The 54,959-nt window shown below is 66.3% G+C and carries 57 protein-coding genes and 2 pseudogenes (1 of these 59 running past the window's edge); 27 read left to right on the top strand and 32 right to left on the bottom strand.

The genetic code is table 11. The features are described from left to right. The 3 genes from EZM81_RS15660 to lysA form a co-directional block, all read right to left on the bottom strand. Positions 1-24, bottom strand: partial view of a heparan-alpha-glucosaminide N-acetyltransferase gene (locus EZM81_RS15660; protein ID WP_136646349.1) — the 5' end (the start) only. It extends 705 nt beyond the left edge of the window; only the first 24 of its 729 coding nucleotides appear in the window; its start codon is at positions 22-24; its stop codon lies off the left edge, out of view. A gap of 108 nt (positions 25-132) precedes the next feature. Then, positions 133-2,646 (bottom strand): TIGR02302 family protein, encoded by a 2,514-nt coding sequence (locus EZM81_RS15655; protein ID WP_136646348.1) that lies wholly within the window; start codon positions 2,644-2,646, stop codon positions 133-135. A 39-nt stretch (positions 2,647-2,685) separates the two neighbouring features. After that, positions 2,686-3,951, bottom strand: a complete 1,266-nt coding sequence (gene lysA, locus EZM81_RS15650) for a diaminopimelate decarboxylase (protein ID WP_135450882.1) — start codon at positions 3,949-3,951, stop codon at positions 2,686-2,688. A gap of 120 nt (positions 3,952-4,071) precedes the next feature. On the opposite strand from lysA, the gene EZM81_RS15645 reads away from it, so the two are divergent. After that, positions 4,072-5,046 carry a quinone oxidoreductase gene (locus EZM81_RS15645; protein ID WP_135450881.1) on the top strand — a complete coding sequence of 325 codons (975 nt, stop codon included), beginning with the start codon at positions 4,072-4,074 and terminating at the stop codon, positions 5,044-5,046. Positions 5,047-5,157: 111 nt separating this feature from the next. Here EZM81_RS15645 and EZM81_RS15640 read toward each other — a convergent pair whose 3' ends face one another. The 3 genes from EZM81_RS15640 to argH all read right to left on the bottom strand — a co-directional run bounded on the left by EZM81_RS15640 (position 5,158) and on the right by argH (position 7,087). Then, positions 5,158-5,478, bottom strand: a complete 321-nt coding sequence (locus tag EZM81_RS15640; protein ID WP_135450880.1) for a DUF2834 domain-containing protein — start codon at positions 5,476-5,478, stop codon at positions 5,158-5,160. After that, positions 5,475-5,603 (bottom strand): hypothetical protein, encoded by a 129-nt coding sequence (locus EZM81_RS18690; RefSeq protein ID WP_256371633.1) that lies wholly within the window; start codon positions 5,601-5,603, stop codon positions 5,475-5,477. The genes EZM81_RS15640 and EZM81_RS18690 overlap by 4 nt, the downstream gene beginning before the upstream one ends. An 80-nt stretch (positions 5,604-5,683) precedes the next feature. Next, positions 5,684-7,087: an argininosuccinate lyase gene (gene argH, locus EZM81_RS15635; protein WP_135450879.1), complete on the bottom strand. Its 1,404-nt coding sequence runs from the start codon at positions 7,085-7,087 to the stop codon at positions 5,684-5,686. 27 nt (positions 7,088-7,114) lie between these two features. On the opposite strand from argH, the gene EZM81_RS15630 reads away from it, so the two are divergent. Beyond that, positions 7,115-7,654 carry a TlpA disulfide reductase family protein gene (locus EZM81_RS15630; RefSeq protein ID WP_240784190.1) on the top strand — a complete coding sequence of 180 codons (540 nt, stop codon included), beginning with the start codon at positions 7,115-7,117 and terminating at the stop codon, positions 7,652-7,654. Positions 7,655-7,658: 4 nt separating this feature from the next. Here EZM81_RS15630 and recR read toward each other — a convergent pair whose 3' ends face one another. From recR to EZM81_RS15600, 6 genes and pseudogenes are all read right to left on the bottom strand, one after another. Beyond that, the gene (gene recR / locus EZM81_RS15625) at positions 7,659-8,255 is read right to left on the bottom strand and encodes a recombination mediator RecR (RefSeq protein WP_135450877.1); all 597 of its coding nucleotides are present in this window, start codon (positions 8,253-8,255) and stop codon (positions 7,659-7,661) included. Position 8,256: 1 nt separating this feature from the next. Then, on the bottom strand, positions 8,257-8,610 hold the full coding sequence (locus tag EZM81_RS15620; protein ID WP_135450876.1) for a YbaB/EbfC family nucleoid-associated protein: 354 nt from the start codon (positions 8,608-8,610) through the stop codon (positions 8,257-8,259). 60 nt (positions 8,611-8,670) lie between these two features. Next, positions 8,671-10,437, bottom strand: a complete 1,767-nt coding sequence (locus tag EZM81_RS15615) for a DNA polymerase III subunit gamma/tau (protein WP_248298244.1) — start codon at positions 10,435-10,437, stop codon at positions 8,671-8,673. Positions 10,438-10,652: 215 nt separating this feature from the next. After that, positions 10,653-11,270: pseudogene (locus EZM81_RS15610) on the bottom strand (IS5/IS1182 family transposase); the annotation flags it as partial. 26 nt (positions 11,271-11,296) lie between these two features. Continuing rightward, a complete protein-coding gene (locus tag EZM81_RS15605; RefSeq protein ID WP_136646346.1) occupies positions 11,297-12,754 on the bottom strand; it encodes an FAD-binding oxidoreductase in 1,458 nt (485 codons plus the stop codon). A 40-nt stretch (positions 12,755-12,794) separates the two neighbouring features. Next, positions 12,795-14,459: a DNA polymerase Y family protein gene (locus EZM81_RS15600; RefSeq protein ID WP_136646345.1), complete on the bottom strand. Its 1,665-nt coding sequence runs from the start codon at positions 14,457-14,459 to the stop codon at positions 12,795-12,797. Between the two features lie 167 nt (positions 14,460-14,626). Here EZM81_RS15600 and EZM81_RS15595 point away from each other — a divergent pair, with 167 nt between their 5' ends. After that, positions 14,627-15,073: a cytochrome c gene (locus tag EZM81_RS15595; protein ID WP_135450872.1), complete on the top strand. Its 447-nt coding sequence runs from the start codon at positions 14,627-14,629 to the stop codon at positions 15,071-15,073. 141 nt (positions 15,074-15,214) lie between these two features. Here the strand turns inward: EZM81_RS15595 and EZM81_RS15590 are convergent, their stop codons facing one another. Beyond that, positions 15,215-15,475 (bottom strand): I78 family peptidase inhibitor, encoded by a 261-nt coding sequence (locus EZM81_RS15590; RefSeq protein WP_136646344.1) that lies wholly within the window; start codon positions 15,473-15,475, stop codon positions 15,215-15,217. A 72-nt stretch (positions 15,476-15,547) separates the two neighbouring features. On the opposite strand from EZM81_RS15590, the gene EZM81_RS15585 reads away from it, so the two are divergent. The 7 genes from EZM81_RS15585 (at position 15,548) to EZM81_RS15555 (ending at position 21,646) form a co-directional block, all read left to right on the top strand. Beyond that, positions 15,548-16,678: an S-(hydroxymethyl)glutathione dehydrogenase/class III alcohol dehydrogenase gene (locus tag EZM81_RS15585; protein WP_136646343.1), complete on the top strand. Its 1,131-nt coding sequence runs from the start codon at positions 15,548-15,550 to the stop codon at positions 16,676-16,678. A 120-nt stretch (positions 16,679-16,798) separates the two neighbouring features. After that, a complete protein-coding gene (locus EZM81_RS15580) occupies positions 16,799-17,122 on the top strand; it encodes a hypothetical protein (RefSeq protein ID WP_136646342.1) in 324 nt (107 codons plus the stop codon). Between the two features lie 61 nt (positions 17,123-17,183). Then, positions 17,184-18,167, top strand: a complete 984-nt coding sequence (locus tag EZM81_RS15575) for a hypothetical protein (RefSeq protein ID WP_136646341.1) — start codon at positions 17,184-17,186, stop codon at positions 18,165-18,167. A 185-nt stretch (positions 18,168-18,352) separates the two neighbouring features. Continuing rightward, positions 18,353-19,111 (top strand): hypothetical protein, encoded by a 759-nt coding sequence (locus EZM81_RS15570; protein ID WP_136646340.1) that lies wholly within the window; start codon positions 18,353-18,355, stop codon positions 19,109-19,111. A gap of 80 nt (positions 19,112-19,191) precedes the next feature. Next, a complete protein-coding gene (locus EZM81_RS15565; RefSeq protein WP_135450866.1) occupies positions 19,192-19,584 on the top strand; it encodes a hypothetical protein in 393 nt (130 codons plus the stop codon). Between the two features lie 162 nt (positions 19,585-19,746). Continuing rightward, positions 19,747-20,847, top strand: coding sequence for an acyltransferase (locus tag EZM81_RS15560; protein WP_136646339.1), 1,101 nt, complete (start codon positions 19,747-19,749; stop codon positions 20,845-20,847). 52 nt (positions 20,848-20,899) lie between these two features. Further along, a complete protein-coding gene (locus EZM81_RS15555; protein ID WP_135450864.1) occupies positions 20,900-21,646 on the top strand; it encodes an NYN domain-containing protein in 747 nt (248 codons plus the stop codon). A gap of 2 nt (positions 21,647-21,648) precedes the next feature. Here the strand turns inward: EZM81_RS15555 and EZM81_RS15550 are convergent, their stop codons facing one another. The 3 genes from EZM81_RS15550 to EZM81_RS15540 all read right to left on the bottom strand — a co-directional run bounded on the left by EZM81_RS15550 (position 21,649) and on the right by EZM81_RS15540 (position 24,656). Continuing rightward, positions 21,649-22,512: a LysR substrate-binding domain-containing protein gene (locus tag EZM81_RS15550; RefSeq protein ID WP_136646338.1), complete on the bottom strand. Its 864-nt coding sequence runs from the start codon at positions 22,510-22,512 to the stop codon at positions 21,649-21,651. Between the two features lie 463 nt (positions 22,513-22,975). Further along, a complete protein-coding gene (locus EZM81_RS15545) occupies positions 22,976-23,968 on the bottom strand; it encodes an NAD(P)H-quinone oxidoreductase (RefSeq protein ID WP_136646337.1) in 993 nt (330 codons plus the stop codon). A gap of 16 nt (positions 23,969-23,984) precedes the next feature. Continuing rightward, complete coding sequence (locus tag EZM81_RS15540; RefSeq protein WP_136646336.1) at positions 23,985-24,656, bottom strand: COQ9 family protein; 672 nt, start codon at positions 24,654-24,656, stop codon at positions 23,985-23,987. Between the two features lie 108 nt (positions 24,657-24,764). On the opposite strand from EZM81_RS15540, the gene rpsU reads away from it, so the two are divergent. Then, positions 24,765-24,971 (top strand): 30S ribosomal protein S21, encoded by a 207-nt coding sequence (gene rpsU, locus EZM81_RS15535; RefSeq protein WP_081647654.1) that lies wholly within the window; start codon positions 24,765-24,767, stop codon positions 24,969-24,971. Between the two features lie 130 nt (positions 24,972-25,101). Further along, positions 25,102-26,115: an SDR family NAD(P)-dependent oxidoreductase gene (locus tag EZM81_RS15530; RefSeq protein ID WP_136646335.1), complete on the top strand. Its 1,014-nt coding sequence runs from the start codon at positions 25,102-25,104 to the stop codon at positions 26,113-26,115. Positions 26,116-26,248: 133 nt separating this feature from the next. Here EZM81_RS15530 and EZM81_RS15525 read toward each other — a convergent pair whose 3' ends face one another. After that, positions 26,249-26,707, bottom strand: a complete 459-nt coding sequence (locus EZM81_RS15525; protein ID WP_135450858.1) for an Lrp/AsnC family transcriptional regulator — start codon at positions 26,705-26,707, stop codon at positions 26,249-26,251. A 161-nt stretch (positions 26,708-26,868) separates the two neighbouring features. On the opposite strand from EZM81_RS15525, the gene ald reads away from it, so the two are divergent. Together ald and EZM81_RS15515 are read left to right on the top strand one after the other, a co-directional pair. Next, entirely contained in the window at positions 26,869-27,987 is a 1,119-nt protein-coding gene (gene ald / locus EZM81_RS15520) for an alanine dehydrogenase (protein WP_135450857.1), read from the top strand. Positions 27,988-28,049: 62 nt separating this feature from the next. Then, positions 28,050-28,655: a sulfite oxidase heme-binding subunit YedZ gene (locus EZM81_RS15515; protein ID WP_136646334.1), complete on the top strand. Its 606-nt coding sequence runs from the start codon at positions 28,050-28,052 to the stop codon at positions 28,653-28,655. Between the two features lie 39 nt (positions 28,656-28,694). Here the strand turns inward: EZM81_RS15515 and mscL are convergent, their stop codons facing one another. The 5 genes from mscL to EZM81_RS15490 form a co-directional block, all read right to left on the bottom strand. Then, complete coding sequence (mscL, locus tag EZM81_RS15510; protein ID WP_136646333.1) at positions 28,695-29,066, bottom strand: large conductance mechanosensitive channel protein MscL; 372 nt, start codon at positions 29,064-29,066, stop codon at positions 28,695-28,697. 240 nt (positions 29,067-29,306) lie between these two features. Then, on the bottom strand, positions 29,307-29,918 hold the full coding sequence (locus EZM81_RS15505; protein WP_371685763.1) for a hypothetical protein: 612 nt from the start codon (positions 29,916-29,918) through the stop codon (positions 29,307-29,309). A gap of 24 nt (positions 29,919-29,942) precedes the next feature. Continuing rightward, positions 29,943-30,113, bottom strand: coding sequence for an aa3-type cytochrome c oxidase subunit IV (locus EZM81_RS15500; RefSeq protein WP_346763311.1), 171 nt, complete (start codon positions 30,111-30,113; stop codon positions 29,943-29,945). Between the two features lie 99 nt (positions 30,114-30,212). Next, the gene (locus EZM81_RS15495) at positions 30,213-31,241 is read right to left on the bottom strand and encodes an MBL fold metallo-hydrolase (protein WP_248298243.1); all 1,029 of its coding nucleotides are present in this window, start codon (positions 31,239-31,241) and stop codon (positions 30,213-30,215) included. After that, a complete protein-coding gene (locus EZM81_RS15490) occupies positions 31,238-32,941 on the bottom strand; it encodes an acyl-CoA dehydrogenase (RefSeq protein ID WP_136646332.1) in 1,704 nt (567 codons plus the stop codon). The genes EZM81_RS15495 and EZM81_RS15490 overlap by 4 nt, the downstream gene beginning before the upstream one ends. A 112-nt stretch (positions 32,942-33,053) precedes the next feature. On the opposite strand from EZM81_RS15490, the gene EZM81_RS15485 reads away from it, so the two are divergent. The 9 genes from EZM81_RS15485 (at position 33,054) to EZM81_RS15445 (ending at position 42,241) form a co-directional block, all read left to right on the top strand. Further along, on the top strand, positions 33,054-33,995 hold the full coding sequence (locus tag EZM81_RS15485) for an L-threonylcarbamoyladenylate synthase (protein WP_136646331.1): 942 nt from the start codon (positions 33,054-33,056) through the stop codon (positions 33,993-33,995). A gap of 164 nt (positions 33,996-34,159) precedes the next feature. Next, a complete protein-coding gene (locus EZM81_RS15480; protein WP_205909996.1) occupies positions 34,160-35,230 on the top strand; it encodes a hypothetical protein in 1,071 nt (356 codons plus the stop codon). 160 nt (positions 35,231-35,390) lie between these two features. Next, positions 35,391-36,518, top strand: a complete 1,128-nt coding sequence (locus tag EZM81_RS15475; protein WP_136646330.1) for a hypothetical protein — start codon at positions 35,391-35,393, stop codon at positions 36,516-36,518. A gap of 136 nt (positions 36,519-36,654) precedes the next feature. Then, positions 36,655-38,583 carry an ATP-binding protein gene (locus EZM81_RS15470; protein WP_371685762.1) on the top strand — a complete coding sequence of 643 codons (1,929 nt, stop codon included), beginning with the start codon at positions 36,655-36,657 and terminating at the stop codon, positions 38,581-38,583. Between the two features lie 16 nt (positions 38,584-38,599). Further along, positions 38,600-39,121, top strand: coding sequence for a HEPN domain-containing protein (locus EZM81_RS15465; protein WP_169052391.1), 522 nt, complete (start codon positions 38,600-38,602; stop codon positions 39,119-39,121). 199 nt (positions 39,122-39,320) lie between these two features. Next, a complete protein-coding gene (locus EZM81_RS18790; protein ID WP_136646328.1) occupies positions 39,321-39,938 on the top strand; it encodes an endonuclease domain-containing protein in 618 nt (205 codons plus the stop codon). After that, positions 39,935-41,296, top strand: coding sequence for a DUF6638 family protein (locus EZM81_RS15455; RefSeq protein WP_136646327.1), 1,362 nt, complete (start codon positions 39,935-39,937; stop codon positions 41,294-41,296). Before EZM81_RS18790 ends, EZM81_RS15455 begins: the two co-directional genes overlap by 4 nt. Further along, positions 41,293-41,565 (top strand): hypothetical protein, encoded by a 273-nt coding sequence (locus EZM81_RS15450; protein ID WP_135450847.1) that lies wholly within the window; start codon positions 41,293-41,295, stop codon positions 41,563-41,565. The genes EZM81_RS15455 and EZM81_RS15450 overlap by 4 nt, the downstream gene beginning before the upstream one ends. A gap of 7 nt (positions 41,566-41,572) precedes the next feature. After that, positions 41,573-42,241: a DUF1523 family protein gene (locus EZM81_RS15445; RefSeq protein WP_135450846.1), complete on the top strand. Its 669-nt coding sequence runs from the start codon at positions 41,573-41,575 to the stop codon at positions 42,239-42,241. Positions 42,242-42,509: 268 nt separating this feature from the next. Here EZM81_RS15445 and EZM81_RS15440 read toward each other — a convergent pair whose 3' ends face one another. The 7 genes from EZM81_RS15440 to EZM81_RS15410 form a co-directional block, all read right to left on the bottom strand. Further along, positions 42,510-44,435 carry an alpha/beta fold hydrolase gene (locus EZM81_RS15440; RefSeq protein WP_136646326.1) on the bottom strand — a complete coding sequence of 642 codons (1,926 nt, stop codon included), beginning with the start codon at positions 44,433-44,435 and terminating at the stop codon, positions 42,510-42,512. 9 nt (positions 44,436-44,444) lie between these two features. Then, positions 44,445-45,161: an HAD family hydrolase gene (locus EZM81_RS15435; protein ID WP_136646325.1), complete on the bottom strand. Its 717-nt coding sequence runs from the start codon at positions 45,159-45,161 to the stop codon at positions 44,445-44,447. A gap of 10 nt (positions 45,162-45,171) precedes the next feature. Next, positions 45,172-46,365, bottom strand: a complete 1,194-nt coding sequence (locus EZM81_RS15430; protein WP_136646324.1) for a phytanoyl-CoA dioxygenase family protein — start codon at positions 46,363-46,365, stop codon at positions 45,172-45,174. 11 nt (positions 46,366-46,376) lie between these two features. Further along, complete coding sequence (locus EZM81_RS15425; RefSeq protein WP_136646323.1) at positions 46,377-47,276, bottom strand: D-amino acid aminotransferase; 900 nt, start codon at positions 47,274-47,276, stop codon at positions 46,377-46,379. Between the two features lie 94 nt (positions 47,277-47,370). Continuing rightward, a complete protein-coding gene (locus EZM81_RS15420; protein ID WP_135450841.1) occupies positions 47,371-47,811 on the bottom strand; it encodes a hypothetical protein in 441 nt (146 codons plus the stop codon). A 208-nt stretch (positions 47,812-48,019) separates the two neighbouring features. Further along, positions 48,020-48,250: a hypothetical protein gene (locus tag EZM81_RS15415; RefSeq protein WP_136646322.1), complete on the bottom strand. Its 231-nt coding sequence runs from the start codon at positions 48,248-48,250 to the stop codon at positions 48,020-48,022. A gap of 18 nt (positions 48,251-48,268) precedes the next feature. Then, positions 48,269-48,580, bottom strand: coding sequence for a hypothetical protein (locus tag EZM81_RS15410; protein WP_135450840.1), 312 nt, complete (start codon positions 48,578-48,580; stop codon positions 48,269-48,271). On the opposite strand from EZM81_RS15410, the gene EZM81_RS18345 reads away from it, so the two are divergent. The 4 genes from EZM81_RS18345 (at position 48,579) to EZM81_RS15395 (ending at position 52,202) form a co-directional block, all read left to right on the top strand. Next, positions 48,579-48,740 carry a hypothetical protein gene (locus tag EZM81_RS18345; RefSeq protein WP_167851035.1) on the top strand — a complete coding sequence of 54 codons (162 nt, stop codon included), beginning with the start codon at positions 48,579-48,581 and terminating at the stop codon, positions 48,738-48,740. The two genes, EZM81_RS15410 and EZM81_RS18345, sit on opposite strands and share 2 nt — an antisense overlap. Positions 48,741-48,916: 176 nt before the next feature. Next, a complete protein-coding gene (locus tag EZM81_RS15405; RefSeq protein WP_135450839.1) occupies positions 48,917-49,906 on the top strand; it encodes an MDR family oxidoreductase in 990 nt (329 codons plus the stop codon). A gap of 157 nt (positions 49,907-50,063) precedes the next feature. Further along, positions 50,064-50,684: a 30S ribosomal protein S4 gene (rpsD, locus tag EZM81_RS15400; RefSeq protein WP_136646321.1), complete on the top strand. Its 621-nt coding sequence runs from the start codon at positions 50,064-50,066 to the stop codon at positions 50,682-50,684. Between the two features lie 99 nt (positions 50,685-50,783). Beyond that, on the top strand, positions 50,784-52,202 hold the full coding sequence (locus EZM81_RS15395) for a homospermidine synthase (protein ID WP_136646320.1): 1,419 nt from the start codon (positions 50,784-50,786) through the stop codon (positions 52,200-52,202). Between the two features lie 51 nt (positions 52,203-52,253). Here EZM81_RS15395 and EZM81_RS15390 read toward each other — a convergent pair whose 3' ends face one another. The 3 genes and pseudogenes from EZM81_RS15390 to EZM81_RS15380 form a co-directional block, all read right to left on the bottom strand. Beyond that, positions 52,254-53,228, bottom strand: a complete 975-nt coding sequence (locus EZM81_RS15390; RefSeq protein WP_135450899.1) for a type I glyceraldehyde-3-phosphate dehydrogenase — start codon at positions 53,226-53,228, stop codon at positions 52,254-52,256. Positions 53,229-53,498: 270 nt separating this feature from the next. Next, positions 53,499-54,680, bottom strand: a pseudogene (locus EZM81_RS15385) (DSD1 family PLP-dependent enzyme); the annotation flags it as partial. Beyond that, on the bottom strand, positions 54,681-54,911 hold the full coding sequence (locus EZM81_RS15380; protein WP_136646319.1) for a transposase: 231 nt from the start codon (positions 54,909-54,911) through the stop codon (positions 54,681-54,683). Positions 54,912-54,959 lie beyond the last annotated feature (48 nt).

Here is a 54,959-nt window from a genome sequence, read left to right as displayed (position 1 = left end):
GGCGGGATGGTCGGGGTCGGTCATGAGGGCCAGAGTGGTGCGGATCGGCGTGGGGCGCAAGACGCAGGGCCGCGCGCAACCCCGGCCCGCATCCCGAAGGCCCTGCCCGCGGCTGCGATGCGGCGCCTTGCCCTAGAACAGTTGCAGCAGCCGCTTGAGATAGTCGAGTTCCTCGGTCGGCCGCATCAGCTCGCCCGAACGGCGGCGGATCTCGTCCAGCAGTTCCTGCGCGCGGCGGTTCGGGTCGTTCTGCACCATGTTCTCGTCCGATCCGATCCGCGCGGTTTCGCCCGGGCGACGGCCGAGCGGGTCGCGGCCTGCGGGGTCGGCGCTGCCGAAGCGCTGGTCGCCACCCTGCGCATCGCGGTTTTCACGCTGTTCCTGGGCCAGCGCCTCGCCAAAGTTCTGCAAGCCGTCGCGCATCGCTTCCATCGCTTCGGCCTGACGGTCCAGCGCACCGTCCAGATCGCCGCTGCGCAGTGCCTCTTCCGCCTGTTCCATCGCGCGGCCCGCGCGGTCCAGGTTGCGGCGGCCTTCCTCTCCGGCAGCAGTGCCGTCGCCCGGCAGCTGGCCGCGCTGCAACTGGTCCAGCCGGTTGCGCAGTTCCTGCTGGCGTTCGGCCAGCGAGCCCTGGCCCTGGCCGTCGCCCTGCTGTTCGCCGCCCTCCTGCCCCTCCGGCTGCTGGCCGTTCCGGCCTTCCTGCATGTCGCGGTAGGCATCGTCGGACAGCTGTTGCTGGTCGCGCAGGGTCTGGCCCAGTTCGCCCATCGGGCCGCCCTGGCCCTGGCCGCCCTGGCCCTGAACGACCTGCATGTTCTGCATCAGCTGGCGCAGCTGTTCCATCAGCTCGGCAGCCTCGGCGGTGCGGCCTTCCTCCATCAGGCGCTGCAGCTCGTCCAGCATCTGCTGCAGCTGGTCGCCCGACATCATCTGGCCCTGCATCATCCCCTGCTGCTGCTGATCGGGGTTGCGCTGCGCCTCCTCGGCCAGTTCGCGCATGTATTCGTTCAGCGCCTGCTGCATCTCGCGCATCAGCTGGTCGATCTCCTCGGGCGAGGCGCCATTGCGGATCGCCTCGTCCAGCCGGTCCTGCGCGCGCTGCAGCCGTTCGAAGGCGTCCTGAAGATTTCCCTCCTCGACCATCAGCGCGATGGTCCACAGATCCTCGGCCAGCCGGTCGCGGTCCTCGACCGAGAGGCTGGCCTCACGCGCCTCAAGCTCGCGGATCAGTACGCGCAGGTAAAGGAAGGCCCGCTCATGCCGGATGAAACCTTCGGGCCGGTGCGTCACCGCCTTCAGCAGCTCCACCGCGCGCGGGGCGTTGATCCGGTTCCACAGGATGTCCCGCCGCATCTCGATCAGCGCGGCGGCCAGGGGGTCGAAGAACCGTTTGCCGGGCAGCGTCACGCTGTAGGGTTGGGACTGGCCTTCCTGACCCGCCGCATCGACCGCCGCGAAGACCATGGTCACCGGAAGATTGGCGAAGACGTGCTTCGACAGGTCGTCGATCAGCGTCTCGGCAATGTCGGTCCGCTTGCCCGACAGGGGCATGGGCAGATCCAGCGTCACCGGCTCCACCGGCTCGGGGTCGGGGGCAAGCCCGTGGCGGCGGTCGATCCTGGCCAGGTCAAGGGTGATCGTGACCCGGCCCGCGACGACGCCGTAATCGTCGGTGGCCGTGAACCCCTGCCTGAAGCGGCCGTCCGCCTCGCGCCCCATGGCGCCGGAAACCGCGATCACCGGCAGGCCGTCGGGCAGCGCCTTGATCTGCCATTCGCGGCCGTTCGGTCCCTCTATCGCCAGGCGGCCGGAGCGGGTGACGGTCAGGTCACTGACGCCGGCCATGCCCTCGGGCGCGGCTGCCGCAGGTGTGGCCCCGCCTTCCGAGGGCGTGGCGGGTGGTGGTGGGTCGGCGACAGTCTGCGTGACCGTCAGGCCGCCTTCCGGGCCATAGACCCGGATCTGGATCCGGGTGCCGGTCGGCAGTTCGATGGTGTCGGCGGTGATTTCGTTCAGGTAAAGCGATGGCTTTCCGGTATAGGCCGGCGGCTGGGCCCAGCCTTCCCAGCTTGGCCCCCCCGGCATGGCGACAGCTGCGCCGGGTGCCAGGCCCGATACGCTGGCCACACGCCAGAAGGATCCGAAGATCAGCGCCATCACGAAGGCGGTCAGCGCGACATAGCGCAGGCTGAACGGATCGCGCGACGACAGTCGCAGGTCGGGCGGCACGGGGCGGGCAGTTGCGGCGCGGGCGGCCATGCGGTCAAGATGTGCCTGCCATACGGCCAGCGAAGCGGGGTCTGCCGTGCCGATGGCCTGCCGGTCCAGCAGGGCCGATATGGGGCGCCCCGGCATCGTTGCATCCAGCCGGACAAGCGCGTCGATCATCGTGGGTTTGCGGAAGCGCCGCAGGCCCAGCCCCAGAAGGACCAGCGCGGCAAGACCGACCAAGCCCCCGCCGATCTGCGCCCAGCGCAGGGGTCCGACATCCTGAACGCCGAAGGCAAGCGCCGCCAGTACCAGCAGAATCAGCGACCACAGCGGCCAGAAGGCGCGCGCCAGCCGCTCTGACCACAGCCCCAGAAGCGTCAGGCGCATCGGCCAGACAAGTGTTTTCAGCGGCGGTTCCGGGGTCTTTCCAGTCATCTCACCTGCCCTGGGACGGCCCCGACACGCTGCATCGCGTCACAGCCACGGCGGAATGGTATCGCGCCGCAGGATTTCGTCAAAGGTCGGTCTTTCCCTGATGACAGCGAAGTGATCCCCGTTGACCAGCACCTCCGGTACCAGCGGCCGGGTGTTGTATTCCGAGGCCATCACCGCGCCATAGGCACCGGCCGAGCGGAAGGCGATCAGGTCGCCTTCTGCCACCAGCGGCAGCTCGCGCCCCCTGGCAAAGGTGTCACCGGTCTCGCAGACCGGACCGACCACGTCGAACTCCTGCGTCGGCGCGGCAACGGGGGGCTCGGCCACGGTCACGATGTCATGGTGCGCACCATACATCGAGGGGCGCACCAGATCGTTCATCGCCGCGTCGAGGATCAGGAAATCGCGCCCCTCACCATTCTTGATGTAGATGACAGACGCCACCAGAAGACCCGCATTGCCGGAAATCAGCCTTCCGGGCTCGATCTCGATCTCGCAGCCCAGATCGCCGACCGTCCGCTTGATCAGCGCGCCATAGTCGGTGGGCAGGGGCGGCGCCTCGTTCGAGCGGGTGTAGGGGATGCCAAGCCCGCCGCCGAGGTCGAGGCGGGTGATGGTGTGGCCTTCGCTGCGCAGGCGGCGGGTCAGGTCGGCGACCTTGAGATAGGCCTGTTCGAAGGGTTCCAACTCGGTCAGCTGGCTGCCGATGTGGACGTCGATGCCGACCACCTGAAGCCCCGGCAGGGCGGCGGCTTCGGCATAGACCTCGGACGCACGGGCAATCGGTATGCCGAACTTGTTCTCCTTCTTGCCGGTGGCGATCTTCTCGTGCGTGCGCGCGTCCACATCCGGGTTGACGCGAATGGTGATCGGCGCGGTCAGGCCAAGCGAGGTCGCCACCTCGGACAGGGCGCGCAGTTCTGGTTCGCTTTCGACGTTGAACTGGCGGATCCCGCCGGTCAGCGCCAGCCGCATCTCCTCGCGCGTTTTCCCCACGCCCGAGAACACGATGCGCTCGCCCGGCACACCCGCGGCCTTTGCCCGCAGGTATTCCCCGCCCGAGACCACATCCATCCCCGCGCCCAGATTGCCCAGTGTCTTCAGCACCGCGACGTTCGACAGCGACTTGATCGCGAAGCACACCAGATGCGGCAAGGGGGCCAGAGCATCGGTGAACAGCCGGTAGTGCCGCGTCAGCGTCGCGGTGGAATAGACATAGAACGGGGTGCCCACTGTCGCGGCGATATCGGGGATCGCCACACCCTCGGCGTGCAGCGTGCCGTTCCGGTAAAGAAAATGGTCCATCGTCGCCCCCATTCGCCCGTGCCGTCATAGCCAAGCGCCGCGCGGGTGCAAAGCGCCGATTTCGGACCTCTGGCCATTCGCGCCCGGCTGGCTAGGATGTCCGCCAGCAAGGAGATCGCCATGGCACGCACCGTCATCATCGAGGCCCACGGTGGGCCCGAGGTTATGAAACTGATCGACCGCCCGGTCGGGGAACCGGGGCCCGGGGAAATCCGCATCCGGCACATGGCCTGCGGTCTGAACTTCATCGACATCTATCAGCGCACGGGGCTTTATCCTCTGCCGCTTCCGGCGGCGCTGGGCATGGAAGGGTCTGGCGTGGTCGAGGCGGTGGGGCCGGGCGTCACCCACCTGAAACCGGGCGACCGGGCGGCCTATGCGGCGAACCTGCCCGGTGCCTATGCCGAGGCGCGCGTCATGCCTGCCGCCCAGGTCTGCCCCCTGCCCGAAGGCATCGGCTTCGACGAAGGGGCGGCGATGATGCTGAAGGGCATGACGGTACACTACCTTTTCCGCCGCACCACGCCCCTGAAGGCCGGGGATACGGTGCTGTTTCATGCGGCCGCCGGCGGCGTCGGTCTCATCGCCTGCCAGTGGGCCAGGGCGGAAGGCATCACCCTCATCGCCACGGCCGGGTCGGACGAGAAATGCCGCCTTGCGCTCGACCATGGCGCGGCCCACGCAATCAACTACCGGAGCGAGGATTTCGTCGCCCGCGTGAAGGAGTTGACGGGCGGCAAGGGCGTCGATGTGGTGATGGACGCGGTCGGAAAGGACACGTTCGACGGCAGCCTTGACTGCCTGAAACCCCTGGGGATGCTGATTTCCTTCGGCAACGCCAGCGGCAAGGTACCGCCTTTCGACATCGGCATCCTGGCGGCGAAGGGCTCGCTCAAGCTGACCCGGCAGACGATCTTCACCCACATCGCAGACCATGCCACCTGCCAGCAGATGGCGCGCGAACTGTTCGACATGGTCCTGTCTGGCAAGGTGAAGATCCGCATCGACCAGCGCTTCCCTCTCGACCGGGTGGCAGATGCCCACCGCGCGCTCGAATCCCGCGCCACGACCGGGCAGACCATCCTGACGCCCTGATCTTCCTGTCTGCTCGTGCATCCTCACAGGGACCGGTCGTGAAGACCCCCGGCGCCAAGGCGCGCTGGCGCTTGCGCCGGAGGCGGGGCAAGAACCTTGCGCGCAATGCGCTCAATGCGGTCGCCGGGCCGAGCGCAGGAACAGATACAGCGGCAGCCCGCAACTGACGCCGATGCAGAAGGTCGCCGGGATCGCCACCAGATGCGCCCAGGCCCGGCGACCGATCGCCTCGGCCAGGATCCAGACGGTCAGGGCTATCGCCGCGATGGTCAGATCCCAGGTCAGCCCCGTCGTCGAGGCATTGACATACCAGGCGTCGATCAGCCCGGACAGGCCGGTGCCCGTCTCGCGCATGTAGGTGACGAACCAGTACATCGGATGCACCGCCCCCCAGATCGCCAGCGCAAGGTAGGCCAGACGCAGCGGGCTCACTTGACCGCCACGCCGATCTGCGCTTCGCCCGAAATGCTCAGTCCGGGTTTCGCGGGGGGCTGAGGTTCGCCATCGGCGCCGCAGGCGGCAAGGGCAAGGCAGGCGACAAGGAAAAGACGGGTCATCGCGGATCCTTTGCTTCGGTCAGGTCGGGACCGAGGGTTGCACCCCGGCCCGGATCTGGCAAGGCGGGGATCGCCCGGCCTTACCCGAGGATTGCCTTCCAGCGCGCGATCTGTTCCCGCACCCGCTCTGGCGCCGTTCCACCATAGGATGTGCGGCTGCGAACCGAATTTTCCACCCCGAGAACGCTGAAGACCTCGGCCGTGATTGCGGGGTGAACAGACTGCATCTGGGCAAGGCTCAGCTGCGGCAGGTCGATGCCCTGCGCCTCGGCCATGGCGACCAGGGCACCCGTCACATGATGCGCCTCGCGGAACGGCAGGCCAAGCGCGCGCACCAGCCAGTCGGCCAGGTCGGTCGCGGTGGAAAACCCGCTGGCCGCCGCTGCCGCCAGAACCTCGCGGTTGGCGGCCATGTCACCGACCATCCCGGTCATCGCGGCCAGCCCCAGCATCAGGTTGTCAGCGGCGTCGAAAACCTGTTCCTTGTCTTCCTGCATGTCCTTGGAATAGGTCAGCGCCAGCCCTTTCATCACTGTGAACAGGGCCACCGTCGCCCCGAGAATCCGCCCAAGCTTGGCGCGCAGAAGCTCGGCCGCGTCGGGGTTCTTCTTCTGGGGCATGATGCTCGACCCGGTGGTCCACCTGTCCGACAGGCGCACGAACCGGAACTGCGCGCTGGACCAGATCACCAGCTCTTCGGCAAAGCGCGACAGGTGCATGGCGCAGATCGAGGCCGCTGACAGGAACTCCAGCGCGAAATCCCGGTCACTGACCGAATCCAGGCTGTTCGCCGTCGGCCGGTCGAAGCCCAGGGCCTTCGCGGTCATGTGCCGGTCGATGGGAAAGCTGGTTCCAGCCAGCGCCGCCGCGCCCAGCGGGCATTCATTCATCCGCCGCCGCGCATCCTCGAACCGCGACCGGTCGCGGGCCAGCATTTCGACATAGGCCAGCATGTGGTGGCCCCAGGTCACCGGCTGCGCGGTCTGCAGGTGGGTGAAGCCAGGCATCACCCAATCCGCCCCGGCCTCGGCCTGCGCCAGGAACGCCCGCATCAGCCCGGTCAGCCCGGCAATGGCCTGATCGCACTGGTCGCGGACCCACAGCCGGAAATCCACCGCCACCTGATCGTTGCGCGACCGTCCGGTGTGCAGCCGCTTGCCCGCCTCGCCGATCCGCTCGGTCAGGCGGGCCTCGATGTTCAGGTGGATGTCCTCAAGCTCGGGCGTGAAGGGGAACTGGCCCGCCTCGATCTCTGACAAGATCGCGAGCAGCCCTTCCCCAATCGCCTCGGCATCCTTATTGCTGATGATGCCCTGCGCGGCCAACATGGCGGCATGGGCCCGGCTGCCCGCGATATCCTGCGCGTAAAGCCGCTGGTCGAACCCGATCGAGGCGTTGATCGCCTGCATGATCGCATCCGGCCCGGCTGAGAAACGCCCGCCCCACATCTGGTTGGCGGCTTTGGACGGGGGGCTGTCGGTCATGAGGGCGGCCTTCGGATGAGGTGGAACGTGCGGAAATTTCTGGTCGTCCTCTACACGGGCTTCCTGCTTGGTGCAAACCCGGTTGCGGCCGATGTCGCATCCCTGCGCGACGGCGACATGAAGAAGCTTGCCCTGCATGACGAGCCGGTCGCCATCCCCGAGGTCGTGCTGCTGGATGCCCGGGACGGCCAGCACAGCCTGTCCGGCTACAGGGGCAAATGGGTGGTGCTGAACTTCTGGGCCACCTGGTGCGCCCCATGCCGGCACGAGATGCCCTCGCTTGACCGGTTGCAGGCGGCGATGCCCGAGATTGCGGTGGTGCCGGTCGCTACCGGCCGGAATGCCGTGGCCGGGATCGAGCGCTTCTTCGCCGAGATCGAGATCCGGCATCTGCCCGTTCTGCGCGACCCCAAATCCGAACTGGCGCGCGGGATGGGGGTCATGGGCCTGCCGGTAACCGTGATCCTGAACCCCGAGGGGCAGGAGGTCGCCCGTCTGATCGGCGATGCCGAATGGGACAGCAACAGCGCCAAGGCGATTCTCGCGGCGCTTGCGTCCGGGTCGTAGGGGGTCAGAGTCGGCGCCGCGCCCGCAGGGCCGCGCCGATGGTGCCGTCGTCGAGATAGTCGAGTTCCCCGCCGATCGGCACGCCCTGCGCCAGGGTCGTGATCTGCGCATCGGTGCCGGCCAGCGCATCGGCAATGTAATGCGCGGTGGTCTGGCCATCGACCGTCGCGTTCAGCGCCAGGATCACCTCGCGGGTGCCTTCCGTGGCCACCCGCTCGACCAGACGCGGGATGCCCAGCTCATCGGGGCCGATCGCGTCCAGCGCAGACAGCGTGCCGCCCAGCACATGATATCGGCCTCGAAAGACCTGCCCCCGCTCCATCGCCCAGAGGTCGGCCACATCCTCGACCACGCAGATTTCACCCGTTGCGCGCGCGGGATCGGCGCAGATCGCGCAGGTCTCGGTGGTGGAGATGTTGCCGCAGACCTGACAGTCCTTCGCGGTCAATGCGACCTCGGCCATGGCCTGGGCAAGCGGTGCCATCAACTGCGCGCGCTTCTTCAACAGGACCAGCACCGCCCGCCGCGCTGACCGGGGACCAAGGCCGGGAAGCCGGGCCATCAGGTCGATCAAGGCCTCGATGCCGGTTTGGTCCACCATCTCAAAACGGCAGTTTCATGCCCGGCGGCACGCCCATGGCTTCGGCCAGCTTCGCCATTTCCGCCTCGGTCCGCTCACGCGCCTTCGCCTGCGCGTCACGGATCGCGGCAAGGATCAGATCCTCGACCACTTCCTTTTCCGACGCCACCAGGATCGAGGGGTCGATGTCCAGCCCCGTCACCTCGCCCTTGGCGGTGGCTCGGGCCTTTACCAGCCCCGCCCCGGCCTCGCCGATCACGACGGTGCGCGCCAGTTCCGCCTGAAGCTCGGCATATTTCGCCTGCATCTCGGTGGCGGCCTTCATCATCTTGGCCATGTCGCCAAGCCCGCCCAATCCGCCCAGACCTTTCAGCATGTCGTTCTCCGTCCGTTTCGTCCGAGATACGGTCCCGACCGCACCGGCGCAAGGTGGGCGTCATTCTTCAAAGGGATCCCAGTCCTCGTCCGTTTCGGGTTCGGCGGCTGGCATCGCCGACGAAGCAGCTTCGGCGGTCAGGGCTTCGGGGGTTCTGACCTCGGTGATCTTCGCGCCGGGAAAGGCTGTCAGGATCGCCTGGACCAGGGGGTTACCTGCTGCTTCCGCGCGCAGGCGTGCCAGTTCCAGATCCCGCGCCTCGGCGATCGTCGGGGCCCCGCCCGACGACACGACCGAAACGGCCCAGCGCGTGCCGGTCCAGCCCTGCAGACGCTGTCCAAGGCGTGCGGCCAGGTCGGATCTTGCACCGGGAGCGAGTTCGAATTCGATCCGTCCGGGCGAATAGCGCACCAGCCGCAGGCCGGTTTCCACCTCGTTCAGAAGCAGCATGTCGCGTCGGGACCGGATCAGTTCGACCACCGATTCAAAGGTCGCATAGACCTGCAGCTGCCCCGCAGCCAGCGCCGGGGCGGCGGCGGTCATGGTCGGGCCGAGGCTGGGGGCCGCATGGGCCGGCGCAAGGCGTGGGGCATGGACCGTGCCGCCGCCGTTGCCAATCCCCGTGCCGCCGCCCGCCGCGGCCCCACCCGGCATCGCGGGCGGGCGCGGGCTTTCGGACAGCTTCCTGACCAGCGTCTCGGGGTCGGGCAGGTCGGCGACATGGGTCAGACGGATCACCGCCATTTCGGCCGCCATCATCGCGTTCGGGGCCAGCGCCACCTCTTCGATGGCCTTCAAGAGCATCTGCCACATCCGCGTCAGCGCCCGCATCGGCAGGCGCGCCGCCATGTCCTGCCCGCGCGCCTGTTCGTCGGGCGGCGTGGTCGGATCCTCGGCCGAGGCCGGGTTGATCTTGATGACTGAAATCCAGTGCGTGATCTCGGCCAGGTCGCGCAGCACGGCCATCGGGTCGGCCCCGTCGGCATATTGCGCCGAAAGCTCCGCCAGCGCCGCAGCTGCGTCGCCCTTCATGATCAGATCGAAGAGGTCCAGCGTCCGGCCCCGGTCGGCCAGCCCCAGCATGGCGCGCACCTGGTCGCCGGTGGTTTCCCCCGCGCCATGGGCGATGGCCTGGTCCATCAGGCTCATCGCGTCGCGGACCGAGCCTTCGGCGGCGCGGGTGATCAGGGCCAGCGCCTCGGGGGCAAGCTTCGCGCCCTCGGCCTCGGCGACCTTCGCCAGATGGGCCATCATCACCTCGGGCTCGATCCGCTTCAGGTCGAAGCGCTGGCAGCGCGACAGGACCGTGACGGGAACCTTGCGGATCTCGGTGGTGGCGAAGATGAACTTCACATGCGCAGGCGGTTCCTCAAGCGTCTTGAGAAGCGCGTTGAAGGCCGCGGTGGACAGCATGTGCACTTCGTCGATGATGTAGACCTTGAAGCGCGCCGAGGCCGCCCGATAGTGGACCGAGTCGATGATCTCGCGGATGTCGCCGACCCCGGTTCGCGAGGCCGCGTCCATTTCCAGCACATCGACGTGGCGGCCCTCGGCGATGGCGCGGCAGGGCTCGCAGACCCCGCAGGGTTCGGTGGTGGGGCCGCCGGTGCCGTCGGGGCCGATGCAGTTCAGCCCCTTGGCGATGATGCGGGCGGTGGTGGTCTTGCCGACCCCGCGCACGCCGGTCATCACGAAGGCATGGGCGATCCGGTCTGCGGCGAAGGCGTTCTTCAGGGTGCGCACCATCGCCTCTTGCCCGATCAGGTCGGCAAAGGTCTGCGGGCGGTATTTGCGGGCAAGGACCTGATAGGCGGGCTGGTCTGACATGGACACTCCTGTTGCGGAAAGCTTAGACGCCTGGGGCAGAGGGGACAAGGTGAGAGGCCGGACCATGCCGAGCAGAAAGGAAATGATGTGAAAGCAGCTATTTGACTGATTGCCCTGCCGATCTTTCCGGCTGCGCCTGTAGCGCCGTGCGCAGCAGGTCTGGCGCCAGCACCGTCAAGGCGCGACGCCTTGAGTTTCAGATTTATTGATCTTCCAATCCAGAACAAGACGATTGCTGCAAGGTCTGCGCAGGCGAGGAAGGTCTTTGTGAAGCGGTCGTAGCGTAAAGCCTTTCCGACCGACTTCCGGCCCGGGATGCAGGGGCGCAACCCCGTGTCTTTCAACGCGTTGCGGAACCAGCCGGCGCTTTAGCCCCGATGGGCATTCAGCCATTCGGCGGCAGGCAGACTGCGCGGCAGGGGCGCAGCAGCGGTGCAGGCGCTGTCCTGGCCTGCGGCCATGAAGAACCGCAGCTGGCGCCCTCTCACGTCTGCAAAGGCCTACCGCCCGGTGTTCAGTGCACCCTTCAAGCACCCGATCAGGCGCCCGTGCCTGTCATAAGGTGCTCCTTTCGGCCCCAAGGCTTGATGCCTTGCGATACGTCGCGCCGATCATGGCGCCCCTCTCCCCGGTCCCTCCGCTTTCAGCGATTGCAGGGTGGTCTTCGGCAGTCATGCTCCCGACGCGCATCTCGCCATTGCAACCTGTCGCGATTGATGAAGACAATCCCGCTCGACCCGCGCCCATCATCGACGTGCGGCTTGCCCTGGCCCTTGGGAAAGAAGGGCGCCGCCCTCCATCTGCGTCCTGGACAGCGAGAATGGATTGCTCATCATCCCCGCCGGTTCGGGGGCCTGAATCACGCCGACCGTCCGCCATCAGGCGAAGCAACGGATCCTGACCCCTGGGGGGCCGGTATGACCTTGCCGGGGTTCATCCGGTTGTCCGGGTCCAGCGCCGCCTTGACTGCCCGCATCACCTCCAGCGCGACCGGGTTCTTCCGCCGCGCCATCGAGTTCAGCTTGGACAACCCTACCCCGTGTTCAGCCGAAAAACTGCCGCCAAGCTCGGCCACCACATCCTCGACCGTCTCCAGCGTGCGGTCCTTCAACACCGCATCCTCGCGTGTCGGGAACACGGTGAAGTGCAGGTTGCCATCGCCCAGATGCGCCACAGTCAGGCTGCGAAAACCTGGGTCGAGCGCCTCAAGCCGCTGCAGGGCTTCGGTCAGGAAGAATTCCACCCGATCCAGGGGCAGGCAGACATCGGTATCGACCACCGGTGTCAGGCCGACGCAGATTTCCGCCGCCGCCTCACGCCGCGCCCACATGGCCCGGCGCTGCTGTTCGTTGCGCGCCAGAACCGCGTCGGTCACCAGGCCCGCTTCCATCATCGCGGCCAGCACATGCTCCAGCAGGCCGACAAGCGGAATCTCTCCGGAACTGTCGGGCGTGGCCTCGGCGGGAACGGTGGTGGCCGCCTCGATCAGGATCGTTACCTCGGGGATATGGTCGAAGGGCAGGCCCAGGTCGGGCCGCGCCTCGCGCAGCCGTTCGGAATAGCTGCGCGGCATGAACTCGAAGGCCTCGACCCGGCCGCCCGTCGCCACCTGCATCCGGTTCAGAAGCACCAGCGCATCGGGCAGCGACCGCGCGGCCAGCGTCGCCGTGGCATAGGCCTTGGGCGCCGGGACCAGCTTCATCACCGCCGCGGTGATGATCCCCAGCGTGCCTTCCGCGCCGATGAACATCTGTTTCAGGTCATAGCCCGAATTGTCCTTGTGCAGCTCGCTCATCAGGTCCAGCACGCGCCCGTCTGCCAGCACCACCTCCAACCCCAGGCACAGCCCCCGGGTCGAGCCATAGCGCAGCACGTTCGACCCGCCCGCATTGGTGGACAGAACGCCTCCCAGCATTGCCGACCCCCGCGCGCCGAACCACAGGGGGAAATACAGCCCCTCCGCCTCGGCCGCGTCGTGCAGGCGCGACAAGATCACCCCGGCTTCGGCCACCACCAGGCGCGCGTCGCGCTTGACGGCGCGGATGCGGTTCATCCGCTCCAGGCTGACCATCAGCCCGCCCTTGGTCATCGTGCCGCCGACCAGCCCGGTATTGCCTCCGATCGGCACCACCGGCAGCCCATGGGCAGCGGCGATCTTCACGCAGGCCGCAACCTCGGCCGTGGAGGCAGGCCGCGCCACCGCGACCGGGGCGCCGTGATACTTGCCCATCCAGTCGCGCGCATGGCCAGCCGTATCAGCCCCGGTCAGCACGTTCGCCGCACCGATGGCCGCCTGAAGATCCTCGATCAAACCCATCACCGTCCCCCGTGTCGGGGCGAGCCTAATCCAGCGGCGCTCAGGGAAACAGCCCCTCGCAATACCAGCCGTCGGTCACCGCGCCGCCCCGGCCGTAGAAGAGCCACAGCTTCTCGCCGCCTTCCACCTCGACCCGCCAGTAGTCGCGTGCGCCGCCACGCCAGTCGGGATCCTCCAGCCACCATTCCGGCATCAGCCGCTCCGGTCCTGCCGCCATGCGCAGGGTGAAGTCGCGCCGCCGCCAGCGGAAGCGCGCGGGCGGTTCGGGGGTTTCGGGCGCGTCCACCGGCTCGGGCCGGAAGATGATCAGTGGGCGCGGCGTGGGGGATGCCGGCCAGGGTCCGTCATGCGCCTGGCTCCAGGCGGCCATCAGCACCTGCGCCGCCTTGGCCGGCACATGGCTGTCGGAAGGGGCAAGCCGCGTCACCGCCTCGTGCCCCAGCCGCGCGCCCAGCCGGCCGACCAGATCGTCCAGCGCATGGGCGCGGTCCGCTGCGCGGGCCATGGCCGCCGCCGTCACCTCCATCTGGCCGCGATGCTGGACCTGCACCATCGCCTCGGTCGCCAGCGCCTCGACCCGCAGGCAGTCGATCCCGAAGCCGGGGTCGATCTGGTCCAGCTTCAGATGCAGCAGCGGGCGGATGCGGTCGGGCGTGTCGGCGGCGCGGGCGAGACCGACCTCGATCACCGAGACCCCGCCATCGGCCCGGAAGGCCTGAACCGCCACCCGCCGCGCGCCCCGGCCGCGTTCGCGCAGCCGTTCGCAAAGGGGCGGCAGCAGCCGGTCGAGCGCCGCCTCGATATCCGACCGCAAGCCGATCGGGTCGGGCAGCGTCAGACGCACCGCGAAATGCAGCGGCGGGCGCGCGGGGGTGATGGGCTCCGGCTCCATCCCCATCGCCTGATCCAGCCGGCGCAGCGTGTCGGCGCCGAAGCGGCGGGCGAGTGCGGCGCGCGGCAGCTCCATCAGGTCGGCCACCCGCTTCAGCCCCAGCCGCATCAGCCGCTCGACCGTCGCGCCTTCCAGCCGCAGGGCGGCAAGCGGCAGGTCGGCCAGGGCCTCGCGCAAACCGCCCGGGGGGGCGATCACCGCAGCCTCCGCCCCCCGCGCCGTCACCGGGCGCGGCGGGCTGCCGCCCCGTTCCCAGCCCCGGCGCCTGGCGGCACGTGAGCGGGTGGCCCGCGCCTCCTGGTCGATCATGTCGCCCGACCGCAGCGGCGCCAACCCGGCCCGGGAATAGCGCGCCAGCCCCCAGGCCGCGCCCGGCGTGTCGGCGATGCCCGCCCGCACCGTCAGCCCCAGATCGGCGCAATCGCCCGCGACCTGCGCCAGCACCGCCTCTTCGCCCCCGAACAGATGCGCCGTTCCGGTCAGGTCGATCATCAGCCCGGCGGGCGGTTCCTCGGCCACCCAGGGCGAGAAGCGCCCCGCCCAGCGGCGAAGACCGGTCAGGAACCGTGCCTCGGCAAGCGGATCCTCGGCCACCGTCAAGAGGGCCGGGCAGATCGCCGTGGCATCGCGCAGGGCCTGGCCGGGCACCAGCCCTGCCGCCTCGGCCCCCGGCGACAGCGACACCAGCACCTGCGCGCCGCCCCTGTCGCCCACCACGGCCAGGGGCGGGGCGTCGATGTCCTGCCGGCGCCGCAGCACCCGTTCCGCCGCCAGCCGCGGAAACCACAGCGAAAGGATGCGACGCCCGGCCATCTCCGACTCTCTTGTTCGCTATATGTTCCTTATTGCCAGCTGATATGCGGCAGGTCGAGTCCCCCCTGCGACCCCGGATGACAACTGCGTGAGGGCCGGAAGCCCGCACTTCCGCGACGGACTGCCGCCCCTATACTTCCCCGGCAATCCAGCACGGGAGCCAAAGAATGAAACATGTCAAAGCCTTCGCCATCGGGGCCGTTCTGGCTGCCGGTGCCGCCTTTGCCCAGGATGTCGAACCCACCGATCCCAATGCCGTTGCCCGGTCCGAGCTGATGAAGCTGGTGGGCATGAACACGGGCATCCTTGGCAACATGGCCCAGGGCAAGGATCCCTATGATGCCGCCAAGGCCGAGGCGGCCAAGGCCGCCCTGATCGAGGCCGCAGGCAAGATCGAGGCCACCTTCGCCGAACAGGGCGGGGCCGACCCGGCCTCCGAGGCCAAGCCCGAGATCTGGGCGAACTGGGATGACTTCCTGGCCAAGGCCAAGGCCATGGGCGATGCCGCTGGCGCCATCGACGTCGCCTCGGTCGAAAGCATCGGCGCGGGCATGGGTGCCATCGGCGGCACCTGCCGCGACTGCCATTCCACATACCGCGTGATGAAGAACTGATCCGGCCCACTGGGCAGGATACAGGGCCCCGGTCCGATCCGGCCGGGGCCTTCTGCTGCCGCAGCCGATCACCCCAACCTTGCCGCAGCCGTTCCGCTGACGGTCATCTAAGGTGTTCAGAGTAACGCCAGAGGGCGCGGATCAGCCGCAGACCACCCGCTCGATCACGTCGCGCCGGTCCAGCCAGAAGTTCAGCCTGTCGGCGCGGTAGTCCATCGTCACTGCCATGCCATGCTGGATCACCCGCACGTCTTGGGAAAACCGCATCCCGTCCAGCATCACCCCGGGCTTGCCCACCAGATACTGATAGGCCGATGCACCGCAGGCGTCGGGGGGCTCGGTCACCACGCAGGCGGCCAGCAGCGGCGCGGCAAGCGCAAGGGCGACAATCGCATGTCTCATGGTCGTTTCCTGAATTGCCTTTCGCGGCAGTCTGTCACACCTTGGCCCGGACCATAAGGGAGGGAAAACCTGATGCGCACACGTGCCGCCGTCGCCGTCGCCGCCGGAAAACCGCTTGAAATCATGGAAGTGAACCTCGACGATCCGAAAGAGGGCGAGGTTCTGGTCGAGATCAAGGCCACCGGCATCTGCCATACCGACGAATTCACGCTGTCTGGCGCCGACCCCGAAGGCATCTTCCCCTCGATCCTGGGGCACGAAGGCGCGGGGGTGGTGGTGAAGTGCGGCCCCGGCGTCAAGACGCTGAAACCGGGGGATCACGTCATCCCGCTTTACACCCCCGAATGCCGGGAATGCCCCTCGTGCCTTTCACGCAAGACCAACCTCTGCACCGCGATCCGCGACACGCAGGGCAAGGGGCTGATGCCGGACGGAACGACGCGGTTCTCGATGCTCGACGGCACGCCGATCTATCACTACATGGGCTGCTCGACCTTCGCCAACCACACGGTCCTGCCGGAAATCGCGCTGGCGAAGGTGCGCGAGGACGCGCCCTTCGACAAGATCTGCTACATCGGCTGCGGCGTGACCACCGGGGTCGGCGCGGTGCTGAACACCGCCAATGTCGAGGCCGGGGCGACGGCGGCAGTGTTCGGCCTGGGTGGAATCGGGCTGAACGTGATCCAGGGGCTGAAGCTGGCGGGCGCCGACAAGATCATCGGCATCGACATCAACGACGACAAGGAGGAATGGGGCCGCCGCTTCGGCATGACCCATTTCGTCAACCCCACCAAGATCGAGGGCGACATCGTTCCCCACATCGTCAACATGACGAAGACCCCCTTCGACAAGATCGGCGGCGTCGACTACTCGTTCGACTGCACCGGCAACGTCAAGGTGATGCGGGCGGCGCTGGAATGCACCCATCGCGGCTGGGGCCAGTCGATCATCATCGGGGTGGCTCCGGCCGGGGCGACGATCGAGACGCGGCCCTTCCAGCTGGTCACCGGCCGGGTCTGGAAAGGCACTGCCTTCGGCGGCGCGCGCGGCCGGACCGACGTGCCGAAGATCGTGGACTGGTACATGGACGGCAAGATCGAGATCGACCCGATGATCACCCACATCCTCACGCTGGACGAGATCAACAAGGGCTTCGACCTTATGCATCAGGGCAAGTCGATCCGCTCGGTGGTGGTGTTCTGATTAGGCGCAACGCGGGCAAGGATATGAATACCTGACTTGGTGCGTGGCCTGACTGGCGCGATCCTCTGTTCCGGCCGGTGATTTTGCGGCCGGTCTTTCTTGAGGATATAGGAGCAAACCATGTCAGACATGTCCCGGGGCCAGGTTTCGGCCCTTCTGCCCGCGGTCCTAGTCGCCTCGGGCCTTTCGCTTGCCGCATCCGGTCCCGCACTGGCGGTGGGATCGGTCGTCCTGCCCGCCACCGGAGAGCTGCCTGCCGTCATGCAGGCGCTGCCGCAGGGCTTTGCGATCCCCGACCGGCTGGCCGCCTATGAACGCGAGCAGGCCCAAGAGACCCAGGTCGCCATGCGCTTTCTGGACTGGCTCTTCGGGGACGAGCCGGTGAACCGCTGCGGCACCACCTCGGGCTGCCGCTCGGGCTGGGACGACAGCGACTGCTTCTAGGCCGTCCTGCCGGGGCACGCAGGCCGCGTGCCCCGGTGTATTCGCCGAAAGGACTTTTCCGATGACCAGACCCCCCCGCCTTGCGGTCGTGACCGTGGCCGATGACCTGCATGCCCATGTCCTGCGCAAGGTTCTGCGCGACCGCCACGCCTGCGACCTTGCCATCATCCATTCCGACCGCCTGGCCGCCACCGGCCTGGTGAACTGGTCCGCCGATGCCGCGCGCCCCGCCACGCTGCCCGATTGCGACGGCCGCCCGGTGGATCTGACGGCGCTGGACCTGATCTGGTGGCGCCGTCCTTCGGGCAAGGGCTGGAACCCGAACTCGGGCTTCCTGGCCAGCGTCACCGACGAGGCCGCCCGCGACCTGATCTACAACGACTGCGTGGCCGCGCTGAACGGGCTGGTGCAGACCGACTTCCGTGGAGCCTGGGTCAACCATCCCGAAGCCACCCGCCGGGCCGAGATGAAATTCGTCCAGCTGCGCGCCGCGCATCAGGCCGGGCTGAAGGTGCCGCGCACGCTGATCAGCCAGAACCCGCAGGAAATCCGTGCCTTCTGCGCGGGGGGGCGGATGATCGTGAAGGCCATCGCCGGCACCGTGAAGACGCCCCTGATGGCCCAGCCGGTCACGCCTGCGCTTCTGGCCAACGACGCCGCGCTGAGCCTGTCGCCCGCGATCTGGCAGGAACATATCGACGGCACCCGGCACCTGCGCGTCCATGTCTTCGGCGACCGGATCGTCGCGGCTGAGCTCGACTGCCCGGAACTCGACTGGCGCGTTCACCTGGAAAAGACCGCCGTCAGCCCGGTCGGGCTTGACCCCGGCCTGACCGCGGCCTTGCGCCGGGTCATGGGTGCGCTGGACCTGCGGATGGGAATCTTCGACCTCAAGATCGACCCCGAGGGCCAGGTCTGGTGGCTGGAGGTCAACCCCCAGGGTCAGTTCCTGTTCATCGAGGGCATGTCCGGCCTTCCGCTGGCCGAACCCTTCTCCGCCTTCCTGCTGGACGAGGCCGACCGCCCCGCGGCCCGCGCCGCCTGACTTGCGTCCGGCTCTGGCTGGGCTAACCTGACCCAATGCGCAGCCTGACCCCTTCCGCCGCAACCACGCCTCCGGACCGGGCCGCGCAGGCGCGCACAAACCCTGTGCTGCCACACAGCCGATGCAGCGAAGGCCTTCGCCTTGGCGCGTGACCGACGGCTGATCCGCGGCAGGGTGGTCGGTTGATGCCTGGCAGACCGCAGGTGGTGGCAGCCCCCGGCCCGGGGCCGTGGAAACGCCGTCAGATCCGCATCCTGGGATGGCTGGCGGGATTCTGGCTGGTGTCGGATCTGTGCTATTATTTTGTCCTGCCCGCGCTGGACATAGGCACCGATTACAACGCCAATCCGCTGCCGGTTGCGACCTTCTACCTGTTCTGGTCGGGTCTGGCCGCCATCGTGTTCTGGCCGCTCTATTCGCGCTGGAACGCCGACGGCCCCTTTCCCACGCTGCGCAACCGAGTGCTGGCCGCGACGATCTGGATTGCCGCCTTTGCCGCCGCCATCGCCTTCCTGCACTGGGGCCTGCCTGCCCTGCCCAAGGCCACCTGGCCTGCCGAACTGGGCGAGGCACCCGACCTTCTGCTGGCCACGCCGGCCTATTTCTTCCCCAAGACGGTCGAGATCCTGTTTCAGCAGCTTCTGGTACTGGCGATGATCGTCAGCCTGTCGATGGACGGCCTGCCGATGCGCACGCTGGCCCGGTTCTCTGCGCTGCTGTTCGGGGGCATGCACCTGCTGCTGGCGCTGTCCGGCCTGCCGCCGCGCGCGGTTCTCATCTTCCTTGGCGCTTCCAGCCTGTTCGGGGCGCTTCTGCCCTGGCTGATCCTGCGGACGCGCTTCGGCATCGCCGCCGCCTTCAGCCTGCACTGGGCCTTCTATGCCCTGGTTCTGGCCCAGGCGCGGCTGTTCGGCCCCCATGTCAGCCAGTCTGTCGTCGGCTAGACAAGCTCCCGACCATCGCCGTTGCCTTGTCCGCCGGGCTTTCGCCGCTACCATCGTGGGCACCTGTTCCGGTCCTGCCCATGCGCATCTGTCTTGCCCTTCCTGCCGCCGCCGGCCTCGCTGCCTTTCCGGCCCTGGCCGAGCCGCCCCGCATCAGCCTTGTCTTCGGCACCGACACGCTGGAAGCCCAGGCCGAAGACATCCGGGCCGTGCGTCGCATCGACGAGGCGCGCGGCTCTGCGCTGTTCATCCGCCTTTCACCGGCCTTCGATGCCGCCATGCTGGCGCTGACCTCTGCCCATGTCGGCGACACCGGCCGGCTGATGATCTGTGCCGAAACGGTGGTCGAGCCGGTCCTGCACGCGCCTATCGGCGAGGCGGTCTTCGTCATCTCCGACACCGACACCGCGCGGATCGACCGGCTTGAGGCCCTGCTTGCCGGCCCGTCCTGTGCCGAGGTGCCCGACGGCTGACCACCATGCCCGGGGCACCACCCGGACACCCTCTGGACAGCATTCCCCGGCCCTGCATAAATCACCGCAGGAGGTGACATGCCCATGCCCCGTTGCCCTGTCATTGGATGCTTGCCTGATCGGCACTAGGTGAGGTCGCAGCACAGGTTCAGGTCCCTGATCATGTCGGTGGGAACACTCGCACAGCGGAGCGGCGTTCGAGAGGAGGGAGCAGGTCGCCGGGCACAGATCGACGGGCTGCGCGCCCTGGCCATGATCGGTGTCCTGTACGTTCACCTTTACGACAAGAACCCGTTGACCGAGGGGCTGAGGGTGGCGCTGTTCTTTGTCGTCAGCGGCTTTCTGATCACACACATCCTCTACACCGCAAAGGAACGTGGCGGGCAGATCCGCATTCTGAACTTCTATGTCCGGCGCGCCCTGCGCCTGTTTCCGGCGTTGTGCATTCTGGTCGGTCTTGCAGCGTTTTTCGACATTGACGGTTTCCGCAGCGAGGCGCTGTGGCACCTTGCCCAACTGTCGAATGTGCGCTTCGTGATGATCGAGGCCTACCAGCCCTGGGTGCTCAGCCATCTGTGGAGCCTGAACGTGCTGGAACAGTTCTACCTGGTCTGGCCGGTCGTCATCCTGCTTCTGCCGTTGCCGCGCATTTATGTGGTGACGCTGGTCCTGATCACCGCCTTGACCTTCGTGTTTGCGAATGCCGAAGCCATGGGGATCAGCGGATGGGTCAAGCAACTTGTCCTTAGCGGGGCGCCTATTGCCTTCGGGGCCTTCGCCTATCTTCTGCAGCGCAACGACGCAGTTCGTCAGGTCGTTGTCACCCCGCTGGCGCTGGTGACAAGCATCGCGGTTCTGTTTTCGCCGCTTCTGCTGTGGGAAGGGTTCGGCAACAGCGACAGCTACCGCATCCTCAGCATGCCGGCCCTGGCAGTGATTGTTGTTGGGGCATTTCAAGGGTTTCGGGGGCCGGTCGGCTGGTTGCTTGGTTCCAGGCCGGCACGGTTCCTCAGTCAGATCAGCTATGGTGTCTACATGTATCACATGCTGGTCTGGTGGGCTGTGGGCGAGGCGTTTCCGGACCTCTATCAACGCGACCTGCGGACCTTTCTGGTGATCACCCTACTGACGATGGTCGCGGCCACATTGTCGTGGTATCTGATTGAAGAGCCGATTTCCCGGCTCAAGCGTCATTTCCCCACCTCGACCCCGAACAGGGCCGTGCGGGGGGATGGCGGATTTGATTTCCCGGCACCAACCTAGGGCTGCACCTTAGGCAGCGCCCAAAGGCCAGCCAGCAAAGCAACAGGACCACATGCCCGCAGACCCGAACCGCGCCCCGCGCCTGGCCGTTCTGATCGACGCCGACAACATCCCCGCCCGCCATATCGAGGCGGTGCTGGACGAACTCGCCGCCTATGGCGAGCCCTCGGTCCGCCGGGTCTATGGCGACTGGTCCTCGCAGGCGCTGTCGCAATGGAAGGAAAAGGCCCGCAATCTGGGCCTCGTCATGCACCAGCAATCGGCCAACACGAAGGGCAAGAACGCCAGCGACATCGGCCTTGTCATCGATGCGATGGACATCCTGCATGCCGGCAAGGTCGATGGCTTCGTGCTGGTGTCGTCGGACAGCGACTTCACCCGGCTGGCCAGCCGCATCCGCGAGGACGGGCTGCAGGTCATCGGGGTGGGCGAGAAGAAGACGCCCGAATCCCTGCGTAACGTCTGCAACCGTTTCCTGTTCCTCGAAAACATCGCCAACCCGCCCGAACCTGCCCCCGACACGCCGACCCCGGCCAAGCCTGCGAAGGAACCGGCAAAGGCCGAAAAGGATCCGCCGTCCAAGGCGATCCCGCTTGTCCTTGCCGCGATGAAGAAGATCGGGATCGAGGAAGACACCTATTCGCTCGGGCAGCTTGGCCAGGTGCTGACCCAGCTCTACCCCGATTTCGACAGCCGCAGCTACGGCTGCCAGAAACTCTCCGACCTCCTCAAGCGCACCGGCCGCTTCGAGGTGCTGAAGGGCGAGGGCAACCACCTGATCGTGCGCGATAAGGCCTGAGCCTAGAAGATCGTCGCCAGCCAGTCAGCAAACGCCGTCACCGCCGGCCGTCGCGGACCCTTGGGCAGCACCAGCGCATAGGTCACGACCGGCAGGCCGGACAGCGGCAGCCGCACCAGCCGCCCGGCCTCCAGATCGGCGCGGCAGATGATCTCGGTCGCGGTGGCCGCGCCCAGACCCTGCCGGCAGGCCGACATCTCGAGATGCGGACTGCCGACCTCCACCCGCCGCAGCCGGTCCGGGTCAAGGCCCGTGCCCGCCACCTCGGCCAGTTCCAGATGCCGGTCCGCGCCCATCACCCAGGGCATGTCCTGCGGATGCAGGCCACGGGCCAGCAGCGACGGCGCACAGACCGCGATCACGGGCGACCGGCAGAGCGGCCGGATCTCTTCGTCCGGGGCCTCTTCCCAGCCGTCGGAGAGAGCGCGGATTGCCATGTCGAAACCGTCACGCGCCAGGTCGATCCTTGCCGGGCTGGGCGATAGCGCCACCTCGACGCCGGGGTGCCGTGCCCAGAACTCGGGCAGGCGCGGCATGACATGGGTTTCGGCGATGAATGTCGTGGTGGTGACCCGGACGATCCTTCGCGCCTCGCGCTGGCGCAGGGCCTCGACCCCCGCCGCAATTGCTCCGAACCCTTCGGCCAGCGACCGCGCCAGCGCCTCGCCCGCCCCTGTCAGTGCCACGGTCCGCCCCGCACGGCGCACCAGCTGCACCCCCAGGTCGGCCTCCAGGGCGCGCACCGCCTGCGTTACCGCGGCGTGGGTGACGTTCAGCACACGGCCTGCCTCGGCAAAACTGCCGGCCCGGGCGGTGGCATCGAAGGCCCGCAACAACGACAGGGAAGGCAGGTCGCGCCATCGCATGACGTAATTTCATCTTACGTTCTGGGGATATTCCTGAGTCACGTTAGCCCGATATTTCTGGCATTCCAATCGGGAACATCTGGCCTGGAACGTAAGCCATGCATGGCGTGAACCTCGACCTTCTGCAAACTACCCCCTACCATGCCGACGGCACGCCGCGCGATCGGCACGCCTTTCATCGCGCCGAACACCGCAAAGCCCTGCGCGAGACGCGGCAGGCCCGCAGGGGGGCGGTGATGGCACGACTGCTGACCTGGTTTCATGCACGGACATGCCGTCCCTCAGCGGTGCGGGTGCCAGACAGGTGCTAGGCTGGCAACGACCGTCCATGGCTTCGCCAAGCCTCGCGCCCTGCGACGAGAAGACGAAGCCGCACAAGGCGCGGCCCGCAGGCAGACCCGCCCGTTCCAATCCCGGATAAGGCCGGGGCAACAGAGATGATGCCTGCAGAGGCAGAAGGAACCTAGTCCTGCACCTTCAGGACAATCTTGCCGACATGTGCGCCTGATTCCATCCGCCGATGTGCGGCGGCGGCATTGCGCAGGTCGAATTCGCTGTCCACCACGACCGTGAGCGCGCCCCGGGCGATCATGGGCCAGATGTTTTCTTCGACTTCGCGCGCGATGCGGGCCTTGGCCAGATCAGACTGCGGCCGCAGGGTCGAGCCGGTCAGCGTCAGCCGCCGCATCATCAGCTCGGCAAAGTTCAGCGTCACCTTCGGCCCCTGCAGAAAGGCGATCTGCACCAGCCGCCCGTCATCGGCCAGGGCCTTGATGTTGCGCTCGATATAGGGTCCGCCCACCATGTCCAGGATCAGATCCGCCCCGCCCTGTTCCTTAAGGACGGCCACGAAATCCTGCGACCGGTGATTGATCGCCACCTCGGCGCCAAGCTCGTGGCAGACCTGGCATTTCTCGTCCGTTCCGGCCGTGGCGAAAACCCTGGCCCCCAGCGCGCGTGCCATCTGAATCGCCGTCGTGCCGATGCCGGAGGTGCCACCGTGCACCAGAAACCGCTCTCCCGCCTTCAGTCGCCCGCGCATCACCACGTTCGACCAGACGGTAAAGCAGGTTTCCGGCAGGCAGGCGGCCTCGCGCAGGGACAGGCCCAGCGGGATCGGCAGGGCGTGCGCCTCATGGGTGACGGCATATTCGGCATAGCCGCCGCCCGGCAAAAGCGCGCAGACCTGATCGCCGATCTGCCAGCGCGTCACCCCCGGGCCCACCTCGACCACCGTGCCCGAACATTCCAGCCCCGGCAGCGGCGAGGCCGAGGGCGGTGGCGCATAGGCCCCGGCGCGTTGCAGCGCGTCGGGCCGGTTTACCCCGGCCCAGGCGACGCGGATGATGATCTGGCCATGGCCGGGCACGGGGACGGGCACCGAACAGGGCTGCAAGACTTCGGGCCCACCGGGGGCAGGGATTTCGACAGCCAGCATCGAATGCGAAAGGGTCATCACAAGATCTTTCAGGTCAGCGCGGGAAGCGTCCGGGCAGGTTGTCGGGAAGCCTGGGGGCGCGAATGCGGTCGAAGACCTTCATCGGGCCTGAGGCCAGCGCCTTGCCCAGCGGATTTTCCCGGACCTTCGTCTTCAGCTTCTCGAACTGCATCACGCCTTCTATTCGGCGGTCCAGGAAATCCCAGGTCGCCTGATGCCCTGGCGAATCGTCGCCCAGCCAATACAGGACCGTCGCCCCGTAGACCGCCGACAGCGTCGCGCGTTTGGTGTACCAGTTCACGTCGCGCGAGGTATCGCCCAGGGCAGTCCAGATCCGGTCTGCTGTGGACCAGATCGCCCGCGCCCCGTCGGGCGCATGTTGTGGCAAGGAGAACAGGGTTGCCCCGCGCCGCACCAGTTCGCGATCCGCAAGCTCCAGCCTTGTGCGGACCGCGGTGGCGATGCGGTCGCGGAAACGCATGGCCGACAGGTCCATGCTTGCAAGGCGCGCCGCCATCTCGGCGTCGCCCCGCGCGTGATAGGCCAGCGCCAGATCGACGCCGCCCCTTGGGTAAAGGGCCCGGGCCAGCGCAAGGTCAACCCCGGCATCCGATGCCGCGGCGCGCAGGGTGCGTTCGGACCAGCCATCGAAGGGCACATGCGACAGGGCCGCATCCAGCAGCCGGTCCTTCATGTCATCGGTCATCCGCTTCTCCGTTCCCTCTGGCGGTGGACAAGCCCCGCCCCCTTTGTTATAGGGCGCAGGCCTGCACATCATAGTGCAACTCTAGCTTAGGAAGGTGGTGACAACCACATGCAGGTCAGCGTCCGCGACAACAACGTCGAACAGGCTCTTCGTGCCCTGAAGAAGAAACTTCAGAGGGAAGGGGTGTTTCGCGAAATGAAGCTCAAGCAGCATTTCGAGAAGCCCTCGGTCAAGAAGGCACGGGAACAGGCCGAAGCGATCCGTCGCGCAAGGAAACTTGCCCGGAAAAAGCTTCAGCGTGAAGGCGGTCTGTAAGACACCGCGACACTGGGGCAGCGATGCCCGATCGATCAACCCCCGTCCCGATGGTCGGGGGTTTTTCGTTGCCCGCTTGACTTTCCCGCACCGGAAGGGGAACGGCTGAAGCCGCAAGAAGGGGCGGAAGATGCGCACAGTCCTGATCACCGGAACCGCCGGGTTCATCGGCTTTCATCTGGCAAAGGCCCTGCTGGCCGAAGGCTTCCGGGTCGTCGGCTATGACGGGATGACCGCCTATTACGACCCTGCCCTGAAACGCGCACGGCATCAGATCCTGCTGCAATCCCCCGGCTTCAGCTGCGAGGAAGGGATGCTGGAGGACATGCCCCGCCTGCAGGCGCTGGTCCGGCGCGAACGCCCTGACATCATCGTCAACCTCGCGGCCCAGGCCGGCGTGCGCTATTCGCTGGAAAATCCACGGTCCTATGTCGAAGCGAACCTGGTGGGCGCCTTCAACGTGCTGGAATGTGCCCGCGACCTTGGGGTGAGCCACCTGCTGATGGCCTCCACCTCGTCGGCTTATGGCGCCAATACCGAGATGCCCTTCGTCGAAACGCAGAAGACCGCCCATCCCCTGACGCTTTACGCCGCGACCAAGCAGGCGAACGAGGCGATGACGCATGCCTATGCGCATCTGTGGAAGCTGCCGACCACGTTGTTCCGCTTCTTCACCGTGTACGGGCCCTGGGGGCGGCCGGACATGGCGCTGTTCAAGTTCGTCAGGGCCGCGCTGGCAGGCGAGCCGATCGAGGTCTACAACCATGGCCGGATGGCGCGCGACTTCACCTATGTCACCGACCTGGTGCGCGGCATCCGCTTGCTGATCGATACCCCGCCGGTAGAGCCGGCCAGTCCCGAGGACATCCAGCCCGGCGACAGCCTCAGCCCCGTCGCGCCTTGGCGGATCGTGAACATCGGAAACTCGACCCGCGTGCCGCTGATGACGTTCATCGACGAGATAGAGCGCGCCTTGGGCTTTCCGGTTGCGAAGGAATTCAAGGAGATGCAGAAGGGCGATGTGCCGGAGACCTGGGCCGATTGCAGCCTGTTGCAACGCCTGACCGGCTATCGCCCGGAAACCGGCGTGCGCGAGGGCGTGGCAGCCTTTGTCGCCTGGTATCGCGACTATTACCAGGTCTGACCCCGACCCAGGATGCGCCCCGCGCCGCCCCCTTGTGGAAGGGGATAGGGGGTGATGAGCCTTTGCGGAGCCCCTCTCCCTCCCCCACAAGGGGGGAGGGAAGCGCCTTGCGACTTGGCCGGAGTGATCGGGTCTAGACGGACAGCGCCGTGGTGCGCACCACCGTCCGCAAGGCGAAGGAGGACTGCATCTGCCGCACCCCCGGCAGGCGCGACAGGAACTGACGGTGGATGCGGGCGAAATCCTCGGTATCCTCGGCCATGATCTTCAGCAGGTAATCCGCCGTCCCCGCCATCAGGTGGCATTCCAGCAGGTCCGGCACCCGCGCCACTTCACGCTCGAAGGCATCCAGAAGCTCCTCTGCCTGGCTTTGCAGCGTGATCTCCACGAAGACGGTGGTCATCCGGCCCATCTTCCGCGGGTCCAGCAACGCGACATAGCCGGCGATGAACCCTTCTTCCTCCAGCCGCTGCACGCGGCGATGACAGGCCGAGGGCGACAGGTTCACCGCCTCTGACAGTTCGGCGTTGGTGATGCGGCCGTCCTTTTGCAGGACGGTCAGGATGCGGCGGTCTGTGGCGTCAAGATCCATGTCGCTGGTGATTTCTTCGGTCAAAAAGGCGTCTTGCGCAGAAATCTACTGCAACCTGCCCCTTCGGTCACCCGGAAATCAAAGCATTTTCACGGCAAGAGGCGCAAAATTTCCTCACAAGCATGACAGCGGGCCGCCGTGCCACGCAGGGAGACACACAGATGAAGATCGGATGCCCGAAAGAGATCAAGCCGCAGGAATTCCGCGTGGGCATGACCCCGGATGCCGCGCGCGAGGCCATCGCCCACGGCCATGAGGTGGTGATCGAGACTGGCGCCGGGGTTGGTGCCGGTTTTTCCGATGCCGACTATCTGGCCACCGGCGCCAGGATCCTGGACACAGCGGAAGAGGTCTTTGCCACCGCCGACATGATCGTGAAGGTCAAGGAACCACAGGCAGTCGAACGCAAGCGCCTGCGCCAGGGGCAGGTGCTGTTCACCTATCTGCATCTTGCGCCCGACCCGGAACAGACCAGGGATCTGCTGGCCAGCGGCGCCACCTGCATCGCCTATGAAACCGTCACCGACGCACGCGGCGGCCTGCCGCTGCTGGCCCCGATGTCCGAGGTTGCCGGCCGTCTGGCGCCGCAGGTTGGTGCCTGGACGCTGCAAAAGGCCAATGGCGGGCGCGGGGTGCTGCTGGGCGGCGTGCCGGGCGTGGCCCCGGCGAATGTGGTGATCATCGGCGGTGGCGTCGTGGGCACGGCGGCGGCGCGGGTTGCCGTGGGCATGGGCGCACGGGTGACGGTGCTGGACCGTTCGGTTCCGCGGCTGTCCTATCTGGACGACATCTTCCACGGCAAGCTGGTGACCCAGTATTCCAGCGCCGGCGCGTTGGCCGACTTGGTGCGGACCGCCGACATGGTGATCGGCGCGGTGCTGATCCCCGGCGCGGCGGCACCGAAGCTGATCAGCCGGGCGCAGCTGTCCGAGATGAAGCCAGGCGCGGTGCTGGTGGATGTGGCCATCGACCAGGGCGGCTGCTTCGAGACCTCGCGCCCGACCACGCATCAGGATCCGATCTACGAGGTGGATGGGATCATGCACTACTGTGTGGCCAACATGCCGGGCGCGGTGGCGCGCACCTCGACCCAGGCGCTGGGCAATGCGACGCTTCCCTTCATGCTTGCACTGGCCGACAAGGGCTGGCGGCGGGCCTGTGCCGAGGACCGGCATCTGCTGAACGGGCTGAACGTGCACGCCGGCAAGCTGACCTATGAAGCCGTAGGCAAGGCACTGGGCCTGCCCACGATTTCCGGCGAAGAGGCCCTGAAACTCTGATCCAGATCACGACGGACGCCCCCGTTTCGTGCATGAATGGGGCACCGGATGAAAGGTGCCCCATGACCCTGACAGGCCAGAAACCCTCTACCCTGATTCTCTGGGCCGTTCTTGCGCTGCCCGTCCTGCCGATGATCGGCCCGCTGTTGGGCAACGATCCAGAAGCCTTCCACCACCTTTTGCGCCCGACCGGCGAATGGGCCGCACGGTTCATGATCATCGGGATGATGGCGTCGGGGCTGATGCTGTTGTTCAAGGGGAAAAGCTGGCCGCGCTGGCTGCTTCACCACCGCCGCGACATCGAGGTGGCGGCCTTCGCCTATGCCGCGCTGCACACGTTGGTCTATGTGATCGACCGTGGCAGCCTTGACCGCATCATCGACGCGCTGAAGCACACCGAGATCTGGACCGGCTGGCTTGCCTTCCTGATCTTCGTGCCGCTGGCGCTGACGTCGAACGACGCCGCGCAACGCCGGATGCATGGGGGCTGGAAGCTGCTGCAACGCGCCGCCTATCCGGCGGCGGTTCTGGTGCTGATCCACTGGGCCGCGCTGCACAACTGGGGCAGCTGGCAGCCCGCCGCCGTGCATTTCGCGCCGCTTGTCGCGCTGTGGGCCTATCGCGCATGGTACTGGTATCTGCGCGAAAGGCCCGGAAGGCCAGCTTGACCAGGCCCGCGGGGTTTGCCGCAGGCCGGTGTCCGGTGTTCAGCGCTTCTTCAGCTCGGCCAGGATTTCCTTCAGCAGGTCGTTGTCCGACGGTCCCGGGGGGGCGGCCGGGGCTGCTTCCTTCTTTGGCATCAGCCGGTTTACCGCCTTGACGATCAGGAACACCACCCAGGCCACGATAAGAAACTTGATGACCGCGTTGATGAAGCTGCCGATGGCAAACTTGGCGTCACCGATCGCAAAGCCCCAGCTCGAGAAGTCGATTCCGCCGACGATAAGCCCGATCAGCGGGTTGATCAGGTCATCGACGAGGGAGGTCACGATCGCGGTGAAGGCCGCCCCGATGACCACGCCGACGGCCAGATCCAGAACATTGCCGCGCGCAATGAAGGTCTTGAATTCGTTAAGCATTCCACGGTTCCCTTTGTTCGCCTGCCTTGACCGGCAGTCGTTCTGACTTGACGGGTGCCGAAACCCGGACCGACTATTGCACAGGACAGGCGGTTCCCAACGGGAAATTTCACCAGACCCGGTCCGATCCGGCAGGGCTGGGCTCCGCTCGTCTCATCCGGGGGCACCTGCCGCTGCCGCCCCACAGCCCAGACGCTCAGCAAGGAGTGCCGCCTTCATCGACGAGCGATCGGGCCGGCGTCATCCTTCCAGGGGGTCGCCGTTGCGCTGGACGATCAGCACCCCGTGGTTGTTGTCGTCGTCGTCATCCGTGATGACGCGCGTCGATACGCCCGGCAGCTCGCCAAAGGCGCTGGACAGCTTCTTCGGATACAGGGTGGACGGCATCGACTGGAAACCCGGGGTCGAACGCAGCACACTGGACGTGGCCTGCGTGCACATCGCCTTCGGCACGGCGCCATAGGCCTTCACCTCGCGCAGCACATGTTCGGCCACCTCGGGCGAGACATATACCTTCTGCTCGATCACGTCGTAGGTCTTGCGCGCGTGGTAGTCGATATAGAAGGCAAGGGCCTTGTCGGTCATGCCGAAATGCACGTCATTGCGTTCCGGCAGGCGGGGGTGATGCCAGGTTCCCGCCGGGTCGAAGATCACCCGCTCCGAAGCATTCACCAGGATCGCAGAATGCGCGCCCGAACCCGAGGACTTGTTGACCACCGTGTAAAGCGTGATCGACGGGGGGTCGTCCGAAACGAAGCGCGCGGCCTGCACCTGTTCCTCTGGCGCCCAGACCGGCTCGGCCCCGCAGGCCGCAAGACCGAAAAGCGCAGTCAGCGCAAGGACCAGGCGCAGCATCGGCATTCCGATGATCGCGGATCAGGAGTTCGCCAGCGCAAGGAAGACGAGGATCGCCAGCGCGATGCCAGCCACCCAGACCGACATGCGGATGAAGCCCGCGAAGGTCTTTTCCTGCTCGCGGATGTCCATCGAGCCGTGCTTGTGTTCGGCGTGGTGCTGGTCGGCCATGGTTCCCGTTCCCCTTTTCATTGGTCGTTTCCATGCCCATAGCCGATTCACCCCCGGCTGTCACGGGGGCGCAGTCGCCCCAGCCCAGGCCTGGGCATTGCAGCCTTGCCGCCGCTTGCATCAGGCCACGCGTTCCCAGGCCCAGGCGCCGGTTTCGGTCAGGCCCCGGGTGACCAGACCGCGCCGCATCAGGCAGTTCAGGTGCGCGACCGATTCCACCAAAGCCAGCGAGAACTCTGCCGCTCCGATCTCGCGCCGGAAAAGCGGCAGGAAGCAGTCGGTCGCGGTGCGCGGGGTGGCAAGGTGGTCTAGCAGACGCGCGAGCGCGCTTTCATGGTTCCCGATCATCTGCGTCAGGCGAAAGGGCAGGCCCGTGAAGGGCAGCTTGTGGCCCGGCAGGACCAGCTGGTCGTCGGACGCATGGGCCTGAAAGGCGCGGCAGCTTGCCAGCCATTCGGTCAACGGGTCTGCCTCGGGTTCGGTCGGATAGACCCCGATGTTGGCCGAGATTCCGGGCAGAAGCTGATCGCCGCCCAGCACGATGCCGTCGTCGGACCACAGCGTCGCATGGTCTGGTGCATGGCCCTGGCCAATGCGCACCGTCCAGTCGCGCCCGCCCGCGCGCAACCGCTGCCCCTCGGTCAGCCGCATGAAGCCCAATGGCATCGGATCGACGACATCGGCAAAGTTGAAGGGTCTTTCCCCGGCCCGTTTCGCAAGCTCTGTCTCTGACAGCCCGGCACGGCGGTAGAAGGTCAGCGCCTCGGGCGAAGGCCGGTCCTGCACGTCAAGGGTCAGCATCCGTGCGTAGAGCCAAGCCGTGCGGCTGGCCCAGAGCTCGGCCCCCCGGGACTGGAACCAGCCGGCAAGGCCCACATGATCCGGGTGGTGATGGGTAAGGATCAGCCTGGTCACGGGCTTGCCGGCCAGGGGGCCTGCCAGGATCCGCTGCCAGATCGCCTTCGACCGTTTGGAGGACAGGCCGGCGTCGATGATCGTCCAACCCTCGCCGTCATCCAGCGCATGGATGTTCACATGGTCCAGCGCCATCGGCAGCGGCAGGCGCAGCCACATGATTCCCGGCGCTACCTCGATGGCCTCGCCTTCGCGGGGCGGGGCGTCGAAGGGATGCAGGATAGAGTCGGTCACGCGGCCAGATCCTTGGCGCTGAGGGCATAAAGCCCCGCCGCACCTTCGCGTGTCTGCGCCAGAAGCGCCAGATGCTCGGGCAGGAGACGACGGATGAAGAAACGCGCCAGCGGTTCGCGGGCAGGGTCGGCCAGCGTCGCTGCAAGATGCGCATCCGCCCCCAGTACCAGGGCAAAGCCGTGCAGATAGGGTACCGCTCCGGCGAAACGGTCGTTCGAAGCCTGCTGGACCAGCGCCCCGGTTGCCCAGCGGAGCGCATCCGCCGCTTGCCGGACCTCGCCCGCCAGATCGGGCAGCGTGTTCCGCGCGACCTCGGCTCTTTGCTGCACCTCGTCGATCAGCCGGAAGGCGGCATCGCCGCCATCGGCCAGCTTGCGCCCCACAAGGTCCATCGCCTGGATGCCGTTCGTCCCCTCGTAGATCGGGGTGATCCGCGCATCGCGCAGGAACTGCGCCGCGCCGGTTGCCTCGACATAGCCCATGCCGCCGTGAACCTGAATACCCAGCGAGGCGACCTCGCAGCCGATATCGGTGCCGAACGCCTTGGCGACGGGCGTAAGCAGCGCCGCGCGCGCCTGCCAGTGCGCCTCGCCCGTGGCGGTGGCCATGTCAATGGCGACGGCGCAGGCCAGCGCGATCGCGCGTGCGGCAAAGACCTTTGCCCGCATCGTGGCCAGCATCCGGCGCACGTCGGCGTGGTCCAGGATCGGCCCGTCCTTTGCCAGGGGCGTTGCCCCCTGATGCCGGTCGGTCGCATGGGCAAGCGCCTGCTGCAAGGCCGCCTCGGCCAGCCCGACGCCCTGCACTGCGACCGACAGGCGGGCGTTGTTCATCATGGTAAACATTGCCGCCATGCCCCTGTGCGGACCACCCACCAGCCAGCCCCTGGCACGGTCATACTGCATCACGCAGGTCGGACTGCCATGGATTCCCAGCTTGTGTTCCAGGCTGACCACGCGCAGAGCATTGCGCGGGCCGGGATTGCCGGCGGCGTCGGGAAGGAATTTCGGCACCATGAACAGGCTGATGCCCTTCGTTCCTTCTGTCGCATCCGGCAGGCGGGCCAGCACCAGATGGCAGACGTTCGACACCAGATCGCTGTCGCCCCACGTGATGTAGATCTTCTGCCCGCTGATCGCATAGGTTCCGTCGCCCAGAGGTTCCGCCCTTGTCCGCAAGGCGCCCACATCGGTGCCTGCCTGCGGTTCCGTCAGGTTCATCGTGCCCGACCATTCGCCCGAGATCAGCTTCGGCAGATAAAGCGCCTTCAGTTCGTCGCTTGCATGATGTTCCAGCGCCTCGATCTGGCCCTTGGACAGCACGGGCTTCAGATGCAGCGCAAGGCAGGCGCCCGACATCATGTCGTCCACCGCCGTCGCCAGCGCGATCGGCAGCCCCATCCCGCCAAAGTCGGGGCTGGCCGCCATACCGACCCAGCCGCCTTCCGCCAGGGCCCGATACCCCTCGGCGAAGCCGGGCGTTGAGACAACCGCCCCGTTTTCCAGCCGTGCGGGATGCAGGTCTCCGGCCCGGTTCAGCGGGGCGAGAACATCCGTGGCAATCCGCCCGGCCTCGGTCAAGATTGCCTGCACCATGTCCGGCGTTGCCTCGGCAAAGCGCGCGGTCGCGGCGACCCGGGAAAAGCCCACGACGTGGTCCAGGATGAAGCGGATGTCCCTGACCGGGGCGCGATAGGGCATGTGATCCTCCGTCGGACGGCTTGGCAAGGCAGAGGGGCTGGCTTATGGACGGCCCAGGGCCGCACGCTAAGCCATTCCCTTCGCCCTTCAAGCCGGACGCTGCGTCAGAACCATGACCGAGATCCTCGCCCCCGACGATGCCGGAATCGCCCGGGCGGCAAGCCTGCTGGCAGCCGGAGAGCTTGTCGCCTTCCCGACCGAGACGGTCTATGGTCTGGGCGGCGATGCGCGTTCCGACCTGGCCGTGGCTCGGATCTTCGAGGCAAAGGGGCGCCCCAGCTTCAACCCGCTGATCGTGCATCTGCCCGATCTTGCCGCGGTGGAACGCGTGGCCGAGATCAGCGCACGGGCGCGCGATCTGGCCAGGGCCTTCTGGCCGGGGCCCCTGACGCTGGTCCTGCCTCTGCGCCACGGTGCGGTTTCGCCTCTGGTCTCCGCGGGCCTTCCGACCGTGGCGGTGCGGGTGCCGGCCCATCCGCTGGCGCAGCGCCTGTTGCGCGCCTTTGGCGGGCCGGTCGCGGCACCTTCGGCCAACCCTTCGGGCCGCGTTTCGCCCACAAGGGCCGATCATGTGCTTGACGGGCTGTCTGGCCGCATTGCTGCCGTGCTGGACGGCGGCCCCTGCGCCGTTGGGTTGGAATCGACGATCCTTCTGCCCGACCCCGACCCTGTCCTTCTTCGCCCTGGCGGCCTGCCGGTCGAGGCCCTGGAGGCAGCATTGGGCGTCCCCGTTGCCATCGGCGGCGATGCGGGCAAGCCGATGTCGCCGGGCCAGCTTGCATCGCACTATGCCCCCGATGCGGCGCTGCGGCTGAACGCGACCGAAGCACAGCCGGGTGAGGTTCTGGTCGGCTTCGGCCCGGTCAGGGGCCAGCTCACCCTGTCCGAGACCGGCGATCTGGTGCAGGCGGCAGCGCGGCTGTTTCATGCCCTGCGCGAGGCCGACCGGCTTGCCGGCCCCGGCGGGCGTATCGCCTTTGCCCCGATACCTGAAACCGGCCTTGGCCGCGCAATCAATGATCGCCTGCGCCGGGCCGCGGCACCAAGGGGCTGAGCGCACGCGCCGACACTGCAACTGCGCCGGGCTTTCCCCTCTTGGCGTGCGTTCGCAGTTGCTGCAAGACTTGTGGCGTTATGATGCGCAGGAAATGCGCAGAGGCATGATGTAATTTGCCGTAACATTACTATGTGATGCCGACACCATTGGCGGAGGATTCCATGGCCGATTTCGAGACGCAGATCAGGGAAAGCCAGGCGCAGGTTGCCGAAGCGCAGGCGAAGATCTCTGCCATAACCAGCCGGATTGAGGCGGCCCGGTCGAAGCTGGACCAGGGAATCAGCCTGGACGTGGAGAATGCAACGCTGGAAGACGTGCACAAGCACACCGAACTGATGAACGCCAACATCGCCGAGCTGATTATGGGGCTGGACGACGTGACTGCCGGATTTTCCAGGGAATTCAGCGAGATGCGGTCGAAAACCGGGCTTGAGAGCTTTATCGGCATCTTCGCTCCGGCCAAGGCGGAATCGATGCGGCAGGAGCGGATGCGGGCGGCAACGATCGATGACAAGTTGCAGGATCTGATCTCCAAGTCGGACGTGATCGTGAAGCTGTTGCAGGGCCAGTTGGACCTGCTGAACACCCAGAAGGCGCGGGTAGAGGCGAATCTGGCCTCGACGCTGAGTGATCGCGAGGAAACCGTGGCGGCCCTGGAGGCGGTGCGGGCCGAGATCGCGGCGATGGATCCGAAGATCATCGAGCTGGAGAACCGGATTGCCGTCGAACAGGACGCGGCGGCACGGACGAAGCTGGAGACGGAGCTGGCGACGCTGAACGCGAAATACAACGCTCTGGTGCAGGACGAGCAGGTGAAGCTGGCGAAGTCGCAGACGCTGGAGCGGTATATCGAGAAGGGCAAGACCTGGGTTGACAGCTTGCAGAACCAGGCGGCGACGCAGCTGGTGCTGATCAACAAGCTGCAGACGGATACGAAGCAGCGGGTGGTGCTGTATGATGCGCTGACCTCCAGCTTGAAGACGGCGCAGCAGCAGGACGTGGCGCACCGGATCAACGAGATCGGGGTGAAGACCGACCAGGAGGCCCAGACCGCGATGGCGGCGATCGGGGCGGCGACGAACGACAAGATGGCCGACATGCTGGAAGCGCATGAGGGGCACATGGTGTTCGCGCGGCAGATCCTGGAGCAGAAGGCGAAGGCGGATGAACGCTTTGCGCGCAGGTTCGCGGCGATTGTCGAGAAACACGACAAGAACGCGTATGGAGAGTAGGGGCGCGGCATCATGGTCCTGCCCGTTCCTGTCCGTCCTGCCATGACCGCCTGGTCGCCGGTCGAGCATCAGAACTCCGGCCTGCACGCTGCGCCTCCCTCCCCCACGGGGGGGAGGGGTTGCACTGGCTGCACCTTGGCGCCAGGCGACGGGTCCGCTCATGCCTGACCCCACCGTCAAGGACGTCCTTACCTCGGACCATCACGAGCTGTACGACACGCTTACAGCGCGGCGCTATTTCGCCAAGTTCGGCACGATCACGGGGCATCTGGGCCGGGTGGCGGCGGAGTTGGAGAATGAGGGGAAGCTGACGCGGACCGAGGCGCGGGTGCTGGGGCGGTATCTCATGGCGGTGGCGGGGACTTTCCGGGCGCTGTCGAACAAGTACCTGATGACAGGGCGGGGCGAGGGCGCCCCCAGGCTCACCATCGACCGGCATGAGAGCGGCTTTCCGGTGGCGCAGGAACTGATGATCATGGCGGTCGATGCCCAACAGGCCGCTAAGCATCTGGCGGGCATGCCTTCGGAGGCCGAGCTGAAGGACCGGATGATCCGGCAGATCGTGGGGGATTTGACCATCCCCACGGCGCTGCAATTCGCGCTGTCGCAGCGGTATTACTACGAGGCGCTGCTGGCGGGCGGCATCTTCTGGGCGCGGAACGACCCGGATGCGCAGTGGATCCGGGATCTTGGCGAGCGGCGGCACTTTCTGGTGCACTGGGCGGTCTGGGATACTCAGGCCAACCTGCCGGTGGTCTATCTGATGGATCTCGAGGATTCCGGCCGCAAGCCCCTGCCGACCGATGCCTACCGTTGGCCGCAGGCGCAGGCGGCGCTGATGGCGCAGTCGGTGGGCGGGCTGAAGCTTTTGACGATTGCCACGGGCTTCGACAAGGATTTCGACGACCTGCACCCGAAACGGCTGCGGCGGATCATCCTGGGGCCGATGTATTCGGCCAGTTTCACTCTGCAATCCGGCCCGATCTCGATGGTCCTGCAAGGGGCGAAGGCGCCGGAGGGCGAGGACTGGGCGCTGGTCTGGACGGTGGAGGATCTGGTCAGCGACCGCGAGGAGGCGGTGAAGGACGGGTGGTTTTCCTCGTCGCTGCGGCAGGTCTACAGGCTTGACCCGATCGCCGGGGCGGAGATCGGGGCCACGCGGCAGGACCGGATGATCATCCTGCCGGAACGGCCCTATCAGGTGCTGGTCGAGCAGAACCCGGCGGGGCTGCGCGGCTACAGAAAGTTCGTCGTGGGTGCCGGGGGGCGGCTCATTCCGACGTTGTGACCTGGGGCGGCTCCAGGGGCGCTGCCCCGGACCCCGGAGTATTTCTGAAGAGGGCAAATCCGGCCGGTCTTGCTCTTTTTCCAAATACTCCCGCCGGAGGCGAACGGTGGGGCGAGGGTTCTCGGTGGAGGAATTGATGAGCACGCGCGACACGATGGAGCTGAAGGAAGCGACGATCCGGGCGCAGTATGAGGCGGCCTTGGGGATGGTCTTCGGCTTCGATCATGCGCCGCGGCTGGCGAAGCCCTTGGTTCAGGCGGTTCAGGTGGAGCGGTCTCCGGGGGTTGGCACGCGGCCCACGTTCCGCTCGACCGTGCCGGGAATGGCGGCGCGGACGACGGCCAGGCCCGGGGGGGTGCGCCTGGCGGAGCGGATCGAGGGGCTGGGGGATGGGCTGGTCTCGCCCGTGCAGGCGGCGGTGCTGAACGCGCTGCGGCGGGCGCTGGCGATTGCGCTGGCGATGGGGGAGACGTTCTCGGCGCAGTCTGGTCTGGCGGAACTGAAGAAGGCGAACCTGGAGGGGCGGGTGCCGGATGCCCGGCGGGCGGAGTTCGGGGAATTGTTGCAGGGCGAGGCGCTGGTGGTGCTGTTCACCTTCGCCAATGCGCTGGCCTATCTGATCGCGCCGAATGTCGGGCCGGGGACGGTGGAGCTGGGCGAGGTGGAGGAGGTGTTGACCGATAACGCTCCCCTCGCCTTGCAAGGCGCGCTGTGGGAGCTGGATCAGGACATCGGGGCGCTGGCGACGGATGACGCGAAGCTGGTGGCGGTGGTGTCGGCCTTTGCCGAGGCGCTGATGAAGAAGGTGCAGATCCGGGCGGAGAATGGGGCTCGGGTGTCGGTGTTTACTGGGGCCTCGTGGAAGGTCGAGGCGGACGGGCTGACCATCGCGGGGTTCAAGCCGGCGAAGGCGGCGAAGGGCGGCATGATCGCCATGGCCTTCAAGCAGCCGCATGAGGTGGTTGGGAACCACATCGCGAAGTATCAGTCCATGCGGCTGGCCAAGATGCTGATGGCCTATGACTTCGAGCGTCGGCTGAACCCGTTTGCGGAACTGGGCGGGTTCATCTTCACCTTCATGGGGGATGGCAGGCCGGGGACGGGGAAGACGACCCTCATTCAAATGATGGCGGGACTTCTGAACGATTACTGCAAGGTGGCGGGCTATCCGTTCCGCTACCAGAACTTCTCCATCGACCAGATCGACAGCTATCAGGGCAAGTCGGGGCAGAACGCCAAGGCCTTCATCGATGCGATCCTCGACCCTTCGGTCATCGGCTTCGGCACCATCGACGACATCGACCAGGTGGCCGGCAAACGGGGCGACCGGCAGTCCAGCGCGGGGCAACAGGAGGTGACGGCGGTCTTCATGCAGGCCTTTGCGGGCGCAGGGACGGTGGTGCGGGGGAACTGCACCTTCGGGATGTTCAGTAATTACCCGGAGAACGTGGACGACGCCCTGCGGCAAAGGGCCGGGGCACGGTTCCTGGTGGACGGGCCGCAGACGAAGGAGGATTACATCGACATCCTCTCGCTTCTCTTGGGGAAGAACCATTCCATCCCCGTTGGGGACCATCAGTTGTTCGCTGCGCAGGAGATCAGGAAGGCCGTCGCCGCCAGCTTCGAGGGGCATTCGAAGCCGCAGGAAGAGGGCTTGATGAGGGTGTGGGAGAAGGTGTCGGCCGAGATCGGGAAGCTGGATACGCTGGCGAAGATCGGGGCCTATCTGAAGGCGATCCAGCAGGCGGATGAGCGGTTCACGGGCCGGGCGATCAAGAACATCACCGATGCGGTGAAGGTCCGGGCGATGGACTTCGAGCTGCCGGACGAGTGGATGGAGGAGCCGGACCTGTTCCTCTTCAAGCCCTATGACGAGAAGCTGGCGATGATCCGGGGCCTGATGACGCCGATCACGGTGGAGATGGTGATCCAGGAGATCAACCGCTACGCCGACAGCGAGTTCCGCTATGCCGACAAGTCGGACGAGGTGGCCATCGAGGCGATGGTGCGCGAGTTCGGTCGGACGGAAGAGGCGAAGCGGCGGTATCTGGAGGGCAAGGGGTGAAGGTATGCCATTGAGTTTGACGGCGCTTGACGAGGTCATCAATGCTCGGGTTTCGCTGCATGGAGGAGGCAGGGGGGCACCAGCAAAGCTTGGCGATGGCACCAGAGAGGGGCTAGCACTAAACAAGGCGTGCATAGTTCTGCTATCGGCTGCATTGCAGTCGTACGTTGAGGATGTCTTTCTGGAATGCTCCTTCAAAGCATTTGGCAGAACGCTTGTTAATGACGAACTGAAGAATTATCGCGCGACTTGGAGCAGATGGGGCAATCCCAACCCAAACAACATTACCACCCTATTTCGGCGGCTTGGTGTCGATGACGTATTGGAAGGTCTTAAGTGGCAGAAGCAGTCTACGCTGCAACTCAAGAACACTCTCGATGCAATCAATCAGGTCCGAAACTGCATCGCACACGGCTCCGACATAAAGGTCGACAAGAAGGATTTTCCCTTGCATTTGGCAAGAATCCGAAGGTGGAGGAATACTTGTGACCAGTTTGGTGCACGTTTTGGCGACCACGCTAAAGCAAAGATAAAATGAAACGCCTAATCCAGCGCGGCTTCAAGTTCGGAAACCCGATCGAGGTCTCCTCCCCGGCCCCCCACCCCCAGCCCTTCCCCACGAGGGGGAGGGGAGGCGCTTCTTTTGTTGGGGTGGACGCTGGCGGTTGGTGGTTTGGTGCTCCCTCCCCCTTGTGGGGAGGGTTGGGGTGGGGGGCCTTGGGCATGGGGCGCAAAGCATGACCGGCATTCACCCGATCACCCGCCAAAGGGCGCGGAAGCTGCGGGCGGAGATGACGCCGCAGGAGCGGAAGGTCTGGGCCAAGCTGCGGGAGTTGAACCGGATGCTGGGGCTGCATTTCCGGCGGCAGGCTCCGATCGGGCCGTTCATTGCGGATTTCGCCGATCTGGGACGGCGGGTGGTGATCGAGATTGATGGGGGCGGGCATGGTGGGGAGCGCGACCAGCGGCGGGATGAGTGGTTGGCTTCGCAGGGGTTTCAGGTGGTGCGGTTCTGGAATTCGGAGGTGTCGGGGAATATCGAGGGGGTGATGCAAGTGATCTTCGATGCGGTGAGCGGTGAGGATTTGGCTGAAGGCGTGCCCCCCACCCCCATCCCCTCCCCACGAGGGGGAGGAGAGGCACTTGGGGTTGGCGGTGTGCGTTATAGGCTGGCGGAGTCGCATTTGGCTGACGCCCCCCCACCCCAGCCCCCCCCCACGCGGGGGGAGGGAGGCGCTTCCGAAGATGCGTTGAGCGGGGCGGTTGAGGCGGGATCCTCCCCTCCCCCCTGTGGGGAGGGGAGGGGGGTGGGGGGCTCGCCGGCAGCCGAGAGCGCAAGCGGAGGAAGGACATGAAACGCCTCATCCAACGTGGCCTGATGTTCGGGAACCTGATCGAGGTTTCCTCCCCGGCCCTTGTCGAACGCTACAACCGGGCGCTCAGGCATCTGACCGGCAAGACCACGAAGCTGAACGATTTCCACATCGACCTCTCCGGCTATTCGCCCGAGATCGGGGATGAGCTGGGGGACCACCTCTACCTCAACCCCAACGGGGCGAACCGGCAGTTCATCCTGCTGACCACGGCGCAGAAGGATGCGCCTTTGCTCAACATCAAGTTCTCCACCAGCCGGGGGATCCTGACGCAGTTCATCGAGAAGAACGAGGCGCAGCTTTTTGCGCTGACCGCGCGGGACGCGGTGGCGGGGGAGTTGCAGAACTCGGTCTACGCCTTCGACACGCCGGCGAAGCTGTTCGACATCCGGCAGGTGACGGTCGAGGCGGATACGATCGGCGGGCATGTGGCGGATGCGGGGAAGCTCGCGAAGCTGATCGAACGCTTCCGGCAGGAACCCGACGGCTGGCGCGACGATGTGCTGGTGGCCGAGATGATCGGGCTGGCGAAGAAGACGGGCGACGTGACGCGGGTGCCGATCTCGCTTCCGGCGATGACGTTCCAGCAGTCGAACTTCTGGACCAGCCATTTCGGCGGGATCTACGTCTTTCAGGGGGTGCGCTATCCGGCGGCGATATCCTCGCTGGACTGGCGCAGCCTGGGCGAGGTGCCGATCGCGCAGGTGATGGACCTGACGCACCGCAACCAGATCGCCGACTGGCTGGAGCGCAATGGGCTGGTGGAACCCATCGTGCAGGCGCGGGGGGCGGATGCGGCGGCGATCCTGCGGCAGAAGATGGATTTCATCCTGGTCGATGCCGCCGACCGGCTGGGAATCGAGGTGGGCGATGCCCGGCGGACGGAACTGCGCAAGGTGGCCTACAAGCTGGGCACCGCGCTGCCGGAGGAGTTCCTGGGGCTCGCGGCCCTGTTGCGCTGGGTCGAGGCCGGGGGGCCCTGGCCGAAGATCACCTCGGAGCATCCGGCCTATTTCTACACACTGCGCGGCAAGGGGCCGGACCGAGACCTGGTGAACATGCTTCTGTCGGAACTCTCGCCCATGGACGTGCGGCAGATGTTCATTGTCCACAAGGAGCTGTTCTACGCTCAGTATGCCACCTGGTCCGAGGCCAAGAAGACCTATGTGGCGGATTTCCTGGCGCGGGAGTATCAGGTGGACCGCGAGGGCGCGCGCACCGCGCTGTTCGGGCCGGAGCCGAGCATGGACGAATTGCACCGCCCGCAGATGGCCGAGGGGCCGAGGCCGGTGCGGCCGCCCGTGGTGGGGCCCTGGGGCAGAACCGGAGGGCAGCGATGATCGGTTTCCTGCGTGCTATCCTGATCTGGGCCGTGGTCGGGGCGGTGGCCTATTTCATCCTGCGGACCTATGCGCGTTCATTGCGGCGCGAGGCGCTGGAAAAGGAATGGGATGCCTCTCCGCAGGGCGACGATGCGGCGCGCAAGGCGTTCATCGAAAAGGGCATGGCCGATTACGAAGGCAGCCTGCGCAACCGCCTTCTGGTCATCATCTTCGTCCTGCCTTTCATCGTGATCGCCCTTCTTCTATATCTGATGAACTACGCATGAGGCCGCGATGCGCTACGTGAAATGGGCCTTCTGGTCCACGCTTGCCCTGGTCGTGGGGTTGTTCCTGCACTACACGCTGCCACAGCATGATGTGGTGCGCGTCGTCGGAACCTATCAGGAACGCCAGGATCTGAACGACTGGACGCGCATCTTCTGGGCGTCGCCCGACGACCAGTCGGGCACGCTGACGAACCGCGATGTGCAGTTCATCCAGACCATCCAGCCCAACGGCAAGCCGATGGTCTACCGCAACGAGGATACTGGCTGGAACTGGCCGCCCTATTTCAAGTTCGACACCGCCAGCCTGCAGACCGAGGCCGATGACCTGAAATCGACCGCCGAGGCCCCGAAATGGGTGGTGATCACCCATTACGGCTGGCGAAACGAACTGATCTCGATCTTTCCCAATGCAGTGGGCATCCGCCCGGTCGATGGGCCGGATGTGACCATCATCCCGTGGTTCAACATCTTTTTCTTCGCGTTCCTGCTGTTCCTGGCCGTGCTGTTCCGCAGGATGTGGCTGCAATTCCGCGAACGGATGGTGGACCCCGCCCTGGCCGAGGTCGGCGAGACGCTGGATGCGGCAAGCGCGCGGGTCGATGCCGCCCGGAAGGAAGCGCGCGGTTTCTTCGGGCGGATCCGGGCCTGGCTGAACACCTGGCGCGCCAGGAAATAGGGCGGCCGGCACTTTGACGCCTGCTGCCTGCGACCGCCTGCTTCCGGCCCAGGATCGTGCCCGCGCTGCCAGAGACGGCATCAGGAATCGGGCGCTTGCCGGACTGCCCCAAGATTTGGCACAGCCGTAGCTGCCGGACCGCCGAAGCAGCCGTAACGAGTGAAACGGGCGACACGGCCTGCACCCGCAGCATCGGCTGCCGGTCGGCAGCCACGACATCGGAGGCATGCCTTGCGGGCCAACGGCCCGGGGCCCCAGGGGTGACAAGCTATGGCAGGGTGCGCGGCAGGGTTGCGGGCTTTCCGTCCCAGGTGCCGCTGATGCTCCACGCCTCGTCGCGCGTTCGATAAAGATAGACGATCTCGCCCGAGTGATGCCCGCTGACCGAAAGGGTCAGGGTCAGACCGTCCCGGTCCTCGCCGGTGGCGATTTCGACACCCTTCCCGCTGACGGTCAGTTCGGGCCAGAAGCGGCACTCGCGAAACGCATAGTTGGTGCCGGAATAGGTTGCGGTCGCGCTGAGGGTGCCGCCAAGGTCGCATCCCACGGTCAGCGGCTGCATGCCGTCCCAGTTGTTCAGGGCGCTGTTTAGGTAAAGCTCTGTCTCCACGGCCTGGGCGACGGCTACGGGGTCGGCCATCGCGGCCGGGTCGGTCAGTGTCAGGGGCAAATAGTCGCCGATCAGATCCTGTTCGCACTGCTGCTCGTGTGCCACGGGAAGGATACCGTCGATGATCAGATCCTGGACGATGGCATCGGGGCAGGCGATCCCCCGCCCCCAGATCACATGCGGGCCGCCCGACATGAACACCCCATAGGCATTGCGGGCATTGTCCAGAACGGCCCGCGCCATGGAAATCGGCGTGATCGGGTCGGAATCGCTGTTCAGCACCAGGGTCGGATAGTCGCCGCCGGCAAAGGGTGGCGGACGCACCGACGGGCCCTGATGTGGCCAGTAGGCACAGGCAAGGCGCTCCATGAAGAATGACCGGATCAGCCGCGGCGCGCTGGGCGCGAAATCTGCCGCCTCGGCCATGATGGCGTCGGCACGTTCGTCCGGGGTCTTGCCGGGACCGCTGTCGTAATCGGTGCAGGTGATGGCGTAGAACGCAGCCGAATACCATCCCGCATCCGCGATCCCGGTCTCGGTTTCGGGATCGACGTACATGCTGGCATAGCCCAGGTGCAGCAGCGGCACCGGATTGCCGCGCCCCATGGCCGCAAGGGCGCGCAGAAAGTCGGCCCGGCCCCTGGGCGAATAGAGGGCATAGAAGGCGCTGGCTTCGAAGATGCCCGAGGTGATCCGCCGATCCTCGACCCGCCCGTCGGCCCGGACGAACCGCACGGGGATCGGGCCCTTGGCCAGCCGCGCGGCGATGCTGTCATAGACCTCTGCCGCAGTGTTGCCCATCTCGCCGCGCATGTCCTCGGCGCATTCGGCGATGCGGTCACAAGCAGCCAGGGTTCGCGCCAGGATCGTCTCGGCCGCCAGCGTGTAGTTGCGGTAGAAGCCGCGGGCATCAAGGTTCAGGTCCACGACCCCGTCCAGAACGACACCGCGCACGGCATCGGGAAACTGCGCGGCATAGGCCTGGACGAATTGCGTTCCATAGCTTTCGCCGTAAAGCCAGACCTTCGGTGCCCCGATCTTCTGGCGAAAGGCCTCGCTGTCGCGGATGGCCTGGTCGGAACTGACGAAGGGCAGCAGGTCGTCGCGTCCGATTTCCCGGGTGCAATCGGCAACATAGGTGCGTGCAGCCGCCATGGCGCCCTCAGGATCTCTGACCGAGACGGGGGCTGCATCGTAGATCGCCTGGGCGACCGGACAGGAAAGTCCGTGATCGGGGCCCGTGCCGCGCTGGTCGACAAAGACGACGTCCATGTATTGCGTCAGGTCGGCGTCGAAGGACGCAAGGTAGCTTTCTGCCGAGGCCAACCCCGACGCGCCCGGCCCGCCGACGAAATAGAACAGGATTCCGCGGCTTTCGATACTGGCGAAGGACAGGGCAAAGGTGATGTCGATGGTGCGCGCACCGTCGTTCGCCATGTGGTCCAGCGGCAGCGTCAGCGTCGTGCAGGACAGGGTGGACATCTCGCAGGGGAAAAGCTCCAGCCCCGCGGTCGCTTCGAACAGCGAGACCTCGGCCGCAGCCGGGTTGGCGAAAAGGGCTGCGGCAAGGGCGAGGCGGCGCATGGGAACCTGTCAGAGGGCAAGTGCGGCAAGGCGGTCGTAATGCGGCATCGCCTGATCGGCGAGGCGTCGGAAGGCGGCGGGCAGGTCGGGCAGGGCGCCCTCGGGCGGCTCGAACCCGGTCGAGCGGTGGACCGCGCCATACCAGTGCGGGGCCCAGACACCGTCCTGCGGCTTGGGTCCGGCGGGCCACGACAGCATGGCCGGGTCGAAGGGCAGGTCCAGTGCAGCGCACAGCCGTGTCAGCGCCGCGCGCGGGTCGGCGCGGATTGCCTCGGCGCTGATCACGGGCGGGGCGGTTCCGGTCAGGTCGGCCACAAGGTCGAACAGTTCGGCCTGCTGGACAACGCCCAGATCAGCCAGCGTCGGCGCCTCGCGCTTGCGGGCATAGCTGGCGATGACCTGGGCAGGATGGCGGATCAGGAAGGCATTGGTCAGCTTCTTCAGGAAGCCGCGATCGAAGGTCGGGATCAGGTGCAGCGTCATGTGCTTCTGATACCAGTGCGGCTTGCCGTCCGGGTTGGGGCCGGTCAGGAACGCGGCCACCCTGGCCGGGTCGGTCGGCTGGCTGGCGATCACTGCATCGCGCATGGGATGGTCGATGCCGGTGGCCGCCAGATAGGCGGCGTAGAAGGGTTCATCCGTCGCCGCGCAGTCGGCCCTTGAAGCGAAGCTATACATCAGCGCGGTCGAAAGGTTCCGCGGGCCTGACCACATGGCAATCTTCATCGGGTGGTCTTCATGGCAGACGTTTGGCGGCTTGCGCATCCAGCGCGGCGTTCAGGGCATCCGGCGCCCAGCGCGCGGCCAGCGCCTCGGCCAGAAGCGCCGCCTGCGATTTGGGCGCCAGCCCGCCGAGGGGCGGGTCGCGGTCGAGGTTGGTGGGAAAGCTGTAGCCTTCGGCGCAGGCGGCGATGGCATTGGCGATCTGCGCCGCAGTCATGCTGCCTTCGGCCTGTGCGGCCAGCAACACGGGATAGAGGGCCTTGCACATTGCCGTCCGGTCGATCGCTTCCATCGCCCTGCCATAGGCAGAGGAAACCTGGAAGAGGTTCACCATCCGCTTGACATCCGCCGTCCGGTTGCTGCCTGCGGCGTGGAACAAAGCCGGAGAGAAGAACAGCATGTCGCCCTTCCTCAGCGGCAGCTGCACGGCATGGGCGTCGAAATAGGCGCGGAACCCTGGCTGAGAGGTCGCAAGGTAGCCCGGCGCATATTTTTGGCTGTGCGGCAGCAGCAGCGTCGGCCCGGCCTCGATCGGCGCGTCCACATGGGCGATGGCGCCTTGCAGGGTCAGCATGGGGCTGAAACGGTGGACATGGGCGGGATAGGCCGCCACCGCCTCGGCAGTCTGGAAGCCCAGATGATAGTCACGGTGTGGCGACTGCGCCGCGCCGCCGGGGTTCACCACATTGAGTTGGGCAGTCATCTGGTAGAACGGGCCCAGCCAGGCCCGGCTGACCAGGGCCAGGAAGGGGTTGGCGTAGTAACGCGCGAAATTCGCCGGGTCGGCCAGACAGTGCTTTTCCAGGCTGTTCCAGATCCGGTCGTTGGCGCCGGGCTTGGCAAAATGGTCACCGCCGCCTGTGCCATCGCGGTTCTGCCGGTCGATGAGGCCGCGGAACAGGTCGGATGCCGCATCCAGCATCGCATGATCAGGCTCTGCCCCTGAAAGCACGATCACTCCGGGACCGTTCGCCAGGGCCTCGGCCCATTCGGCAGCCAGTTGCCGGGCAAGGGCGGGGTCCACGATCCGGGGCAGAAGGGCGGGGCAGTCGTAGATCAGCACATCCTTTTCCACTGCCGCAGCCAGCGGCCAGTCGGCCTTGTCCGTGCCGACCGCGCAAAGGGCGGCAAGGTCGGCCACATCGCAATCCTCGGCCCGGAAATAGACCTTCCGTTCCAGAAGCCGTGCCCGATCTGTCACTTGCATGTCATCCCCCCTCATGCGCCGACCAGCGCCTTGTAAAGCCCGCGGATACGTTCGGTCACCGGGCCCATCTGCCCCGTGCCGATGACCCGGCCGTCGATCATGCCCACCGGTGTCTGCGCGCCGAAGGTGCCGGTCAGGAAGGCCTCGTCCGCGCTGTAGGTTTCGACCAGACTGAAGTTCCGTTCCCGCGCCACGATCCCGTTGGCGCGGGCCAGGTCCAGCACCTTCTGTCGCGTGATGCCGTTCATGCAGTAGTCGCCGGTCGAGGTCCAAAGCTCGCCCTTGCGCACGATGAAGAAGTTGCAGGCGTTGGTAGTGTTCACGAAACCATGCACGTCCAGCATGAGGGCCTCGTCCGCGCCGGCCTTCTGGGCGGCGATGCAGGCAAGGATGCAGTTCAGCTTGGAATGGCTGTTCAGCTTCGGATCCTGGGTCATCGGCAGGCCGCGCAGATGCGGCACGGTGGCAAGGGTGATGGGGCGCGGCAGTTTCGGCCGGGAATGTTCCATGATGATCACCATGGTCGGCCCCTGCTGCGAAAGGCGAGGGTGCTGGAAGGGGCGGGTCTTTACCCCGCGCGTCACCATCAGGCGGCAATGCGCGTCGGTCACCATGCCGTTTGCAGCTTGCGTCTCCAGCACTGCGTCGATCACTTGCTGCTTCGTGCGGCCGATGTCCAGGTCGATGGCCCTGGCTGCCTCGAACAGACGGTCCACATGTTCGTCGATGAAGGCCCAGCGGTTGTTGTAGAGCCGGATACCCTCCCACACCCCGTCGCCCAGCATGAAGCCGGAATCGTAGACGCTGACCACCGCCTGCGCCTTTGGCTTCAACGCACCATCCACCCAGATCAGGATGCTTTCGTTCCGGGCATCCTCTTCCGCCTGGTGGGTCGAGACATGGTCGGTCATGACGGCTGGCCTTTCGTTCTGGCGGCCACGCTAGGGGCAGGGTTGGCGCGAGGCAACAGGCAGTTGAGGGGCCCGAGGCTGATGGCCAGCGGGATCAGCCGTCGTGCAGCGTATGCAGCCAGGGCAGGGCGCGTGTCGTCAGAAGATCAAGTGCAAGGGCCAGCCGGGCAGGGTCGTCCAGCACATCGACAAAGGCCAGCGTGCCGGGATCGTGCGGATGATCCGCGGCGAAATGCCATAGCGTCAGGTCTTCGTCCTCGGGCCAGTCGGGATGGTCGGGCGGGCTGCCGGCGGGGGTAAGGAACCGCAGCACGATCTGCGCCTCCCAGCCATAGCGGTTGCGCTGCACATGGACGGCCGACCGGCCATGCGGCGAGATCCTGGTGAAGGTCGTACCCTTCAGCGCATAACCCAGCGGCGAGAGCCTGTCGCCAAGCGCTGTCAGGATCGCGGCGAAGGCTGCTTCACGGCGTTCCGGGAACGCCGGGTCATGCGCGGCGGTGTGCTTGCGGGCGGCGAGGTCTTCGTCCTGCATTTTTGAAGCCTAGCCCTCTGTAGCCGCGGGCGCAATGGAGCGGTCCCAGCCGATACCAGCGCGTTCCGCTACCAGCGCGTTCCGCGCGGGGCCGGTGTCGTTCCCCTGCGCGCCGGGGGCGCGCAACCGGGCCGGGCATCGGGGGCGGTTCGCCCCCCGAACCCCCTGACAGTATTTGCGCAAGGAACAAGTCCATGCCTCAGTCGGGTCATTTGACCCCGCTCGTCCTGGCGATGAAATCGGTCAGGCAGGGCACATGGCACTCTGGCCCCGATCCGCCATGGGCCATGGCCGAAGGGAAGATGTTCTTGGCGGTGCTGACCATGCCGGTGGCAACCGTGGCGGCATTGGCCATGCTTTTCGCGTCGTGCAGATCCTTGCAGGCCTTTGTCAGGGCGAAGTGGTCCGCCGCGCGATTGCCTGCCAGCGCGCAACCCACGAAGGTCTGGTAGAAGCCTTAGTCCATCCGGTCGCCGCGGATCACGCTGTCGAATGTGATGGTCAAGATGCCGACCTTGTCGGCCAGCGCCAGCGCCCCGGTATGGATTGCGGCATGGTCGAGCATCAGGAAGCGGTTCAGAAGCCCTTTCCGGTGGCGATCGGCCATGCAGTCGAGCGTGTCGGCCCAGGCATCTTTCCGGCTGCGGCCCGGGGTATCGGCGAAGTGGACGCCGCGCTGCCCAAGTTCGGCGGCGGGCCGTTTGGTGACGGTCGGTCGGAGGTAGGGCAGACCACCCCCAACGTTGCCCGGCTCAGGGTGCAGAGCCATGCGCGCCACGGCCAAGGCCACCCTGGTGCGCGCCCGGCAGCGTCAGGAAGATGATCGTGGACCGGGCGGCAAGGTCTTTGACCGCGGCTTCGGGCGCGTCGCGGCCGATCAGGCTGTGCACCGGGGGGCGGTTGCGATTGCGCTGACGCTCGGGGGATAGGCTTGTTCCACGGTGTCCTTTGCCGCACCGTGGCCCATGAGGCAGGTTCCGATGAACCCGATCTGTTCCCGGGTCATGCGGATCTTCCTTGCCGCGCAAAGGGGGGCCGGCGGCGGCGGGTTGACAATCCTGGCCGGGCAGGGCGCACTGGCGCCCAGACAAGAGGGGGGTCCGAAATGTTCCGCGCACTGGTTCTGGAAAAGGAAGGCGATGTCGCCGTCGCCCATCTGCGAGAGCTGGACGAAAGCGCGCTGCCACCGGGGGATGTCACGGTGGCGGTGGAATACTCGACGCTGAACTACAAGGACGGGCTTGCGCTGTCGCCGAACGGCGGCGGGATCGTCAGGACCTATCCGCATGTGGCTGGCATCGACTTCGCCGGTACGGTCGAGACCTCGGACGATGCCCGCTACAAGCCCGGCGACAAGGTGGTGCTGACCGGCTGGCGGGTGGGTGAGATCCACTGGGGCGGCTATGCGCAGAAAGCGCGGGTCAAGGCGGACTGGCTGGTGCCCCTGCCCGAAGGCCTGAGCACCCGGCAGGCGATGGCGGTGGGGACCGCCGGCTTTACCGCGATGCTTGCGGTGATGGCTCTGGAAGAGCACGGGCTGACACCGGACAAGGGCGAGGTGCTGGTCACGGGGGCGGCCGGGGGCGTGGGGTCCGTTGCCGTCGCGATTCTGGGCCGGCTGGGTTATCAGGTCGCGGCGGTGACGGGCCGGCCTGAGACCGAGGCCTATCTGCGCGATCTGGGCGCGGCGCGGATCGTGCCGCGGGCCGATCTGGCCGAAACGGTGAAGCGTCCGCTGGAAAGCGAGACCTGGGCGGGCTGCATTGATGCCGTGGGCGGCGCGATGCTGGCGCGGGTTCTGGGGCAGATGAAGCATGGCGCCTCGGTCGCGGCGGTGGGCCTGGCCGGCGGGGCCAGCCTGCCTGCCAGTGTGATTCCGTTCCTTTTGCGCGGGGTGAACCTGCTTGGCATCGACAGCGTGACCGTGCCGTATGAACGGCGCGTCAAGGCATGGGGCCGCATCGTCACAGACCTGCCGATGCAGAAGCTGGAGGCGATGGTGAAGCCCGCGACCCTGGCCGATGTGCCTGCACTTGGTGCCGCGATCCTTAAAGGGGGCGTGCAGGGCCGCGTCGTGGTGGACGTGAACGCCTGAGCGGCTGTTGACTCTGCCGCGCCAGCCTCTATAAGCCCAGCCGTCCCGGGGTTGGCCCCGGGGCCAATCATTGGTGTTGGTGGCCCCCGCAAGGGGATGCCTGTCGCCCCGGAGACGGGGAAAGGACAACGCCCTTCACGAACGAAGGAGATCAGCGGTGACGAAACGCACCTCTGCCAAGTACAAGATCGACCGCCGGATGGGCGAAAACATCTGGGGCCGTCCGAAATCGCCGGTGAACAAGCGCGAATACGGCCCCGGCCAGCACGGCCAGCGCCGCAAGAACAAGCTGTCGGACTTCGGCACGCAGCTGCGTGCCAAGCAGAAGCTGAAGGGCTATTACGGCGACCTGACCGAGAAGCAGTTCCGCAAGATCTATGCCGAGGCCGAGCGCGTGCGCGGCGACACCGGCGAGATGCTGATCGGCCTCCTGGAGCGTCGCCTGGACGCCGTGGTCTATCGCGCCAAGTTCGTCCCGACCATCTTCGCCGCCCGCCAGTTCGTGAACCACGGCCATGTGCTGGTGAATGGCAAGCGGGTCAACATTGCTTCCTACCGCGTTTCGGAAGGCGACGTGATCGAGGTGCGCCAGAAGTCGAAGCAGATGGCCGCCATCGCCGAGGCCATCGCCCTGACCGAGCGTGACGTGCCCGACTATCTGGAAGTGGACCACAACAAGCTGACCGCCAAGTTCGTGCGGACCCCTGGCCTGGGCGATGTGCCCTATCCGGTGCAGATGGAACCGAACCTGGTCGTCGAATACTACGCGAAGAACTGATCCCTTCGCGGATCGTGACCCGAGGCCGCGCCACCCGGCGCGGCCTTTTCCGTTACGGCGCCTTTCGCGCCCTTCTCTGATCGGGGGGACCCAAGGACCATGACCATCACGACCAAGCACGCCACCATCGACGGGGCACTGGTGATGATCGGCTTCGGCTCGATCGGACGCGGCACGCTGCCGCTGATCGAACGCCACATCGGATTCGATCGCAGCCGGTTCACCGTGATCGAGCCCTCGGCCGACTTCGCGCACATCCTGCGCGACCACGGCATCCGTCACCTTCAGGTGGCCCTGACGCCCGACAACTTCGCCGATGTCCTGCGCAGCCTGTTCCCGGAAGGGCGCGGCATGATCGTCAACCTGTCGGTGGACGTGGATTCGATCGAGGTGATGAAGCTCGCCCAGGAGATGGGGGTGCAGTACATCGACACGGTGATCGAACCCTGGCCGGGGTTCTACTTCGGCTCGACCCTGCCGAATGCCGAGCGCACCAACTATCCCCTGCGTGAAAAGGTGCGCGAACTGGGCAAGTCCTATCCGGGCGGGCCGACGGCAGTTTCGTGCTGCGGGGCGAATCCGGGCATGGTCAGCTGGCTGCTGAAAGAGGCACTGTTGCGTCTTGCGGCAGATACCGGCGTACAGGCCAACCCGAAAAACCGCGAGGACTGGGCGCGGCTGATGCGCGACCTCGGGGTCAAGGGCGTCCACATCGCCGAGCGCGACACGCAGGTTGCCGCCCGCCCCAAGCCGCTTGGCGTCTTCGTCAACACCTGGTCGGTGGACGGCCTTCTGTCCGAAGGCTACCAGCCGGCCGAGCTGGGCTGGGGCACGCACGAGAAGAAGCTGCCGCCGAACGGCCACCGCTTCGACCATGGCCCCGGCCATGCGATCTGGATCGACCGCCCCGGTGCCGATACCCGCGTGCGCAGCTGGTGCCCCGGCGTCGGCCCACAGTTCGGCTTCGTCATCACCCACAACGAGGCGCTGTCGATCCCGGACTACTATACGGTCTGGGAGGACGGCCGCGCCGCCTATCGCCCGACTTGCCACTACGCCTATCACCCGTGCAACGACGCGATCCTGTCGCTGCACGAGATCAACGGTGCAGGCAAACTCGCAGATGCGCAGCACATCCTGACACCCGAGGAAATCGTTTCGGGTGGCGACGACCTGGGCGTGCTGCTTTACGGCCATGCCAAGGGCGCGATGTGGTATGGTTCACGCCTGACCTGCGAAGAGGCGCGGCGACTTGCCCCCTATCAGAACGCAACCGGCATGCAGGTGACATCAGCGGTGCTGGCGGCGATGGTCTGGGCGGCCGAAAATCCGAACGAAGGCTTTGTCGAGGCTGACGAGATGGATCACGTCCGCTGCCTGGAAGTCCAGCGCCCCTATCTCGGCTCGATCGAGTGCCACTACACCGACTGGACGCCGATTCGGAACCGGATCAACAGCTTTGCCGAGGACCGGGACGACGACGATCCCTGGCAGTTCACCAACTTCCTCGCCGTCTGAGACCGGATCTCGGGTTCCGCCGGGCCATTCCTCCGCCCGGCGGTGCCACCCTCAGCCCAGACGCATGGCCATGTCCAGCATCCGGTTGGAAAAGCCCCATTCGTTGTCATACCAGCCGAAGACCCGCAGCATCCCACCGGGGGTCGCCTTGGTTTCGGGGCAAGCCATGATGACCGATTCGGGCCGCGACCGCAGATCGGTTGACACCAGCGGCCGGTCGGTCCAGCCGATGACGCCGCCGACGGCGCGGAAGGCCGCATTGACCTCATCGACCGTGGGCCGGGCCTCGGTCAGCAGATGAAAATCCACACAGGACACGCTGGCCACCGGCACCCGCACCGCCTGGGCCACGATGCGCCCGGCAAGCTGCGGCAGGACGCGATCCAGAAGCCTTGCCGCACTGGTCGTGGTCGGCACCATCGACAGGGCTGCCGCCCGGCTGCGCGGGTAGTCCGCGGCCGGAGCATCGACCGTCGGCTGGCTGCCGGTATAGCAATGCACGGTGGTCATGCTGCCGGTCACGATCCCCCAGCGGTCGTGGATCAGCCGTGCCAGCGGTGCCAGAGCATTGGTCGTGCAGGACGCATTCGACACGATGCGCTGCCCCGTCAACGCCGTCTCGTTCGCGCCCAGGACCACCGTGACATCCGCCGCCGCCGATGGGCCCGAGATCAGAACCCGACCTGCCCCTGCCACAAGGCCCCGCTCGGCCACTTCCCGGGTTTCGGCGCGGCCGGTGCATTCCATCACCAGGTCGATCCCCGCCAGATCAAGCCGCGACAGGTCGGCCGTACGGTGCAGCGGGATCGACCGCCCGTCTACCACCAGCGCACCGCCTTCCAGCGCAACCTTGCCGCGCCAGGGGCCGAAGACGCTGTCGTATTCGAACAGATAGGCACACATCTCCGGCGCGGCGATGTCGTTGATGCCGGCGATCTCGATTCCCGGCCAGCGGCCGGGATCTTGCAGAAATGCCCGCAGCACCGACCGCCCGATCCGCCCGAAGCCGTTGATGAAGACCCGCATCACCCGCTCTCCCCGCGCTGCTTCGCGCAGTCTCAGCACGGCTTTGCCGTCGCTTCAACAGGCGTTTGATCAAAACTTGTTCCCATCACAATTGCGCGGAAGACGATGTTGCCGGTCGGGTCTCTTGCCAGGCCTTGGGTCGGTCCGGCCCCGCGGCCTGAGGCCGCACTGCCGAGGCCAGACAAGGTGCCACGCGCAGCCGGACAGGAAACCGATCCAGGATGGGGAATACAGCGTGCACCGTGTGATGACCGGCCGCGGCGGCGGCCAATAGGCCTTGCCCCGCACCGAGACGGGCCAGACCACCTCGACCTTGCCGTGCCTCGGGCCCACGTACCAGTCATGCACCTTGCAGGTCGGGTCGCAGTGGCCGGGCACCAGTTTCAGCCTGTCAGCGGCCTTCGGCACCCCGTCCGGGTCGTCGATCACCCCTTGTTCGTCGCTGGACCTGACGTATGCGACATCATCCCGACCGAAGATCACCGGCAGCCCGCTGTCCAACGACTGCGCATTGAGCCCCGCGTCGCAGATCGCCCTGTCGGGCTTTGCATGGCTCATCACGCTGGTCAGGATGAACAGGGCATTGGCCCATTCGCTCTGGTCGATACGGCGCCCCTCCTGGTCGAGGATCCGGCCATAGTCGGCGTCCATGAAGGCACATGAGCCAGATTGCAGCTCGTTGAAGACCCCGGACCCGCTTTCGAACTGGTAGGATCCCGTGCCGCCGCCGGAAACGAGTTCGGGCTTCAGGCCCGCCGCTTCCAGGGCCGTGACGCACTGTCTGACCTGGGCGCTGGCGGCATCAAGCTTTGCCTTTCGATCCTCGTGGCAATCCAGGTGCTGCATCGCACCCTGATAGACCTGAAGCCCGGCAAAGGTCAGGTTCGGCGCGCCTGCCACGGCCTGTGCGATCGCGACGACCGGTTCCGAGGTGCGCACTCAGCAGCGACCCGCCCCACAGTCGATCTCGGCCAGCACATCCAGCCAGGTTCCGTGGCGCGCCGCAGCCATCGAAAGATCGGTGGCATTGGACAGGTCATCCACGCAGACCAGCGTTCTGGCGCCAAGTTTTGGCAGTCGCGCCTGTCTGTCGATCTTGGCCAGGTCGCGCACCTGGTTCGACACCCGAATTTCGTTGATGCCGCCGCGGGCAAAGACATCGGCTTTGCTGACCTTCTGGCAGCAGACACCCACCGCGCCGCCCAGACGCACTTGCAGCATCGCCACGTCCAACGACTTGTGCATCTTGCCATGCACCCGGTGCCGCATCCCGTGCACACGAGCGTAGGCGCCCATCTTGGTGATGTTCCCTTCCTCCGCGTCCATATGCTGGATCAGGAAGGGCGTCTGGATGTCGGCCTTATCCATCCCCGGCAGGGCGGGAATGTCGTAGCCGACCTCCAACCCCTGAAAATCCGCATGTCTGTTCAACGGCCTAGGCCCTGTCTGCATTCACCTTAGCCAGTCGAGGGCTGAGACGGGGAAGACGAAGCCCATGAAGCTGGTCATCGTTTTCTCGCAGCGCAGGGCGATGCGACGGAAGCGTTTGATCCGCTGAAAGAAGTTTTCGACCTTGTGGCGTTCGGCATGAAGTTCGCGGTCGAGGGGTGGCTTGATCGCGCGGGGCGGGTTGGCCTGGATATCGGCTTCTGCCCCGAGTTCGGTCGCGATCTTCGCCCGCAAGGTGCCGGAATCCTAGGCCGCATCGGCGATGACCTGTCCCACGCCATC

Origin of the sequence: Tabrizicola sp. YIM 78059, from assembly GCF_004959785.1 — a bacterium.
Lineage (GTDB): Bacteria > Pseudomonadota > Alphaproteobacteria > Rhodobacterales > Rhodobacteraceae > Tabrizicola > Tabrizicola caldifontis.
The sequence above is the reverse complement of the archived record's forward strand: the minus strand, read 5'-3'. Positions and strand labels throughout refer to the sequence as shown.

What these genes read in the sequence shown, in the direction of transcription:
- EZM81_RS15655 (WP_136646348.1), bottom strand. Translation starts at nt 2,646, where the DNA reads ATGACTGGAAAGACCCCGGAACCGCCGCTGAAAACACTTGTCTGGCCG.
- lysA (WP_135450882.1), bottom strand. Translation starts at nt 3,951, where the DNA reads ATGGACCATTTTCTTTACCGGAACGGCACGCTGCACGCCGAGGGTGTG.
- EZM81_RS15645 (WP_135450881.1), top strand. Translation starts at nt 4,072, where the DNA reads ATGGCACGCACCGTCATCATCGAGGCCCACGGTGGGCCCGAGGTTATG.
- EZM81_RS18690 (WP_256371633.1), bottom strand. Translation starts at nt 5,603, where the DNA reads ATGACCCGTCTTTTCCTTGTCGCCTGCCTTGCCCTTGCCGCCTGCGGC.
- argH (WP_135450879.1), bottom strand. Translation starts at nt 7,087, where the DNA reads ATGACCGACAGCCCCCCGTCCAAAGCCGCCAACCAGATGTGGGGCGGG.
- recR (WP_135450877.1), bottom strand. Translation starts at nt 8,255, where the DNA reads ATGGTGGACCAAACCGGCATCGAGGCCTTGATCGACCTGATGGCCCGG.
- EZM81_RS15620 (WP_135450876.1), bottom strand. Translation starts at nt 8,610, where the DNA reads ATGCTGAAAGGTCTGGGCGGATTGGGCGGGCTTGGCGACATGGCCAAG.
- EZM81_RS15615 (WP_248298244.1), bottom strand. Translation starts at nt 10,437, where the DNA reads ATGTCAGACCAGCCCGCCTATCAGGTCCTTGCCCGCAAATACCGCCCG.
- EZM81_RS15605 (WP_136646346.1), bottom strand. Translation starts at nt 12,754, where the DNA reads ATGGGTTTGATCGAGGATCTTCAGGCGGCCATCGGTGCGGCGAACGTG.
- EZM81_RS15600 (WP_136646345.1), bottom strand. Translation starts at nt 14,459, where the DNA reads ATGGCCGGGCGTCGCATCCTTTCGCTGTGGTTTCCGCGGCTGGCGGCG.
- EZM81_RS15595 (WP_135450872.1), top strand. Translation starts at nt 14,627, where the DNA reads ATGAAACATGTCAAAGCCTTCGCCATCGGGGCCGTTCTGGCTGCCGGT.
- EZM81_RS15590 (WP_136646344.1), bottom strand. Translation starts at nt 15,475, where the DNA reads ATGAGACATGCGATTGTCGCCCTTGCGCTTGCCGCGCCGCTGCTGGCC.
- EZM81_RS15585 (WP_136646343.1), top strand. Translation starts at nt 15,548, where the DNA reads ATGCGCACACGTGCCGCCGTCGCCGTCGCCGCCGGAAAACCGCTTGAA.
- EZM81_RS15580 (WP_136646342.1), top strand. Translation starts at nt 16,799, where the DNA reads ATGTCAGACATGTCCCGGGGCCAGGTTTCGGCCCTTCTGCCCGCGGTC.
- EZM81_RS15575 (WP_136646341.1), top strand. Translation starts at nt 17,184, where the DNA reads ATGACCAGACCCCCCCGCCTTGCGGTCGTGACCGTGGCCGATGACCTG.
- EZM81_RS15570 (WP_136646340.1), top strand. Translation starts at nt 18,353, where the DNA reads ATGCCTGGCAGACCGCAGGTGGTGGCAGCCCCCGGCCCGGGGCCGTGG.
- EZM81_RS15565 (WP_135450866.1), top strand. Translation starts at nt 19,192, where the DNA reads ATGCGCATCTGTCTTGCCCTTCCTGCCGCCGCCGGCCTCGCTGCCTTT.
- EZM81_RS15560 (WP_136646339.1), top strand. Translation starts at nt 19,747, where the DNA reads ATGTCGGTGGGAACACTCGCACAGCGGAGCGGCGTTCGAGAGGAGGGA.
- EZM81_RS15555 (WP_135450864.1), top strand. Translation starts at nt 20,900, where the DNA reads ATGCCCGCAGACCCGAACCGCGCCCCGCGCCTGGCCGTTCTGATCGAC.
- EZM81_RS15550 (WP_136646338.1), bottom strand. Translation starts at nt 22,512, where the DNA reads ATGCGATGGCGCGACCTGCCTTCCCTGTCGTTGTTGCGGGCCTTCGAT.
- EZM81_RS15545 (WP_136646337.1), bottom strand. Translation starts at nt 23,968, where the DNA reads ATGACCCTTTCGCATTCGATGCTGGCTGTCGAAATCCCTGCCCCCGGT.
- EZM81_RS15540 (WP_136646336.1), bottom strand. Translation starts at nt 24,656, where the DNA reads ATGACCGATGACATGAAGGACCGGCTGCTGGATGCGGCCCTGTCGCAT.
- rpsU (WP_081647654.1), top strand. Translation starts at nt 24,765, where the DNA reads ATGCAGGTCAGCGTCCGCGACAACAACGTCGAACAGGCTCTTCGTGCC.
- EZM81_RS15530 (WP_136646335.1), top strand. Translation starts at nt 25,102, where the DNA reads ATGCGCACAGTCCTGATCACCGGAACCGCCGGGTTCATCGGCTTTCAT.
- EZM81_RS15525 (WP_135450858.1), bottom strand. Translation starts at nt 26,707, where the DNA reads ATGGATCTTGACGCCACAGACCGCCGCATCCTGACCGTCCTGCAAAAG.
- ald (WP_135450857.1), top strand. Translation starts at nt 26,869, where the DNA reads ATGAAGATCGGATGCCCGAAAGAGATCAAGCCGCAGGAATTCCGCGTG.
- EZM81_RS15515 (WP_136646334.1), top strand. Translation starts at nt 28,050, where the DNA reads ATGACCCTGACAGGCCAGAAACCCTCTACCCTGATTCTCTGGGCCGTT.
- mscL (WP_136646333.1), bottom strand. Translation starts at nt 29,066, where the DNA reads ATGCTTAACGAATTCAAGACCTTCATTGCGCGCGGCAATGTTCTGGAT.
- EZM81_RS15500 (WP_346763311.1), bottom strand. Translation starts at nt 30,113, where the DNA reads ATGAAAAGGGGAACGGGAACCATGGCCGACCAGCACCACGCCGAACAC.
- EZM81_RS15490 (WP_136646332.1), bottom strand. Translation starts at nt 32,941, where the DNA reads ATGCCCTATCGCGCCCCGGTCAGGGACATCCGCTTCATCCTGGACCAC.
- EZM81_RS15485 (WP_136646331.1), top strand. Translation starts at nt 33,054, where the DNA reads ATGACCGAGATCCTCGCCCCCGACGATGCCGGAATCGCCCGGGCGGCA.
- EZM81_RS15480 (WP_205909996.1), top strand. Translation starts at nt 34,160, where the DNA reads ATGGCCGATTTCGAGACGCAGATCAGGGAAAGCCAGGCGCAGGTTGCC.
- EZM81_RS15475 (WP_136646330.1), top strand. Translation starts at nt 35,391, where the DNA reads ATGCCTGACCCCACCGTCAAGGACGTCCTTACCTCGGACCATCACGAG.
- EZM81_RS15470 (WP_371685762.1), top strand. Translation starts at nt 36,655, where the DNA reads ATGAGCACGCGCGACACGATGGAGCTGAAGGAAGCGACGATCCGGGCG.
- EZM81_RS18790 (WP_136646328.1), top strand. Translation starts at nt 39,321, where the DNA reads ATGACCGGCATTCACCCGATCACCCGCCAAAGGGCGCGGAAGCTGCGG.
- EZM81_RS15455 (WP_136646327.1), top strand. Translation starts at nt 39,935, where the DNA reads ATGAAACGCCTCATCCAACGTGGCCTGATGTTCGGGAACCTGATCGAG.
- EZM81_RS15450 (WP_135450847.1), top strand. Translation starts at nt 41,293, where the DNA reads ATGATCGGTTTCCTGCGTGCTATCCTGATCTGGGCCGTGGTCGGGGCG.
- EZM81_RS15445 (WP_135450846.1), top strand. Translation starts at nt 41,573, where the DNA reads ATGCGCTACGTGAAATGGGCCTTCTGGTCCACGCTTGCCCTGGTCGTG.
- EZM81_RS15440 (WP_136646326.1), bottom strand. Translation starts at nt 44,435, where the DNA reads ATGCGCCGCCTCGCCCTTGCCGCAGCCCTTTTCGCCAACCCGGCTGCG.
- EZM81_RS15435 (WP_136646325.1), bottom strand. Translation starts at nt 45,161, where the DNA reads ATGAAGATTGCCATGTGGTCAGGCCCGCGGAACCTTTCGACCGCGCTG.
- EZM81_RS15430 (WP_136646324.1), bottom strand. Translation starts at nt 46,365, where the DNA reads ATGCAAGTGACAGATCGGGCACGGCTTCTGGAACGGAAGGTCTATTTC.
- EZM81_RS15425 (WP_136646323.1), bottom strand. Translation starts at nt 47,276, where the DNA reads ATGACCGACCATGTCTCGACCCACCAGGCGGAAGAGGATGCCCGGAAC.
- EZM81_RS15420 (WP_135450841.1), bottom strand. Translation starts at nt 47,811, where the DNA reads ATGCAGGACGAAGACCTCGCCGCCCGCAAGCACACCGCCGCGCATGAC.
- EZM81_RS18345 (WP_167851035.1), top strand. Translation starts at nt 48,579, where the DNA reads ATGCGCGCCACGGCCAAGGCCACCCTGGTGCGCGCCCGGCAGCGTCAG.
- EZM81_RS15410 (WP_135450840.1), bottom strand. Translation starts at nt 48,580, where the DNA reads ATGGCTCTGCACCCTGAGCCGGGCAACGTTGGGGGTGGTCTGCCCTAC.
- EZM81_RS15405 (WP_135450839.1), top strand. Translation starts at nt 48,917, where the DNA reads ATGTTCCGCGCACTGGTTCTGGAAAAGGAAGGCGATGTCGCCGTCGCC.
- EZM81_RS15395 (WP_136646320.1), top strand. Translation starts at nt 50,784, where the DNA reads ATGACCATCACGACCAAGCACGCCACCATCGACGGGGCACTGGTGATG.
- EZM81_RS15390 (WP_135450899.1), bottom strand. Translation starts at nt 53,228, where the DNA reads ATGCGGGTCTTCATCAACGGCTTCGGGCGGATCGGGCGGTCGGTGCTG.